The 43,120-nt window shown below is 63.9% G+C and carries 23 protein-coding genes and 2 tRNA genes; 18 read left to right on the top strand and 7 right to left on the bottom strand.

What is annotated here, in order from left to right:
- On the bottom strand, positions 1 to 1,213 hold a 1,213-nt coding region (locus tag Q0R16_RS15590), incomplete at its 3' end, for a TonB-dependent receptor plug domain-containing protein (protein ID WP_295638101.1).
- A gap of 263 nt (positions 1,214 to 1,476) precedes the next feature.
- Here Q0R16_RS15590 and Q0R16_RS15585 point away from each other — a divergent pair.
- Positions 1,477 to 2,901, top strand: a complete 1,425-nt coding sequence (locus Q0R16_RS15585) for a family 1 glycosylhydrolase (protein WP_295638098.1) — start codon at positions 1,477 to 1,479, stop codon at positions 2,899 to 2,901.
- 4 nt (positions 2,902 to 2,905) lie between these two features.
- On the opposite strand, the gene chrA is transcribed toward Q0R16_RS15585, so the two are convergent.
- The 3 genes from chrA to rnd form a co-directional block, all read right to left on the bottom strand.
- Positions 2,906 to 4,303: a chromate efflux transporter gene (chrA, locus tag Q0R16_RS15580; RefSeq protein ID WP_295638095.1), complete on the bottom strand. Its 1,398-nt coding sequence runs from the start codon at positions 4,301 to 4,303 to the stop codon at positions 2,906 to 2,908.
- A gap of 101 nt (positions 4,304 to 4,404) precedes the next feature.
- Positions 4,405 to 5,301 (bottom strand): hydrogen peroxide-inducible genes activator, encoded by an 897-nt coding sequence (locus tag Q0R16_RS15575; RefSeq protein ID WP_295638092.1) that lies wholly within the window; start codon positions 5,299 to 5,301, stop codon positions 4,405 to 4,407.
- Between the two features lie 13 nt (positions 5,302 to 5,314).
- On the bottom strand, positions 5,315 to 6,604 hold the full coding sequence (gene rnd, locus Q0R16_RS15570) for a ribonuclease D (RefSeq protein ID WP_295638089.1): 1,290 nt from the start codon (positions 6,602 to 6,604) through the stop codon (positions 5,315 to 5,317).
- Positions 6,605 to 6,755: 151 nt separating this feature from the next.
- Between rnd and aspS the strand changes: the two genes are divergently transcribed.
- The 9 genes from aspS (at position 6,756) to Q0R16_RS15525 (ending at position 15,151) form a co-directional block, all read left to right on the top strand.
- The gene (gene aspS, locus Q0R16_RS15565; RefSeq protein ID WP_295638106.1) at positions 6,756 to 8,537 is read left to right on the top strand and encodes an aspartate--tRNA ligase; all 1,782 of its coding nucleotides are present in this window, start codon (positions 6,756 to 6,758) and stop codon (positions 8,535 to 8,537) included.
- 357 nt (positions 8,538 to 8,894) lie between these two features.
- Positions 8,895 to 9,779: a hypothetical protein gene (locus tag Q0R16_RS15560; protein WP_295638086.1), complete on the top strand. Its 885-nt coding sequence runs from the start codon at positions 8,895 to 8,897 to the stop codon at positions 9,777 to 9,779.
- Positions 9,779 to 10,843 carry a PAAR domain-containing protein gene (locus Q0R16_RS15555; protein WP_295638083.1) on the top strand — a complete coding sequence of 355 codons (1,065 nt, stop codon included), beginning with the start codon at positions 9,779 to 9,781 and terminating at the stop codon, positions 10,841 to 10,843. Before Q0R16_RS15560 ends, Q0R16_RS15555 begins: the two co-directional genes overlap by 1 nt.
- A 122-nt stretch (positions 10,844 to 10,965) precedes the next feature.
- Complete coding sequence (locus tag Q0R16_RS15550) at positions 10,966 to 11,202, top strand: acyl carrier protein (RefSeq protein ID WP_295638080.1); 237 nt, start codon at positions 10,966 to 10,968, stop codon at positions 11,200 to 11,202.
- 216 nt (positions 11,203 to 11,418) lie between these two features.
- Positions 11,419 to 12,675, top strand: a complete 1,257-nt coding sequence (gene fabF / locus Q0R16_RS15545) for a beta-ketoacyl-ACP synthase II (protein ID WP_295638077.1) — start codon at positions 11,419 to 11,421, stop codon at positions 12,673 to 12,675.
- 28 nt (positions 12,676 to 12,703) lie between these two features.
- Complete coding sequence (gene mltG, locus Q0R16_RS15540; protein ID WP_295638074.1) at positions 12,704 to 13,681, top strand: endolytic transglycosylase MltG; 978 nt, start codon at positions 12,704 to 12,706, stop codon at positions 13,679 to 13,681.
- Positions 13,682 to 13,880: 199 nt separating this feature from the next.
- Positions 13,881 to 14,414, top strand: coding sequence for a peroxiredoxin (locus Q0R16_RS15535; RefSeq protein ID WP_295638071.1), 534 nt, complete (start codon positions 13,881 to 13,883; stop codon positions 14,412 to 14,414).
- Positions 14,415 to 14,416: 2 nt separating this feature from the next.
- Positions 14,417 to 14,968: a 2'-5' RNA ligase family protein gene (locus Q0R16_RS15530; RefSeq protein ID WP_295638068.1), complete on the top strand. Its 552-nt coding sequence runs from the start codon at positions 14,417 to 14,419 to the stop codon at positions 14,966 to 14,968.
- A gap of 106 nt (positions 14,969 to 15,074) precedes the next feature.
- A tRNA-Met gene (locus Q0R16_RS15525) sits at positions 15,075 to 15,151 on the top strand.
- Between the two features lie 21 nt (positions 15,152 to 15,172).
- On the opposite strand, the gene Q0R16_RS15520 is transcribed toward Q0R16_RS15525, so the two are convergent.
- Positions 15,173 to 15,610, bottom strand: coding sequence for a hypothetical protein (locus tag Q0R16_RS15520; RefSeq protein ID WP_295638065.1), 438 nt, complete (start codon positions 15,608 to 15,610; stop codon positions 15,173 to 15,175).
- On the opposite strand from Q0R16_RS15520, the gene secA reads away from it, so the two are divergent.
- The 7 genes from secA (at position 15,609) to Q0R16_RS15485 (ending at position 41,398) form a co-directional block, all read left to right on the top strand.
- Positions 15,609 to 18,383, top strand: a complete 2,775-nt coding sequence (gene secA, locus Q0R16_RS15515; protein ID WP_295638062.1) for a preprotein translocase subunit SecA — start codon at positions 15,609 to 15,611, stop codon at positions 18,381 to 18,383. The two genes, Q0R16_RS15520 and secA, sit on opposite strands and share 2 nt — an antisense overlap.
- Before the next feature lie 428 nt (positions 18,384 to 18,811).
- A complete protein-coding gene (locus tag Q0R16_RS15510) occupies positions 18,812 to 20,470 on the top strand; it encodes a ShlB/FhaC/HecB family hemolysin secretion/activation protein (protein WP_295638060.1) in 1,659 nt (552 codons plus the stop codon).
- The gene (locus Q0R16_RS15505) at positions 20,470 to 29,796 is read left to right on the top strand and encodes a hypothetical protein (RefSeq protein WP_295638057.1); all 9,327 of its coding nucleotides are present in this window, start codon (positions 20,470 to 20,472) and stop codon (positions 29,794 to 29,796) included. The genes Q0R16_RS15510 and Q0R16_RS15505 overlap by 1 nt, the downstream gene beginning before the upstream one ends.
- The gene (locus Q0R16_RS15500) at positions 29,796 to 32,918 is read left to right on the top strand and encodes a CHAT domain-containing protein (RefSeq protein ID WP_295638103.1); all 3,123 of its coding nucleotides are present in this window, start codon (positions 29,796 to 29,798) and stop codon (positions 32,916 to 32,918) included. Before Q0R16_RS15505 ends, Q0R16_RS15500 begins: the two co-directional genes overlap by 1 nt.
- Positions 32,919 to 32,949: 31 nt before the next feature.
- Positions 32,950 to 33,090 (top strand): hypothetical protein, encoded by a 141-nt coding sequence (locus Q0R16_RS15495; RefSeq protein WP_295638054.1) that lies wholly within the window; start codon positions 32,950 to 32,952, stop codon positions 33,088 to 33,090.
- 188 nt (positions 33,091 to 33,278) lie between these two features.
- On the top strand, positions 33,279 to 39,653 hold the full coding sequence (locus Q0R16_RS15490; protein ID WP_295638050.1) for an MBG domain-containing protein: 6,375 nt from the start codon (positions 33,279 to 33,281) through the stop codon (positions 39,651 to 39,653).
- Positions 39,654 to 39,655: 2 nt separating this feature from the next.
- A complete protein-coding gene (locus tag Q0R16_RS15485; protein ID WP_295638047.1) occupies positions 39,656 to 41,398 on the top strand; it encodes a ShlB/FhaC/HecB family hemolysin secretion/activation protein in 1,743 nt (580 codons plus the stop codon).
- Positions 41,399 to 41,447: 49 nt separating this feature from the next.
- Here the strand turns inward: Q0R16_RS15485 and Q0R16_RS15480 are convergent.
- Together Q0R16_RS15480 and Q0R16_RS15475 are read right to left on the bottom strand one after the other, a co-directional pair.
- Positions 41,448 to 41,522 (bottom strand) — tRNA-Asn (locus tag Q0R16_RS15480).
- Positions 41,523 to 41,654: 132 nt separating this feature from the next.
- Positions 41,655 to 42,434 carry an NAD kinase gene (locus tag Q0R16_RS15475; protein WP_295638044.1) on the bottom strand — a complete coding sequence of 260 codons (780 nt, stop codon included), beginning with the start codon at positions 42,432 to 42,434 and terminating at the stop codon, positions 41,655 to 41,657.
- Between the two features lie 183 nt (positions 42,435 to 42,617).
- Between Q0R16_RS15475 and Q0R16_RS15470 the strand changes: the two genes are divergently transcribed.
- On the top strand, positions 42,618 to 43,120 hold a 503-nt coding region (locus Q0R16_RS15470; RefSeq protein WP_295638041.1), incomplete at its 3' end, for a GGDEF domain-containing protein.

Here is a 43,120-nt window from a genome sequence, read left to right as displayed (position 1 = left end):
TGCCGGTATTGACGCCGCCCACGAAATTGCCCGTCGTCGGCGTGGACAAGTTGAACAGGCCCAGCGGGTTGCCCGACGAAACCGGGATTTGAAACGACGGCACGCCCGAACCGTTGTCGAACTGGCTTTGCGTCATTTCGCGATACGCGGTGATCGACCGGAAGGTCAGGTCAGGAAGCGCCTTGTATTCGAGCCCGAGCCGATAGCCGGTGGTCTTGCCCACGCTCGGCTGCTGCGGCAGGCCGACCAGCGCGGTATCGACGCGGTTCGGCTGCAAAGGGTTGATCGCGGCCAACACGTTCGGAATGCCGGCAGCGGCGAACTTGGTGTAAGCAGCTAGAGCCGGATTGGTCGAAGCCGGGTTGGTCGCGGTCGCAAGCAGACCGACACCTGGCGAGATGAACTGCTGGTAGAGCGTGCTGGTCGCATCGTAGGACTTGTCGAACGACAGGTCGGCCGAGAAATCCGGAGCCGGTTTCCACAGCGCTTCGACGTGAAGCCCGCGCTTGTCGAACGCGTTGTAGTCCGACGCGCCGGGCAGAGGGTTCTTCACGAAGCCTTCGCGCGTGGTCAGGATACCGTCGACCTTGACGCTGATGTTGGCGAATTCCGGCAGGTCGACGTGGACCTCGCCCTTTTGGCTGTTGTAGTTGCCATAGCCTACGATGGCATTCAGCTTGAACCGGCCGCTGGGCTTCTTGGTGACGATGTTGACCGCGCCACCTTCGGTATTCCGCCCAAACAGCGTGCCTTGCGGGCCCTTGAGGACTTCGATGTTCTCGATATCGTAAAGCGCCGAGCCGAGGCCCTGTGCGCGGCCCTGATAGACACCATCGATATAGACACCGACGCCTTGGTCACGCGCCGGCTGGTTCGAATCGGACAGCACGCCCACACCGCGGATGTTGACGATCAGCGCGCCGGGACGCGAGAAAAACGGCGCGACCTTGAGCGAGGGCACCGCGCCATCGCCCAGATCGAGCAGCGACTGGACGTGGCGGTTGGCCAGGTCATCGCCTTTGAGCACCGAGATCGCGATCGGGGTCGACTGGAGGTTTTCGCTGCGCTTCTGCGCGGTGACGATGATCTCGCCGAGCGGGGCGTTCGCCGCGTCATCTGCCGGGGCGGCATCTGCGGCGGCTGGGGCCGGTTCGGATGCGGCCAGCGCCATTCCGGGCGTGCCGAAGCACACCGCAAGGGCGCAGGAATTCAACAGAATGCTCTTGGACAAACGCAACATGGTAACCCCCCGATGTGGACAATCGTTTGCGATTGCCCGCCGTCATGCGGGGTGGCCTCTATGCAATCGTTGTTGCGTGGGGGTGACCGGAGCGTTGCGGGATCAATACAATGCGTCAGGTCTGTGCAGACTTTAAGACCGCGTGCTTCCACGGCCCGCAGCAATCTGTAGTTGGCCGCTTGCACGCGTAGGCAATCGATCGCAGGTTACGCGGCATAACACTTCGGGAGGATGAGATGGCCGGGCACGAAAGGGGCGATTCGCCCTCGTTCAGCGCAATCGTGACGCGGCGCCAGGCGCTGGGTGGAGCGGTTGCGGGCGCACTGGCCGTTTCAGGGCCGGCCGGCGCGGCACCCGCGCCACGCGATCGATTCGTGATCGGCGTGGCTGCCGCTGCAGCGCAGACCGAAAGCCGAAACGGGCGCGGGCGCAGCAACTGGGACGTGTTTGCCGATACCCCCGGCAAAATCCATGACGGATCCACCAATGCGCGCTGCACCGAATTCGACACGCGCTACGCGACCGACCTCGACCGGCTCAAGGCGGCGGGCGTCAAGGCCTTCCGCATGTCGACCGCCTGGCCGCGCATCCAGCCTGACGGCCCAGGCGCGCCCAACCAGGCCGGGCTGGATCTCTACGCGCGGATCATCGATGCCATGCTCGAACGCGGGATCGACCCGTGGGTTACGCTGTTCCACTGGGATACGCCGGTGTGGGCCGGCAATTTCCTGAGCCGTGATATCGCCGGGCGGCTGGCCGATTACGCCGGGATCGTCACCAAGCACTTGGGCGACAGGGTAAAGAACTGGATCACCTTCAACGAGCCAGGATCGGTGGCCTTGCTGGGCTATGGTTCGGGCGAGCACGCGCCGGGGTTCAAGTCGCCGCTGGCGCTGGTTTCGGCGATCCATCACCAGAACCTGTCGATCGGGCTGATGGCTAAGGCGGCGCGGGCGCACCTGCCTTCGACGGCGCGGTTGGGCACCACGCATATCGCGATCCCCGTGCGGCCCGAAACACCGGGCAAGCCCGATGATGTCGCGGCGGCGGCGCGGATGCATGCGATCGCCAATACCGCGTTCCTCGATCCGCTTTTCGGCAAGGGTTATCCCGACAGCTTTGCGCCGCTGGTGGCGCCGCTGGTCAAGCCTGGCGATCTCGATACGATCGCCACGAAGTTCGATTTTCTGGGGGTCAATTACTACGCCCGGCTTTACGTGCGCGGGGTGCCGGGGCCGGTGGGGTTCGAGGTTGCCGAAGCACCCAAAGTCCTGCCGCGTACGGCGATGCAACCGGTCGAGCCCGATGGCCTGACCGAGGCGCTGGTCTGGGCGTCAGAACGCTACGGACCGATGCCGATCTACGTGACCGAAACCGGCTTTGCGCTGCGGGGCGAAACTACGTGGGACAGTGGTTTGAAAGATCAGCAGCGGCTGACATGGCTGGACCAATACCTCGGCGCTGCGGCCAGGGCGCGCGCGCAAGGTGTGGATTTACGGGGATTGTTCTACTGGTCGGCGACCGATAACTGGGAGTGGGCGCAAGGCTTTGCCAAGCGCTTCGGGCTGATCGCGGTCGATCCTGCCACGCAGGCCCGCGCCAACAAGCGCAGCCTTGCCCGCTATGCCGCGTTGGTGCGCAAGCATTTCCCCGACGTGTGACTGATCAGCCAGCCACGCCGGTGAAGTAAAGCACCACCCCCGCCGCCGAAGCGGCGCCGAGCACCGTGAAGATGCCCATCTTGAAGCGGAACATCGCCACGATTGCCGCAGCCGCGACCAGCAGAGCCCACGGATCGACACTGGCTGGCTGCGGCATGTCGAACCGGATCGGACCGAACGACACCGCGCGCACCTGCCGAAAAATGGTATGAATCGCAAACCACACCGCCAGGTTCAGCACCACGCCGACGACGGCCGCGGTGATCGCCGATAGAGCTCCGCCCAGTGCGCGATTGCCGCGCATCCGCTCGATGAACGGCGCGCCGAGGAATATCCACAGGAAGCACGGGACGAACGTTACCCACGTCGCCAGCAACCCGCCGAGCGTTCCCGCCAGCAAAGGAGAGAGCGCGCCCGGATGCCGGTACGCGCCCATGAAGCCGACGAATTGCAACACCATGATCAGCGGCCCGGGGGTGGTTTCGGCCATGCCCAGCCCGTCGAGCATCTCTTGCGGGCTCAGCCAGTGATAGCCCGAGACCGCCTGCTGTGCGACATAAGCCAGCACCGCGTAAGCGCCGCCGAAGGTCACCACCGCCATCGTCGCGAAGAACGTCGCGATCTGGCTGAACACGTTGTGCGGGCCGAGCAGGATCACCAGCGCGGCAACCGGCGTGAGCCACAGCACCAGCCATGCCATGGCCTGCCGCAGCGATTGACCGATCGTGGGGCTGGCGTGTGCGGGCAGTTCCTCGCCAAGCAACGAATCGGCGTCCATCACCGTGCCTTTGCTTGCCCCATGGCCGCTGCCCGCCTGAAACGCGGGAACGCCTGCGCGCCCGCCGATAAAGCCGATCATCGCGGCGCCGAGGACGATCAGCGGGAACGGCACGCCCACGAAGAAGATCAGCACGAAAGCCGCAGCCGCCAGCCCGCGCATCACGCCGTTGCGCAGTGAGCGGCTGCCGATCCGCACCACCGCTTGCAGCACCACCGCCAGCACCGCGCATTTCAGCCCGAAGAACAAACCGGCGACCACCCCGACATGGCCGTACAGCGCATAGATCCAGCTTAGCGCCATGATAGCAATCGCGCCGGGCAGCACGAACAGCCCGCCCGCCACGATGCCACCGCGCGTGCGGTGCATCAGCCAGCCGATGTAAGTCGCCAGTTGCTGCGCCTCGGGGCCGGGCAGCAGCATGCAATAGTTGAGCGCGTGGAGAAACCGCTGCTCGCCGATCCAGCGTTTCTCGTCGACGAGGATGCGATGCATCACGGCGATCTGCCCGGCCGGCCCTCCGAACGACAGCGCAGCAATCCGTAGCCAGACCCAGAACGCTTGACGCAAGGACACGGGAGAGGGCGGGGGCAACGGGGAATCAGTAATTTGATCGTCAGGCATGCGGCGTCCTTCTGCAAAGCAGGACGCGATTCTTGGGCAATTGCCTGATGGGGAGATCGCGGTCCCCGTTGCGCTCTATAACCCAGGCCCGGTGCGCGCTGTCAACCCGCGCGCAATTCGCCCGCCAGCAGTTTGAACTCATCTCTGCGCGGGCTGTTCTTGCGCCATACCAGCGTGATTTCGCGGAAGGCGTGGTTGGCCTTGAGCGGCCGCGCCACGATCTGCGTCTGGTTGAGGATGCCGGCGTCGATCGCCATGGCGGGCAGCAAGGTCAGGCCCAGCCCGTTGTCGACCATCTGCACCAGCGTGTGCAGGGACGTGCCGATCATCGTTGCGCTGGCGCGCAATTCGGGGCGGTTGCACGCGGCGAGCGCGTGGTCCTTGAGGCAGTGCCCGTCCTCCAGCAGCAACAGCCGGTTCTCGTCGATGCTGGCCGGATCGATCGTGGCGGGCGGGTCGCGCGGATCGTCGAGCGGGAAGGCCACGAACAGCGCGTCGTCGAACAGGTGCTCCATCTCGACTTCGCCGGTCGGGAACGGCAGCGCCAGAAGCACGCAATCGGCGCGGCCGTGGTGGAGCGATTCGATTGCCGCCGCGCTCGGCTCCTCGCGCAGGAACAGTTTGAGCGCGGGGCGTTCGCGGCGCAGCCGGGGGAGGATACGCGGCAGCAGGAACGGCGCGATCGTGGGGATCACGCTCATCCGCAATTCACCCGACAGCGGCTGGCCTTGCGATTGAACCAGTTCGGACAATTCCTCGGCCTCGCGCAGCAGCCGATGCGCCTTGGCGACAACCTGGTTGCCGAGCGGGGTGAACCGCACCACGCGCCGCGTGCGTTCGACCAGCGTGACGCCCAGCAACGATTCCAGTTCGCGCAGGCCTGCCGACAGCGTTGACTGCGACACGAAGCACGAATCCGCCGCGCGCCCGAAATGCCCGTGTTCGTGAAGCGCAGCCAGGTATTGCAACTGCTTGAGCGTGGGGAGATATGTGCTCATGCGCCTGGCTGGCCTAGTCCTCGTCGTCGTTTGCGGCGCTGACAGGCTCGGCGATCACCAGCGGTTCGTCATCGTCGTCGATCGTGGTCGCTGATGCATTGTCGATATGCGCGATCGCTTCGTCCTTGGCGCCGATATCGTCGATATGCGCCATCTTGAGCTTGCCATTGACCACTGCGAACGCCAGCCGGCCCTCGACCAGATCGAGCGCATCGCGACCGAATACATCCATCCGCCAGCCTTCGAGGATGGCCACACCCTTGCGCTGCCCGGCGGCAAGCGCCTCGAGATCGTCGCTCCGAGCGAGAAGCCTGGCGGCAATGTCGATCTCGCGAGCCCGGATCTTGAGCAGCAGCTTCAGCAAATCGGCCACCAAGGCGCCTTCCTTGCCCAGCGGTGCGCCGCGCGGTGCCCGCGGCGGCATTTCGTCCTCGGTCATCGGCCTGGCGTTGGCCAGCACGCCCATCAGGCGGCGGCCGATATCGTTGTCCTTCCAGCCGGTGGACAGCCCGCGCACCTTGGCGAGTTCGGACTGGTCCTTGGGCGGGTGCCCGGCGATGTCGGCGATGGTTTCGTCGCGCATCATCCGGCCACGCGGGATGTTCTTGTCCATCGCCTCGCGTTCGCGCCACGCAGCAATGGCCTTCAACCGGCCCAGCACCGCCGGATTGCGGCTGGGCGCCTTGATCCGCAGCCACGCCTTGTCGACGTCGGAGCGATAGTTTTCCGGATCGGCCAGCCGCTCCATCTCGATATCCAGCCACGCACCGCGACCGGTCTTGCGCAGCTTGCGCAGCAGCTTGGGGAAGATCTTCGACAAGTGCGTGACGTCGCCGATCGCATATTCGATCTGGCGCTCGGTCAGCGGGCGGCGGCTCCAGTCGGTGAAGCGGGCGCCCTTGTCGACCGGGATGCCCAGCCACGATTCGACCAGGTTGGAATAGCCGATCTGTTCGGCCTGGCTGACCGCCATCATCGCAATCTGCGTGTCGAAAATCGGGTGCGGGGTCTTGCCCGTGAGGTTGTAGATGATTTCGACATCCTGCCCGCCGGCGTGGAACACCTTGAGCACGTCTTCATTGTTGACCATCAGATCCCACAGCGGGGTCATGTCGATGCCCTGCGCCAGCGGATCGATCGCCGCGGCTTCGGTTTCATCGGCTATCTGGATCAGGCACAATTCGGGCCAGAACGTGTTCTCGCGCATGAACTCGGTGTCGACCGTGACGAACGGGGCTTTGGCAAGCCTTTCGCAGAGTTCGGTGAGGGCTTGCGTGGTCGTGATCAGCGGATGGATCTTCATAGGCCACCGCTGTTAGCGCAACGCGAGGGTTTTTCCAGTGGGCGACCGCGATTTGCCTGCGTCTTGCACAGTTGCGCGCTGCCGATCCTCACTCGGCCAGTCCCCAGCCCGCTTGACAAACCACAAACCTTGGCCTGTTAGCCGCGCCATGATGCACCCCTATCGCACACACACCTGCGGCCAGCTGCGCGCCAGCGACGTCGGCTCGATCGTCCGCCTTTCCGGCTGGGTCCACCGCAAGCGCGACCACGGCGGGCTGCTGTTCGTCGACTTGCGCGACCATTACGGCCTCACGCAGATCGTCGCGGATACGGACAGCCCGGCGTTCAGCACGCTCGAACGGCTGCGCGTCGAAAGCGTGGTCACGCTGACCGGCAAGGTCGTCGCGCGCACCGCTGATACGGTCAACGCCAACCTGCCGACCGGCGGGATCGAAATGTGGGTGCAGGACGCCGAAGTGCGCTCGGCCGCCGAGGAACTACCGATGCCGGTAGCCGGCGAGCAGGAATATCCCGAGGATATCCGCTTGCGCTATCGCTTCCTCGATCTGCGACGCGAGAAGCTCCATGCCAACATGATGCTGCGCAGCGCGGTCATTTCCTCGTTGCGCCAGCGCATGGTCGGACAAGGGTTCACCGAGTTCCAGACTCCGATCCTGACGGCCTCCAGTCCCGAAGGCGCACGCGATTACCTGGTGCCGAGCCGGGTCCATCCGGGCAAGTTCTATGCGCTGCCGCAGGCGCCGCAGATGTTCAAGCAGTTGCTGATGGTGGCCGGGTTCGATCGCTATTTCCAGATCGCACCGTGCTTCCGCGATGAGGACGCGCGTGCCGACCGTTCGCCGGGCGAATTCTACCAGCTCGATTTCGAGATGAGCTTCGTTACGCAGGACGACGTGTTCAACGCCATCGAGCCCGTTTTGGCGGGCGTATTCGAGGAATTCGCGCGCGGCAAGACGGTGACGCCATCGGGCAGCTTCCCGCGCATTCCCTATGCCACTTCGATGCTGAAATACGGTTCGGACAAGCCCGATCTGCGCAACCCGATCGAGATTTCGGACGTGACCGAGCACTTCAAGGGCTCCGGCTTCGGATTGTTCGACCGTATCGCCAGCGAAGGCGGCGTGGTCCGCGCGATCCCGGCGCCGTGCGCGGGCAAGAACAGCCGCAAGTTCTTCGACGACATGAACGAATGGGCGCGCGCCGAGGGCCATGCGGGCCTGGGTTACATCAACATCAAGGAAGGCGTCCCCGCCGGACCGATCGCCAAGAACCACGGCCCTGAAGCGACAGCCAAGCTGGTCGAGGCGCTCGGTCTTGGACCCGACGATGGCGTATTTTTCGCGGCAGGCAAGCTGACGCAAGCCGTCAAGCTGGCGGGCGCGGCGCGTACGCGGGCGGGCGAACAGCTCGGACTGATCGAGCAGGGCGCGTTCAAGCTGTGCTGGATCGTCGATTTCCCGATGTTCGAATACGACGAGGACGCGAAAAAGGTCGATTTCAGCCACAACCCGTTCTCGATGCCGCAGGGCGAGATGGAAGCGCTGGAAACGATGGACCCGCTGACCATCCTGGCGTGGCAGTACGACATCGTCTGCAACGGCGTGGAATTGTCGTCGGGTGCGATCCGGAACCACCGGCCCGAAATCATGTACAAGGCGTTTGAGATCGCCGGCTACAGCAAGGACATGGTCGACACCGAATTTGCCGGCATGATCAATGCCTTCAAGTTCGGCGCGCCGCCGCACGGCGGTTCGGCGCCGGGGGTCGACCGCATCGTGATGCTGCTCGCCGATGAACCCAACATCCGCGAGGTCGTGGTCTTCCCGATGAACCAGAAGGCCGAAGACCTGATGATGGGCGCTCCTGGCCCCGTCACCGCCAAGCAGTTGCGCGAACTCAACATCCGCGTGGTCGAGTCGAGCAAGGGATGAAATAATCGCCTGCAGGGGCCGGCTGCGAGTGGTCCAAGGCCATTTCGCTGCGCGAGATAACGCATGACTTGTGCTCGGATGCTTGTTAATTTCAGCCGCGGCCGAAATTGCTCTTGCGTTCGGGGATGATCTTACGTGTACTTCCGAGGTGTATTCCGCCGTTGGAGTGACGGAGCAATCATTCGAACGGTAACTGCGCTATTGATCGGAGGCGCAATGGTTGCCGGGTGCAGCGTGTCGCGAGAGCAGGGCAAGGGCAGTGCGGTCATGCAGTTCGATGTTGCCGATGGCGAGGGCGCAGTTTCGGAATTCGCATGGAGCCCGGACGGGCGAAAAATTGCGGTTCATTCTCAAGCTTTGCGACGAGTCGCCATTTTCGATGCGGCTAGTGGTCAAATCGTCGCACGGCTTGGCAATCTGGCGGGCGGAGTCGAAAACGTCGCATGGGATGCCCAAGGAAGGGTGATTTGCGCTCCGCTCGATGCGGGCGACGCGGTCACGATCTGGGACAGCGTGCACAACACTGTCAGTCACTTGCCGGGCGCAAACGGGGCTGCGGCCGGGACCGCAATGAACATGCTGGTCCGCTTTTGGGTGGATCGCGCGAGCAATCGCCTCATCGGGGCGCACCAGATGCCGGCGCAAGCCGGGGGTGGATCGGCATTGTCGGTCTATGACCTCGGGGCCAGGCTTCTCCTGCGCGGCAAAATCCCAGGCAGTTCGATCGGCGCTATCGTCTCTGGCGGGGCTAATGTCGCGGTAGTGGGCCAGGATTCGCAAGTGCGATTGATTTGCCTGGAAAGCGGGCAAGTGGTGCGGACGCTTCCTACCCGGGTCGTCGGCTTCGGGATGGTAGCATTCAGTCCCGACGGGTCTGTGCTGGCCACCACCGGTGATCCGCCATACGTTCCCGGCAAGGTTGAACCGATGAACAACATGCTGTCGTTGTGGGACACTCGGAGCGGCACACTGCTTGGCCAAATTCGAGCCGGGTCGGGTGAAATCCGTTCGCTCGACTTCTCGCCCGATCCGTCAAAGCCATGGGCCGTTTTGGGCGAGACCGGAGGCTCGATGGAAATTGTCGACTGGAAACGCGGCGGCACTTTGGTTGAGACCATTCCGGTTGGCGACAAGCAGATTGTGGTGGCGCGGTTTTCGCCGGACGGGCGCACAGTTGGCGCGCTGCTGACTCGGCAGGCCAGGTTCCTGACCGTCCCGCTTGCTCCCGCGATACTGCACTGATGCCAAGCGAATACGAATATGGCCAGTTGGCACAAGCCGCTTATGGCGGACCCGAAGGAACGTCGGTTCCTTTGGGCATGGAGGCAAATTGGGAAATCCTGCGCGAGGCGGACGGGCGACCGGTTGAGATGCACTCGGAGACCAGCGGCTACTTCGGCCAGGCTTTCCGAAACAAGAATACCGGCGAAGTCGTCATCGCCAGTCGCGGAAGCAGGGCAATCGGATCGGATGGATCGATGGTTGATTGGGGCAAGACAGATTTGCTCGAAATCGGCGGAGGAAAGCTGGGATTGCGGAAGGGTCCCCCGGAATCGTTCAAGGATGCGGAAGCCTTTGCCAGACGGGTAAATGAAAATTTCAAACCGACAAAGTTGTCGTTCACCGGACATTCCAAAGGCGCTGCCGAAGCCGAATATTCCGCAGGTGTTCTCGACGAAGGGCGCGAGGCTGTCACCTTTGCGTCTCCCGGCGCAGCTTTTGCGCTCAATGAGGACCAGATCGCAAAAGCCAAACCGTTCGTGCGAAACCTTGCGCTGCCTGGCGACGTAGTGCCGGCGATCGGCAGGCAGGTCGGTAGCTCCGATACGCTGGGTCGCACTGCCGGTCTGGCTGCCCGGGATGTGGCCTTTAACGTGGTCTTGCCCCTGGCTGGCCTGTTGATTGCTCCGGGATTGGCATTGCTCGGGCTACTTGTCGGGGTGGGGCTCGATCTCAAATACATTCATCCCATGGAAAACTATCTGGCGGCCATGCGCGCAAGTCCGGCGTGCGGCGGCGGGCCGATGCAGGCTCGCATCACCGACATGCACACCTGCCCGATGGTCACCGGCCTTGTACCGCACGTCGGCGGGCCGATCGCCATAGGTTGCCCTACGGTGTTGGTAGGAGGGCAGATGGCGGCGCGAGTTGGTGATATGGCAACCTGCGTCGGGCCGCCAGACGCCATTGCCAAGGGATCGGCAACGGTAAGAATTGGCGGGATGGCGGCTGCGCGGCTAGGTGACATGACCGTGCACGGCGGTGTCATCACCGTCGGGTTTCCAACGGTGATGACTGGCGGATAAGGGCGGATGGGTGCCGTCTACGGCTGTCCGCACGCAATCACGCCGGGTCAAGGCTTGCCAGCGGCATATCCGTTCATTAGGGCGAAAGCCGAACCAACCGCTTTCCTTCGAAGGGGCATTTCATGAGCGATACCGCCGAGCGCGTTAAAAAGATCGTTGTCGAGCATCTGGGCGTAGAAGCCGACAAGGTCACCGAAGACGCAAGTTTCATCGACGATCTGGGCGCGGACTCGCTTGACATCGTCGAACTGGTCATGGCGTTCGAAGAAGAATTCGGCGTCGAGATCCCCGACGACGCGGCCGAGAAGATCTCGACTGTTTCGGACGCGATCACCTATATCGACGAGCATAAGGGCTGATCGGCAGGGAAGGCCTCGGCCTTCCCCCACACCCCGTTCGCCCTGAGCTTGTCGAAGGGCAGCCCTAACCATATCTGCCCGCAACCGGCAGCAGGATAGGGCTTCAACAGGCTCAGCCCGCGCGGGTTGGGCCTGTTTGGGTTTTTGAGAACGGCCTGGTTGAATTGGCGAGAACGGTATGAATCGGGCACCGGAAAAGCTCGAACGGAGAATTGCATGCGTCGTGTCGTTGTAACCGGACTTGGCATGGTCACCCCGCTGGGGGCCGATGTCGAAACCGCCTGGGCCAATATTCTCGCCAGCAAATCGGGTGCGGGCACGATCACCCGGTTCGATGCGTTTGACCAAAAGTGTACGATCGCCTGCGAAATCAAGCCGGCCGACCATGCCTATGGCTTCGATCCCAACAAGCGCGTGGATCACAAGGTCCAGCGCCAGGTCGATCCGTTCATCATCTACGGCATCGACGCCGCGGGCCAGGCGTTGGAAGACGCTGGCCTGACCGAAATGGACGAGGCAACCCGGCTGCGCGCCGGCTGTTCGATCGGTTCGGGCATTGGCGGCTTGCCGGGGATCGAAAGCGAATCGCTGGTGCTGGCCTCAAAAGGCCCGAGCCGAGTCAGCCCACACTTCGTCCACGGCCGGCTGATCAACCTGATTTCGGGCCAGGTCTCGATCAAGTATGGCTTGATGGGTCCGAACCACGCGGTCGTCACCGCTTGCTCGACCGGCGCGCACTCGATCGGTGACGCCGCGCGGATGATCCGCGACGACGATGCCGATATCATGCTGGCGGGCGGCGCCGAAGGCACCATCTGTCCAATCGGCATCGCCGGCTTCGCTCAGGCGCGCGCGCTCAATTGCAGCTTCAACGATCGGCCCGAGCAGGCCAGCCGCCCCTATGACCGCGACCGCGATGGCTTCGTCATGGGCGAAGGCGCGGGCGTGGTCGTGCTCGAAGAATACGAACACGCCAAGGCGCGCGGCGCGAAAATCTACGCCGAAGTGGTCGGCTATGGCCTGTCGGGCGACGCCTATCACGTCACCGCCCCGCACCCCGATGGCTTCGGCGCGTTCCGCTCGATGGAAATGGCGCTGAAAAAGGCCGGCATGGCCCCAGCCGACATCGACTACATCAACGCTCACGGTACCTCGACCATGGCCGATACGATCGAACTCGGTGCGGTGCGGCGGCTGTTCGGCAACGAAATCGGCAATGTCTCGATGAGCAGCACCAAATCCGCCATCGGACACCTGCTCGGCGGCGCGGGCGCGGTCGAGACGATCTTCTGCATCCTGTCGATCCGCGACCAGATAGTGCCCCCCACGCTCAACCTCGATAATCCCGCCGAGGGCTGCGAGGGCGTCGACCTGGTGCCGCACGTGGCGAAAAAACGCCGCGTCCGCGCCGCGCTCAACAACAGCTTCGGGTTTGGCGGCACCAACGCCAGCGTGATCGTGAAGGAACTTTGATCCCGCAAGGGGCGGGGGGATCACGGACATGAAGCGCGGAAAACTGGGCCTGCTGGCGATTGTCTTGGCGGTAGTCGGGCTGATCGGCGGCGGCAGTGTGCTGCGCGGATGGTACGGCGCCGGCCCGCTGGCAAAGCCCACCGCATTCATCGTGCCCGATGGCTCGACGCTCGGCAGCCTCGCGCTCAAGCTCCAGAAGGACGGTGCGATCCGTTCGGCCTTGGCGTTCAAGCTCCACGCCAGGCTGCTCGGCGGTAGCGCCGATGACATCAAGGCCGGCGAATTCGAACTGCCGGCGCACGCCAGCGAATCGCAGATTTTGGCGCTGCTGGCCGAGGGCGAGACGCTCAACCGCTTCGTCATGATCCCCGAAGGCATGCCCTCGATCATGGTCTACGATCGGCTGATGGCACGCCCGTTGCTGACTGGGCCGGTCGCCGTGCCGAAGGAAGGCAGCGTGCTGCCCGACAGCTACGCCTTCGCACGCGGTGAGCAACGCGCTGCCGTGGTTGCGCGGATGCAGGCCGCCATGGCGCGCGTGGTCAAGCAAGCTTGGGCCGGCCGCTCGCCCGACACCGTGGCCAAAACGCCCGAGGAAGCGGTGGTCCTGGCCTCGATCGTCGAGAAGGAAACCGCCAAGCCCTCCGAACGCCCGATGGTCGCCGCGCTTTATTCCAACCGGTTGCGCAAAGGGATGCTGCTCCAGGCAGACCCGACGATCATCTACCCGATCACCAGAGGCAAGCCGCTCGGCCGCCGCATCCGCCAGTCTGAAATCCAGGCGGTCAACGATTACAATACGTACGCGATGGTCGGCCTGCCCAGAGGCCCGATTACGAACCCCAGCAAAGCTTCGATCGAAGCCGTGCTCCATCCGGCGAAAACCACCGCGCTCTACATGGTGGCGGACGGCACCGGCGGCCACCAGTTTGCCGAAACGCTGGAGCAGCACAACGCCAACGTGGCCAAGTGGTTTGCGCTGAGACGGGCCAAAGGCGAATTGTAGGCGCCGGGATCGGCGGTTGGGACCGCGAGGATATCTCGGCAATTAGCGGCCGCACCCGCATTGGATCGACTTTTCCGATCAATGTTACCAGTTCAATGCGTTGGATCAATCAATCGAATCCGGGCAAAGCGGCATCGCACCCGGTGCATCCCGCACCGGGCCCCTGATTTCGCTTCCCCTCCACCAAAGGACCATACCGATGACCGACCGCACCATCCCCGACGTTACGCTCAAGACCCGCGTCCGCGACGAAACCGTCGAGGGGCCGAACCCGTTCCGCTGGCAGGACCTCAAGGTCCGCGATGAATTCTCCGGCAAGAAGGTCATCGTGTTCTCGCTGCCCGGCGCTTACACCCCGACGTGCTCGAGCTTCCAGCTCCCGGGCTTCGAGAAGCTCTACAGTGAATTTCAGGCTGCCGGCGTCGATGCGATCTACTGCATCTCGGTCAACGATGCCTTCGTCATGTACAACTGGGGCAAGGCACAAGGCGTGGAGAACGTGAAGCTGCTGCCCGACGGCTCCGGCACGTTCACCCGCCACATGGGCATGCTGATCAACAAGGATCACGTTGGCTTCGGCATGCGCTCGTGGCGTTATGCGATGGTCGTAGAGGACAACGTGGTGACGCACTGGTTCGAAGAGCCGGGCATCAACGACGTCGGCTCGGACAGCGACCCCTACGGCGAAACCTCGCCCGAAAACGTGCTGGCTGCGCTGACCAAGGCCGGCTGATCATGCAAGGCGCCGACGGCACGCCCCTGATCGGGCGAGCGCCGCCGGCGCCTTTCATCGTGACCGCGGAATTGCCGGCCGATATCTTCGGCTGGGCAGATCGCTTGCGCCGCGCGCACTTTCCTGCCGAGCGCAATCACTTGTCCGCGCATGTGACGCTGTTTCACGCGCTGGCCCCCTCGCTGGCCGAGCAGATCAAGCGGGTGCTTGCAGGCGAGGCGGCCGCCCATGCTGCCATTGCGGCAAGACTGTCGGGCGTGATGGACCTGGGCAAAGGTACCGCGCTGGTGATCGAAAGCCCCGCCATGCTGGCCTTGCGCGACCGTGTTGCCGATCATTTCCACGGCGCGCTGTCGGCGCAGGACCAGCACCGGCCGCGGCTGCATGTCACGATCCAGAACAAGGTAACGGCCCAGGTCGCACGCACGTTGCAAAGCGAATTGGCGGCCACCTTCCAGCCGCGCGACTTTCGTTTCGTGGCGCTGGCCATGCACATCTATCGCGGCGGGCCGTGGGAAGCGGCTGGCCGCTGGTCTTTCCGGGGCCGCGGGTGAGCGGGCACAGGCAAGCCCGCGAAGACCTTTTCACCTGTTGACCCGCGCCGCGTGCCCGCCTAAAGGCCCCGCCTGTCTCGCGAAAGCCGCGCGGCATGCCCCCTGGGGCGGAGTAGCTCAGCTGGTTAGAGCAGCGGAATCATAATCCGCGTGTCGGGGGTTCGAGTCCCTCCTCCGCTACCAATCTTTCAGGTTTGCCCGTCATCAATGCCGTCCGGGGAACCGTTCGCGCTTGCGGTGCGTCTTTGCCCATGGACGAAGCGCGTCCGAGCCCCTATCTGAGCCCTCGATGCGATTTTTGCTCACTCTTCTGGCCCTCATCGCGGGTTTTGCCACTCCTGGCATGACCGTGGCAACGGCGCGCGCACAAGTCGCAGGCGCTGAACAGGTCGAATCTGCAAGTTCGGTCGCATCGGTCGTGGTCGCCATCCGGGCAGCAGCGCCGCGAACACGTGCGGCCGGCACAACATCACACACCGAAATCGTGGCACTTGCCGATTGCGCGGATGTCGTTGGATGCAGCATTGCGTTGAGCGACCGCCCGCTCGAATAGCGCCACCCGCGCCGCATTCGAACCATTTTGCCCGAGGGCTGGCTCGACCAGTCGGCCGGCTTAATACCAAAATCCAGGAAATAACCCATGCTCGGCAACCTAGCCAAGTCCGTGTTCGGCTCGTCGAACGACCGTTACGTCAAATCGCTCGACAAGATCGTCCGCCAGATCGCGGCGTTCGAACCCGCGCTCCAGGCGCTGAGCGACGATCAACTGGTGGCGCAAACCGCCAAGTTCCGGTCGCTGCTCGAAGACGGCAAGTCGCTCGACGACATCATGCCCGAAGCGTTCGCCACTTGCCGCGAAGCCTCGCGGCGCGTGTTGGGGATGCGGCATTTCGATGTGCAGATGGTTGGCGGGATCGTGCTCCACCGCGGTGAAATTGCCGAAATGCGCACGGGCGAGGGCAAGACGCTGGTGGCTACGTTGGCAGTTTACCTGAACGCGATCGAGGGCAAGGGCGTCCACGTCGTGACGGTCAACGATTACCTGGCCCGGCGCGACAGCGAATGGATGGGGCAGATCTACACGTTCCTTGGGCTGACCGTGGGCGTGGTCGTGCCCAACATGCCCGACGATGAACGCAAGGCGGCGTACCAGGCCGACATTACCTATGCGACCAACAACGAACTCGGCTTCGACTACTTGCGCGACAACATGAAGCATGAACGCGCGCAGATGGTGCAGCGGCCGTTCTCGTTCGCGATCGTCGACGAGGTCGACTCGATCCTGATCGATGAAGCGCGCACCCCGCTGATCATCTCGGGGCCGACCGACGACAAGTCCGACCTTTACATGTCAGTCGACGCGATCGTGAAGCAGATCGTGCCCGAAGATTACGACGCCGACGAAAAAACCAAGAACATCTCGCTCACCGAGGACGGCGTCGAGCGGATCGAACGGCTGCTCGAAGACGCCGGGCTGCTGGTCGGTTCGAACCTTTACGACATGGAAAACACCATGGTCGTGCACCACCTCGACCAGGCGCTGCGCGCCAACGTGATGTTCAAGCGCGATATCGACTACATCGTCAAGGACGGCAAAGTCGTGATCATCGACGAATTCACCGGCCGCATGATGGACGGCCGACGCTGGTCGAACGGGCTGCACCAGGCGGTTGAAGCCAAGGAAGCCGTCACGATCGAGCCCGAGAACCAGACGATGGCCTCGATCACCTTCCAGAACTATTTCCGCATGTACCCCAAGCTGGGAGGCATGACCGGTACGGCCGCGACCGAGGCCAAGGAATTTTACGACATCTACAAGATGAACGTGGTGACCATCCCGACCAACGTGCCGGTGCTGCGGGTCGACGAGGAAGACACTTTCTACAAAAGTATCGAGGACAAGTTCCAGGGGATCGCGCGCACGATCAAGGAACATCAGGAACGCGGTCAGCCGGCGCTGGTTGGCACGGTGTCGATCGAGAAGTCCGAGATGCTGTCCGAATTTCTCGACAAGGAGGGCGTCAAGCACAACGTGCTCAACGCGCGTTTCCACGAGATGGAGGCGCATATCATTGCGCAGGCCGGTCGGCTCGGCGCGGTGACGATCGCCACCAACATGGCCGGTCGCGGCACCGATATCCAGCTTGGCGGCAACCTCGAAGTGCGTCTGGCCGATGAACTGGCCGATGTGCCCGAAGGGCCGGAGCGCGATGCCGCGATCGAACGCATCCGCGCCGAAGTGGCCGAAGAAAAGCGCAAGGTTCTGGAATCCGGCGGGCTGTTCGTGCTTGCTACCGAACGCCACGAAAGCCGCCGCATCGACAACCAGCTCCGTGGCCGTTCGGGCCGGCAGGGCGATCCTGGGCTGTCGCGTTTCTATCTGTGCCTCGATGACGATCTGCTGCGCATCTTCGGGCCAGACACCCTGTTCGCGCGGATGATGCGCTCGAACCTGGAAGACGGCGAGGCGCTGCCACCATCGCGGTGGATGTCGAAAGCGATCGAAACCGCGCAAAAGAAGGTCGAAGCACGCAACTATGACGTGCGCAAACAGGTCGTCGAATACGACGATGTGATGAACGATCAGCGCAAAGTGATCTACGAGCAGCGTTCGGACATCATGGACGCCGACGCGGTTGACGAAGTGGTGCTCGACATGCGCCACGATACGATCAACTCTCTGGTCGGCGAGGCGTGTCCGCCGGGATCGTACCCCGAGCAGTGGAACGTCGCCACGCTGAAGGAGCGGCTCGGCGAAATTCTCGGGCTTGAAATCCCGATCGAAACTTGGCTCGATGAAGACGGCCTCGAACCCGAAACGGTCGAGGAGCGAGTGGTCGAAGCGGCCGACGCGAAGATGGCCGAGAAGGTCACAAGTTTCGACGAATCCGCATGGCGCGGGCTTGAAAAGTCGGTGCTGCTCGAACGGCTCGATCATCACTGGAAAGAGCATCTGGCCACGCTCGATGCGCTGCGCCAGGTCGTGTTTCTGCGTGCTTATGCACAGAAGACGCCGATCAACGAATACAAGCAGGAGGCGTTCGGGCTGTTCGAACGGATGCTCGAAGCGATCCGCGAGGACGTCACGCGCATCCTGATGACCAGCGAAATCCGCATGACCGGGCCCGAGGATTTCCAGTTGCCCGAACTGCCCGATTTCCTGACCAGCCACATCGATCCGCTGACGGGAGAGGACGATAGCGCCCAGGTTCCCGGCGCGCAGGCGATGCTGGGGTCGCTGGGGCAGGGCATGTTCGCCTCCGGCGCCGCTGGCGCGGCAGCGATGGCCGATGCAACGATGTCCGGTTCGTCTTCGGCAAACGATCCTTATGCGGGCAGCGGCATCAGCCGCAACGCGTCGTGCCCATGCGGATCGGGCCAGAAGTACAAGCATTGCCATGGCGTGGCTGATTGAACGGACACCTCCGGTCGAGACGGTCGGCGCCGAATCGCATTAATTGCGACGATGGTGCGGTTCATGGCGAGCCAGTTGCGTGCTTGCCGCGGCCGACACTGCCGCCGTGGCATCGGGGGTCCTTGCATTATAAACGATTGACGCGTGCATAACCGCTTAAATTGTCGGATTCATACAAGAACCTTCGTTTGACACCGTGTCCTTACGGTCTGTATCCCCACCAACATTGAACAGTCCCGGATCGTATCAATCCGGGTTGTCCCTGCAAAAAAAGCCTCGGGTCGCACAGGGGTATGCAAGGGGAGTTACAGATGGTGGGGATCGGACACGTGGCATATCGCCGCGTATGGGCCGGAGCGGTTGCTGGCGGAGTGCTGGCTTCGGCTGGCTTGCCGTTGTCTGCGTGGGCTCAGGCCGCGCCGCTAAACTTGACAGCATCTGGGGGCATTCCCTCGCGCGATGATCTGCGCTCGATCACCCAGGCGCCGCCGACACAAACGCCGCAACTCAATATTTCGGGCGGGATCGAACGGTCGCCGTGTCCGCTTGCCGACGATCGTTTCAAGGACATCAAGGTCACCATCGGCGCGGTGGATTTCCACGGCCTTAAAGGTGCTGAACCGTCCGAAATGGAACCGGCATGGAAGCCATTCGCGGGCGCTCCGCAGCCGATTGCTGTGCTGTGCGAAGTGCGCGATGCCGCTGCCACGATCCTGCGCAACAAGGGTTACCTCGCCGCCGTGCAGGTGCCGACCCAGCGTATCGAAGACGGCAAAGTGCGGATGGAAGTGCTATACGCCCGCGTTACCGCGATCCGCGCCCGCGGTGAAACGCGCGGCGCCGAACGCAAGCTGGAAGCGTACCTCAACAAGCTGACCGAGGACGAGATCTTCGATCGCAACAAGGCCGAGCGCTACCTGCTGCTGGCGCGTGATCTGCCCGGATACAACGTGCAGTTGACATTGCGACCGGCCGGTACCGGTGTGGGCGAGCTGATCGGCGAAGTCAGCGTTACGCACCAGCCCTACACCGTTGATCTTACGCTGCAAAACCTTGCCCCACACACCACCGGGCCATATGGCGGCCAGATCCGCGCACAACTGTTCGGGCTGACCGGGCTGGGCGATGTAACGACGCTGTCGTACTATGCCACCTCGGACTTTTCGCAGCAGCACATCCTTCAGGGAAGCCACGAATTCCGCCCTGGCTCCGAAGGCTTGGTCATCGGCGCGCAAGTCACGCACGCGTGGACCAAGCCCGATCTTGGCGCCGCGGCGGGCCCGGTGACATTGAAGGCGCGGACACTTTATGCCGGCATCTATGCCCGCTACCCGCTCCTGCGCACCCAGGCGAAAAACCTGTACCTGACTGGCGGAATTGATTTTCTCAACCAGAAGGTCGATCTGGGGGGCGTTGGTCCGCTTACGCGCGATCGCTTGCGCATTGCTTATGCGCGGCTTGATTTCGACACGATCGACCTGAAGCACCGGTCGCCCCGCTACCGGTTCGGCGGTTCGCTCGAACTGCGGCAGGGGCTCAATGTGCTCGACGCCACGCCCGCGTGCACCGTTGGCGTGTGCCCGACGCCCACCTCACGGCCCGGCGGATCGGCCAGCGCGACGCTGGTGCGCGCGCAGGCCTCGCTCGAAGTGGCCAGCGGACAAATCGCGCTGGCGGTGCTGCCGCGTGCGCAATACGCGTTCAATCCGCTGCTCAGCTTCGAACAGTTCTCGCTCGGCAACTACACCGTCGGGCGCGGCTTCGATCCGGGTACGCTGTCGGGCGATAGCGGTGTCGGCACCTCGGTCGAGGTCCGTGGCCCGCGTTACCCGCTGTTCGGCGGCGGCCGGGTTGTCACCCAGCCATACGTGTTCGGCGATGTGGGCTGGACGTTCCTGCGCGGCACCGCGGGTTCGCAACGCCTGACCTCGGCCGGCGCGGGCCTTCGCACCGAAATCGGTGCCCGTTACCGCCTCGACGGTGTGATCGCCGTTCCGATCGAGCGCGCCGGACTGCAAACCAAACGCGGCGACGTGCGCCTGCTGGTCACCCTGACCGCGCGCCTGCTTCCCTGGAGGAAAAACTGATGGTTCGCACCCTGTCACGCTCGCGCGCCACGCGCGACTTCGCCGTTTCCTCGACGTTGGCGATCGCCGTTTCGCTCGCCGCCGGGGGCACTGCCGCAAGGGCGCAGTCGTTCCAGGCGACGCCCACTGTGGTCGTGCCTGGCAGCGCCACGGTCACAACCGGAACCAATACCACAACGGTGACCATCACCAGCCAGCACACCGTCATCAACTGGGTGCCGACCGATACTGCCATCGGCGGCGGCCCGATCAATTTTCAGCCGTCGGGCACGATCGCAACTTTCGTCAACGACCCGAACTCCAACCCGAGCAGCACCCCCGATTTCGCGGTCCTCAACAATATCCTGCCGACCGACGCTACCCGCTCGGTCCAATTCAACGGCACGGTCATCGCGCAGTTGCAGACACTTTTTTCCGGCACATCGACCGGCGGCACGCTCTATTTCTACAGCCCGGGCGGCATTCTCGTCGGGCCGAGCGCCGTCATCAACGTCGGCAACCTGGGGCTGACCTCTTCGCCGATCGCGTACAATTCGGCGGGCAATTTCGGCGCCACGGGCGCGGTCATTACCAACACCGGCGCGCAGACGGTGAGGTTCGGCCAGGCCAATGCCGGTTCGTCGGTCCAGATCGCCAGCGGCGCGCAGATCAACGCCAACAGCGTCGATGGCTCGTATGTGGCGATCGTGGCGCCGATCGTGCAGAACACCGGCACGATCAACGTCAAGGGCAACGCCGCATTGATCGCAGCCGATGCCGCCACCATCACGTTCAATCCCAGCGGGCTCTATTCGATCACGGTCGATGCCGGCACAAGCGCGACCGGCACACCGCTGTTCAACAACGGCACGATCACCGGTTCGGCCTCCAACACCGGCCAGGGCGGCCCGGCACACCAGATCTACATGGTGACCGCGCCCAAGAACACGCTGATCACGCTGGCGGTTGGCCAGGGCAGCAACCTCGGTTTCGACGTTGCCGGTGCGGCTGACGTTTTCGGCAACTCGATCGTTCTGTCGGCCGGGTATGACATTGCCAATGGAACCGTCAACACGGCGGTCGCGCCCAAGGGAATTGGCGGCGCCAGCATCATAGCGAGCAATTCGAATTTCACGTCGGCGCTGTCGATCGTGGCCAGCAACCTTGGACAGCTTAACAGCGTTGGTGCGGGCAATGCCGTCAATCTCGCTTCGGACCTGTCGGTCAAAGGCCTTAGTGGAGCGGTCATCGGAGCCAACACGGGCACGACATTCACCGCCGCAGGTAATGTGTCCGTTAGTGCGATCGATCCGGGCCCGATCGGTGCAAACGGCGCCTCCACCACGGGCGGCTTTGCCTCGATCCAGGCCAATGGCGGCACCTTCAACCTGAATGGCCCGTCGCTGTTCCTCAGTGCGTCCGCAACCGGCAGTAACAGCAACATCGCTGGGGTGGCGGGCGGCAACGGTTCGGGCGGAAATGCCCAGATTACCGCCAACAACGGTGGCCAAGTCAGGGTCGCCGGACAAGTGACGGTCGAAGCACTGGGCCGTGGGGGTGCCGGCTTGGTTGCGGGCGCGGCCGGCGGTAATGGCAAGGGTGGATTCCCGACCATTTTTGCCGCCGATGGCAATGCCGCCATCAGCTTCAATGGCCCGGTTCTTCTCAATGGCAACGGCTACGGCGGCACAGGCAATTGTCCGACCTGCCTGAACGAAAGCGGCACCGGCACCGGCGGCGGCGCAAGCGTGCGGATCATCCAAGGCCTGGCCGCGGCGGGTGTCGGAAACACGATCACGTTCAACGGATCGGGGCAGGGGCCGGCTGCTCTGATCCTTACGGCCGATGGGCTCGGCGGTAACGCCGTGAATACCAACGGCAACCTCGGCACCGGTGGGGCCGTCAATCTTTCGACCGACAACGCCAGCGTCATCACGATCAACGGAGCGTTCATCGGCAGCGCCTCGGGCTATGGCGGCGGTGAGGACGGGACCAACCTTTCTGGCGGAAAGGGCACTGGCGGCAACGCTCAGGTGAACCTTCAGGCGGGCGGTACGTTGAACGCAAGCGGCCAGTTCAATCTGGCCGCCCAAGGATACGGCGGCTTGGGTGATCCCGATTCGGCCGGAACGGGATCAAGCGGAGGCGCTGCAAACGGCGGATTTGCCTCGATCTCGAGCAATGGCGGCAATGCCACATTCACCGGCCCCGTACAGGTTTCGGCGGACGGTACCGGCGGTTATGCAGGAGACCCGGGAACGACCGGGAAAGGTGGCGCCGGAACTGGCGGCACTGCATCCATCAATGCCGCCATCTCGGGCACCACGGTTGGAACGGTAACGCTCAGGGGCGCAACCGACTTGTCGGCAACCGGTCTGGGTGGGTCCGGCCTTCCGGGTGCGCTCGGCACCGGTGGAACGGCTTCGGTCAGTGCGTCGGGTGGTAGCAGCGTTGCAGTCGACAGCAACTTTACCGCGATCGCCAACGGCCTGGGCGGTTCCAGCCCGGCGGCGGGCACGATTGGTGGCAATGGCAAAGGCGGATCTGCAACCGCGCAGGCAAGTGGTGCGAATTCGAGCATAACATTCAAATCCAACGTTAATTTCGCTGCCGAGGGTTATGGCGGGCGGGGCAACTGCGTAACGGCCTGCACCGCTGAGGCCGGGACCGGCAGTGGTGGCAATGCAGGAGTTTCCCTCCAGACCGGTGGCAGCCTCACCACGCTCGATCCGAGCGCGACCAACATCTTTACGGTCTCGGCCCGCGGTTTTGGCGGCGCTGCTGTGCATACCAACGCCGGCAGCGGCACTGGCGGTTCGGCGTTCGTGACCATCCAGGCGCTCAGCGCACTCAATCTCGGCAGCGCGTTCACCGCCACCGCGCAAGGCACGGGCGGCGCCCAGGAAGGGGCATCGCTGGTCGCCGGTGCCGGCATCGGCGGCAGCGCTGCCGTGAACCTGCAAGGCGGCACGCTGACGGCGAGCCGCGTGTTCACCGTCAGCGCGCAAGGTATCGGCGGCAACGCCGGCACCCGCTCGATTATCGGATCGAGCGGCGGTTCGGGTACCGGCGGCGGGTTCTGCGATGCGATGAACGTCTGTGCCACAGGCGGAGCGTTCATCAGCAGCAACGGAGGTAGCGGCACCTTCAACCAGGGCGTCAATGTCGATGCCAGCGGGTTCGGCGGCAGGGCTCTTGCCCCCGGGACGACCGGCGCGGGCGGCGCAGGCATGGGTGGCTTGGCCCAGGTCCGGATGGGCGCGATGACCATCAACACCCTGAACGCAACGCTGAACTTCAACGGCCAGGGTTCGGTCGTCAGCGCCACCGGTGTTGGCGGTAATGGCTATCCCGGTGGTCTCGGCCAGGGCGGGACCGCGATTGTCACCAATCTCAACGGCACGATCCAGGGCACCGCCCTGACGATCGATGCCAGCGGCACGGGTGGGCAAGGGGCCCCGGGCGGCGCCGGCGGCGCGGGTAGCGGCGGAGCCGCAGACCTGTTTGCCCGAAACAATCCGTTTGGCACATCGACAAACACCTTCGATGCCGTTTCGCTCTACAGTCGAGCGACCGGCGGCGATGGGGGCGCTTCGTTCGACCCCGCGCTTCCAGGTGGAGCCGGCGGTGCCGCCTCGACCGGCGTGGTCGTTGCCACCGCTGATTCAGGCAATGGCAAGTTGACCGTCCGTGGCGTGATCCTGGGCAACGCCGATGCATCCGGCGGAGATGGCGGCAATGGCGCCGACAATGGAACCGGTGCTGGCTCTAATGGCGGAGCAGGCGGAGCGGCGATCGGCGGGTTTTCGCAAATCGGTTCACAAAGCGGCGTGGCAGGCACCGCCTCGGCGGGGACCGCGGCCTTCGGCAGCGTGGTAGGGTCCGCGCAGGCCACCGGCGGACGTGGCGGCGACGGCGGTAACCTCGAGCCTGGCGGTATTTTGGGCAACGGTGGTGCAGGCGGCAACGCCACTGGCGGCGGCACAACGCTGCTGGTGCGCGGAACGCCTGTCACGGTTGCCGGCCAGACCGCGCTGGTGATCGATGCATTTGGCGGCGATGGCGGCAACGGAGCCATCCAGGGCAACGGTGGCAATGCATTGGTCGGGGACAATGGCGTCGATGCCGGCGGCCAGATCGCCGTGCTCGTGACCAATCGCTTCCAGGTGCCGACGCAGCGCGCAACGCTGACCGCAGGTGCGATCATCGGCAGTGCCGCGGCGGTCGGCGGTGCAGGGGCCACTCCGGGCGTTGGCACGATCGGCAATTCGGCGCTCAATTTCACCGCGACCAACAGCGATATCAGCGCCTCGTCGGTCAATCTGCTGGCATCGGCCTCGGCGATCCAGGCCAATGCCGCGCCCAGCGTGACGATGATCACGGGAGGCACGGTCAACATAGGTTCGTTTTACCAGTTCAACAGCGCAGGGCCGATCACAGTCGCCCTCGATACCGCAACGCTGAACACCGGCTTCATCGGCCTGTCCGGCTCAGACTGGATTTTACCGGCAACGCCGCCCGTGCTGGCAGGCACGATCAACTCCACGACGGGCGCGGAATTCAGCAGCGGCAACAACATCGTTACGAACGCCAACATAAACTTCAACTACGCCGTAGAATTCAACGCCATCGGCAATCTGCAATTCGGCAACGTGACGACCGTTGGCGATTTTGTGTCATTCAGCGGCGGCAAGACAACTCTTGGTTCGGTGAATGCCAGCGCCGATACCAACCCCAATGGCGGGAGTGACGGCAGCGTCGATATCGCCGCCGGAAACGCCATCCTGGTCGGCCCGATCCAGGCTGCCGGCTACGTTTCGCTTGATAACACCCGCGGACGTTCGGTTCCGGGCATAGGCGACATCTCTGCTGCCGGGATCACTGCCGGACGTGACGTCCAGGTCTTGTCCAACGGCTCGATCGGCGTGCTTGGTCCGATCGTTGCGGGCACCAGTGTCGATCTGGAATCCGCCGCCAGTGTGACGGTTGGCAACATAACGAGCGGCAACGGTGCCATTTCTGCGCCGCCCATCACCCCGCCGACCGATCCCAGCGGAGGCCTGCCGAACCCACCACCGATCGACAGCTACACGATCTCCATCCAGTCGAACGGTCCGCTCATGGCCGGCAATCTCGTGGCGAAAACCGACATCGGCCTGCTGTCGCAGCAAACAATCGCTGTGGGAACGCTGACTGGCCGCGACATGCAGATCCTGGGCGCGGGCGCGATCTCGGCCGGTGCGATCAACGCAACGGGGCGCGTGCTCATCGCCGATGCGTCGATGGCGCAGCTTGGCTTGTCGGCAACCGACTACGATCCCAATCCCGCCTTTGCCGCATCGCCCGTCCGCAGCAGCGGTTCGATCGCGATCGAGGGCACGGTTCAGGCCGGCCAGTTCTTCCGCGCCGCAACCCAACAGGGGTTCACCAGCGGCGCGATCAGCACCACGAACGGACCGATCCTGATCGACGCTGGGACCGCGATCCAGGTCGGCAACATCGCATCGGCAAACGATGCGATCCTGCACGCAAGCGGCACGATCACAACCGGCACCATCGGTGCAAGCACGCTGCTCGTTCTGGGCGGCGGCACCATGTCGACCCAGGCGATCAACACCCTGGGCGCTGCCATTTTTGCCGATGCAAGCACATACACACTTGGCGTGACCACGGGCGCCTACAACGTCAGCGCCGTGCTTGCCGGAACGCCGCCCAGCAATCTCAAGCCGTTCCGCTCTGCCGGCGCGATCAATATCAACGGTAGCCTCACTGCCGCATTCGTCCGCGCCGCCACCGCGCAGACTTTCTTGTCAGGGGCGATCACCGCGCCTTTGGGAATCATCACCAGCGCAGGTGGCTCGGTCGCAACCGGCAACCTTCTGATCGGAAACGGTTTCACGCTCCAATCCGATGCCAATGTCACTGCCGGCGACGTCGATGTCGGCCTGACCCTGGCAACCACCGATCCAATTCCATCGGGTTTCGCGACCTTCAACGCTGGCGGCAATGTCACTGCAGGCAACGTCGTGACTCGAAACGGCGTATTCCTCATTGCTGGCGGCGCTTCGGCGATCGGGTCCATCAACACGACGGACGTTCTGGGCCTCGTTCACGGCGCCAGCGTGTACGGACCGATCACCGCTACCGGCCGGGTGCTGCTGGCCGATCAAGCGATGGCCGCGCTGGGCGTAACCACCACCGCGCCGTTCTTCTACGATATCAACCTGGTTTTCAACGGCGCGCAGGTCCAGTCAGCGGGCTCGATTACATTGAACGGAGCGGTCAGCGCCGGCTCGTTCGCCGCTACAACCCGGCAGGGCTTTAAGTCGGGTGCGATCACCACCACTGCGAGCACGATCCAGATCAGGGCTGGTACGGCGTTGGTAACCGGGGATCTTTCTGCGCAGGACTATATCGCAACCGGTTCCGACGGTACGACTTCGATCGGGAATATCACGCGTTCGACGTCGGTCGATCTCGTCGGGCTCGGTGCAATGCAGACAGGTTCGATTGCTTCGACCGGCACCATTATGCTCTATACCGTCGGAACCATCCAAACTGGCAACCTTGCGACATCCGCCGATATCTATCTCGACAGTCGTTCAAGCATCGCGACAGGGTCCGAAGTGGCTGGAACGACGCTCGATGTAACCGCAGATGGCGGTTTCACCAGCGCCGCGCTGATTGCGGGCAGCGCACTGAACATCACCAGTGCGGGCATTGTCTCTACCGGCAATCTGACCGGTACCAGCATCACAGCCACTGGCGGAGCCACGTTGACCGCCGGCGACCTGGCATCGACCAGCGGAAGCATCGCACTTTCGTCCAGCGGCAGGATCACGACAGGATCGGCCAGCGCGGCAACGACCCTGTCGCTTACCGCGCCGGGCACGATCACTGCCGGCAACGCCACAACTTTCGCCGGGCTGACCGCCAACGGCAACATTACCATCAGCGGCGGCGATGTGACCGTGCTGGCAGGTAACACGACCACCAGCAGGGCTGTGCTGTCCGTGACCGGAACGGGCGCACTCAACCTCGATACGGCGTTCGGCACCACCAGTGTGACGCTGCGCGCGGGCACCAACTTGCGCACCACCGGAGCCAGCTCAGCGGGTACGGTTACCGAAGTGGCCGGTGGCTCGATCGACACCGGATCGATCAACGCGGGCGGGATCACGATCACTGCCGGAACCACCTTTCAATCGGGCAATCTGCTCTCGAGCAAGGCGCTTGCCATCACCAGTGGCGGCAACCTTGCCACTGGATTCCTGACCGCGAACGGTGGTTCGGCAACGGTTCGATCGGGCGGAACGCTAAGCGCGGGTGTGATCAACGCCACCAATGGCATCGTGGTCAACGCGGCCGGAGCCGCCACTGTTCAGGGCCTGACGTCGTCAGGCGCGATCCAGTTCAATACGGGCAGCACGTTCACCAGCACGGGCAATATAGTGGCCGCCAGCCAGGTCATCGGCGGTGCAACGGGCAACATGACACTGGCCAACGTCACCGCATCGGGCGGCGTGGTCGAATTGGCAAGCAGCCAGGGCAACCTCACCACCGGACGCATCAGCGCCACAACCGACGTGGCGGCGATCGCTGGCGGATCGCTGAGCCTCGGGCAAGTCGCAGGTCGTGATATCGTGTTGCTGGCCGGATCGAATGTGCAAGTCGGCAACGTCACTGCGGGTGCGGTGATCAATGCTGCCGGCCAGATCACCGGTGCAACCGGCCGCGTGCTGATTGCCAATGCGTCGATCGGCAATGCCGGCGGGACGTTCGGCAACTATAACTTCAACGCGGTGTTCAATGCGACGGGCGGCGCGGTGATCCCCAACAATCCGCCGCGCATCGGCGGCACGGTGAATGTGGTTGGTACGGTCAACGCCGGAGTTTTCGACTCGTATTCACAGGGTGCGATGACCGGACAGGTGATCAATGCGTTCGGTTCGCTCGAAGTGGAAAGTGGCGGCCTTGTCACGGTCGGCCAGCGCTGGACGTCGCCGGATCTGAATATTTATTCGAACGATATCGCGATCCAGCCATCGCAAGTGTTGCCGACGATCACGACGACGGCAGGCCTCAGTTCGGGAACGACCGGGGTCGTCACGCTGGCCTCGCTCAATCCGAACGGGGCGTTTGTCGGAGATGGCCTGAATGCCGGCCAGGGCTATGCGCTCAGCAACGCCGAAGTCGGTCTGGTCCAGAGCGGGTCGCTGACCATCGCGGCGGCGGCAGCACCGAATCTCGCCACGACCATGACGATCGGCACACTCTCGCTGACCGGACCGCAAGCCGGCAGCAATGTCGACAACAAGCAAAGCGGTGCGGTCCAGTTCGTGACCGGCAATCCGCAGACGCTGGTCCCGGGCGGAACCATCCGCGTGACCGGCGCAGTCACCGCGAAGGGTTTTCTGTCAACCAACCAGTTGCAGTTCGACACGGGAACATTCGAACTCGACACCACGGGCGGATCGATCGCCGTGACTGACAGCAGCAACGCGATGGCAGGCGGCATTTCGATTTCCGCCGATCGCATTCATGTCGCGGCGGCAAGCATCCTCGACAAATTGCGGGCTGATCCGCTTTACGCCGGGCGGATCACCGATCTGAACACGCCGCCCGCGCAGCCGCCAGCCGGCCCCGTGCTGAGCGCATCGCAACTGTTCTTTGCGCCCACGCAGACGCTCTATATCCAGAACACCGGTACAGCGGCGGTACAAGCCGGGTTCCTCGTGCCGCTGGCCGGCCTGACGATCGAATTGCCATCGACGCAAAGCACCCAGCCTGGCCAGACCGCATCGGCAGTTTCACTGGTCATCAACGGGCAATTTGTCGGCACGCCGTCAACCACCGATACCGCGCAGGGGGCTGGTTCTCCGGCTACGATCACGGGCGCGACCGCGTTCCAGCAGTTCGTCCAGAAAACCAAACTTACGGGGATCACTGCGGACAGCCAGTTCAATGGGTGCCTGATTTCGGCAGGGTCGTGCGCAATGGCAGCGACACCTACGCCCGATCTCTCGACGCAAATCCAGGTGCTCCAGACCCCGGCGCTGCCATCGGCACCGGCGATCGTTGCGGCCGTCCAGCAGGCGTCGTCAGAAGTCACGGCCGATCCGCAGCAGCAGGAAAAGACTGCTGACAAGCCAACCGACGCCGAGCAAAAAGAGGAAAAGGAGGCCAAGGCTTCAGCCAAGGCACCGATCGCTCCGCCTGCACCGATGATCGACACGCGACCGCTCAGCCCGCCGGTTTCGGTGGATGAGCCCGTCGCGGGCGGCGGCAACCCGGCGTTGTTCGGGATCGGCGCTGCTCCAACCCAGACCGAAGGAGGCGACAAGTGATGCGTCCACTCAACAAGCTTCCGCTCGCAATCGGGGTCTCGGCGCTCTCATTGGTTCTCGCCTGCGCTGGCGCCGCCCAGCAGGCCCAGGCGCAAACCATACCGCTTGCATTGCGCAACACGTTCCGCATCGGCACCGGCGGGGTGATCTGCTCGGCGCAGAATACGCCGCTCGATCCGCGGCTTAACAGCATGTTCGATCGCGGCTACCGGCTAAGCTGCCGCGACGCTGCGGGCGCAGTAGGCACGATGGTTGCGGTGCGGCGGGCGATCGACATTGGCGCCTTGCCCACGGCCATGGCCGGGACCGAAATCAACTGCGACGCTGCCGTTACAGCCGAGATTGCCGAACTCGGCACCGTCGATGCGGTTACCTGCCACGACAAACGCGCTGGGCTGGATTACAAGCGCTACGCAACGCGTCGTGAAGGCGTGAGCTACTTCGTCGAAGGCCTGGCAGGGTACGATCCTGCATTGAAGATCGCGATGGCAAGCGTGGTCAACGGGCGGCAGGTCAAGGGTGAAATCCAGGTCGCCAGCACCGAAGTCAGCGATCCGGCGGCGTTTGCGCGAGTCCAGGCGGGGCAACTGGACCGGCTCGACGCGCGCGATGAAGGATATCAGCGCAACAATGGCGGGCGGTATGCCGAATCGAGCCAGTTTTTCGAAAGCCTGGCCGACCGGAGCCGCGAAAGCGGCAGCGGGCTCGCAGAAGCGCTGGCCAATGAAGGCCTTCAGCAGTCCAACCTGGGCAATTTCAACAATGCCGACCGGCTGTTCGATGAAAGCGCCGGGGCGCTTGCGCGCAGCGACGGTGTCAGCCAGCGGCTGCTGCGCAATTACCGCGCAATCAACCTGCTTAACCAGAAGCGGCCTGCCGAAGCGATCAAGTCGCTGGCCACGCCGGTGGTACCGATTGCCGAACAATTCGACGATAGCGAACTGCGCAGCGGGCTTATCAACTTGCCACTGTCGGACCAGATCAACCGCGAAAACCTCAGCCTTCAGCGGCTTGGCGGGATCGATCCTGGCCTGACGGTGATCGAGCGCGCAACGATCCTGGACGCACAGGCCGAAGAACTGGCCGGCGTGGCCGAGCGTTTGCGTGGCAATTTTTCACAAGCCGGAACCAAGTTCCGCGATGCGCTCAAGCAGATCGACAGCGTGCGCAGCGGCCGGGTGGTTTCGGCCGCCTGGCTCCGATCGGAAATCGAAATTGAACAGGCGCTTCTGTTCGAAGCTTCGGGAGACAAAGGTAGCGCGGTCGCCGCGTTCGATCGTGCCATCACCACGCTTGCCAACAGCTTTCCGCAATCGCCGGCACTGCTAGGTGCAAAAGCGCGCAAGGCCGGTTTTCTGGCTCGCACCGGCGATGCTTCGGGTGCGCAAGGCCTGTTCGCCGAGGTCGTAACCGCAAGTTCGGATGTGCAGGACAGCGGCAACGCGTTGCGTGATTTGCTGTCGCCATACTTCGCTCTGCTGGCTACGCAGCAGTCGAATGAATCCGCGGTCTCGATGTTCACCGCGTCGCAGGTTCTCCAGCGGCCGGGCGTCGCGCAGACGCAGGCGGTGCTGGCGCGGCAGTTGTCGGCAGGCAACGACGAGGCGGCATCGCTGTTCCGCCTGTCGGTTGCGCGCGGGCGGCAGATCGTGCGCGCGCAGACGGAAATCGCCAGGCTTGGCGCCATTGCGACGCCGACCGAGCAGGACATCCAGAACCTCAATGCCGCCAAGGAATCGCTGGCCTCGCTCGAACGTGACCAGACCGGGCTGATCAGCAAGCTCGGCGCCTTCCCGCGCTACAACGTGCTGGCGCCGCAGCGGGTGGAGATCAGCGACCTGCAGGGCACGCTGCGTGATGGTGAAGCTTACTACAAGCTGATGGTCGTCGGCGATGATCTCTACGGCCTGTTCACTACTCCCAAGTCGGCGCTGGGCTTCAAGGTCCCGATCACGCGCCAGCAATTGTCGGTTGAGGTCCAGGCCATCCGCGACAGCGTGGTCAAGATCGAGGATGGCCGCCAGGTCAACTACCCGTTCGATGTGGAGCGCAGCCGCACGCTCTATCACAAACTGTTCGATCCGATCGACGCGCAGATCGCCAATGTGCACCACCTGATCTTCGAACCCGATGGCGCCATGCTGCAATTGCCGCCGTCGGTGCTGGTGTCGACCGACCGTGGCCTGCCCGAATACCGCGCGCGCGTCGCCAAGCCTGATGGCGATGCGTTCGATTTCCGCGGTATCGACTGGCTGGGCCGCAATCGCGAAATGTCGATCGCGGTCAGCCCGCGTGGTTTCCTCGATATCCGCAAGCTCGGCCGTTCGCAGGCACCCAAGAATTACCTCGGGATTGGTCACAATGCCATTCCGGCGATCCGGCCGGTTACGGCAGTGGCCGACGAATGCGATTGGCCGCTGGGCGTGTGGCAACATCCGATTTCGCCCGATGAGCTGTACTTTGCCAAGGCACAGCTCGATCCGCTCAACGGCAATGTGGTCACCGATCAGCCGTTCAGTGATACCGAACTGCTGGCCCGCACCGATCTCGACCAGTTCCGCATCATCCACTTCGCCACGCACGGCCTGGTTTCGGCGCCGCGTCCCGATTGCCCGGCCCGCCCCGCTTTGGTCACCAGCTTTGGCGACAAGACCTCGGACGGCTTGCTGACTTTCAAGGAAATCTTTGACCTTCACCTCAACGCCGATCTCGTGATCCTTTCGGCTTGCGACACGGCAGGCAAGGCAGACGTTGCGGCCAGCCGCGAAGCTGGGGTTACCACGGGTGGTAACTATGCGCTCGACGGCCTCGTTCGGGCTTTCGTCGGGGCAGGCGCGCGTTCGGTCATTGCCAGCCACTGGCCGGTGCCAGACGACTTCAACGCCACCAAGCGCCTGATCGGTGGCGTGATCGGCGCAACAGCCGGCGAACCGCTTGCCGAGTCGCTGGCGCAGGCACAAGTCAAGCTGATGGATGATGTGAACACGTCTCACCCGTTCTACTGGGCGGCATTCATCATCCTGGGTGATGGTGCCAAGCCGCTGGTTGGCGGGACGGACCCTGTTCCGGCCGCGCCGACCAAGGTTGCCGTGGCAAGCAATCCGGCCAAGGCGTCGAAATGATCGAGTTTCCGACGATCGAGCGATAAATTCGGTGCTGTTTGTGGTCAAAATGGCCTACATTCGCGCCAGGCTGGCGGATTGCAAAGGCGGGATCAACCTGATCAGCCCGCGCTTCTTCGCGATGCCTGACCTGAAATTTGAAGCACGACGAAGACCATACTCCGGGTTTTGAACGAAAGTTTCAGGACCAGATACCAAAAGACAACCGAACCCCAAGACGTCGCAAGCATTTGGCTTATGCCTTGATTCGCAGACCATGGGGGTTCCATGTCCAAGAATGCCGCGCTGCGTCGTTTTCGTGCCCGCCAGAATGGCGCGACCATCCTGTCTCGAGTGCGCCTTTTCGCGTCAATCGGGCTCATGCTTGCTGCCGGTATCACGGCACAGCCGGCCTTCGCCGACACGCTGCCCAGCGGCGCATCGATTGCCGCCGGTAGCGCCCAGGTCGATGCTGGCTCCAGCAGCGTAACGGTCAACCAGTCGAGCGCCCGCGCGGTTATCAACTGGACCGGGTTTTCGGTCGGCGCCGGCAACAACGTGGTGTTCAACCAGCCCGACGCGCAATCGGCCACGCTCAATCGGGTGACCGGCAGCGCCAGTTCGACGATCGCCGGGCAGATCAGTTCGAACGGTGCGGTCTACCTCGTCAATACCAACGGCATTGCCATCACGCCAAGCGGCGCGGTCGACACGCGCGGCGGCTTCGTGGCTTCGACGCTCGATATCGCCGATGGTGATTTCATGTCCGGCAACCTTGCGTTCACTGGCAACGGGGCGTCGGCCGGCGTCGCCAACGCGGGCACGATCCGTGCTGGAGAGAATGCTTTTGTCGCGCTGCTTGGCGGCGCGGTGTCCAACAGCGGCACGATCGCGGTCCCGCTGGGCAAGGTCGGTTTGGGCTCGGGCGAGCGGATTGCGCTCGACCTTAACGGCGGCAATTTTCTCCAGGTGTCGGTGCCGACTGCGCTGATCACCGGCAGCGGTGCGCTGATCGACAGCAGCGGGACCATCACCGCAAGCGGTGGCACAGTCCGGTTGTTGGCGGCAACGGTCAAGGACGCGGTGCGCAATGTCATCAACATGACGGGCGCCATCAGTGCCGACAGCGCGGTGGCTGACGGAGGCACGATCAAGCTGCTGGGCGGCGATGGCGGGCTGGTCACGGTCAGCGGCACGCTTACTGCGCGGGGCGGCGGGCCAGTGGCCAACGGCGGTCTTGTCGAGACTTCGGGACAAGCGGTCGATCTCAACGGCATCCGCGTCGATACCACGGCGGCCAATGGCAAGACCGGACAATGGGTGATCGACCCCAGCCAGGCGGCGCACGATTTCACGATCGCGCCAACCGGGGGCGATATTTCGGGCGCCGATCTCAGCGCCAATCTTCAGACCAATGCCGTCTTCATCAACAGCAACGATGGCATCGCGGGATCGAGCGGCGATATCAATTTCAACGACACCGTAAGCTGGACCAGCGGCAATTCGCTGTTCGTGAGCGCCACGCACAGCATCAATTTCAGCCAGACCCTGACCGCCACCAACGGCGCCTTCATCGAACTGAAGGCAGACCAGACCGGTTCGGGCAGCGGAACGGTCAGCTTCAGCAACAGCGCAAAGGTGCTGACGAATGGCAGCATAATCAACATCTTCTACAACCCGACCAGCTACACCACGCCAACCGATTTCAGCGGCGATGTCCTGACGACCAGCGGGTCGGTCCTGTTCCCCTACATGCTGGTCAACAACGTCAATGATCTTCAGGCAATAAACACTAATCTTTCAGGGTATTACGCGCAGAACATCACAATCGACGCGAGCTCCACTGCCGGATGGAACAGCGGCGCCGGATTCCAGCAGCTGGGCACCGATGTGAACGGCAACGCGCTCAACAACAACGCGGGCTATACCGGGGTCTATTACAGCCAGGGCCTTGCGATCACCGGGCTGACGATCAACCGACCCAATACCACCAACGTCGGGCTGTTCGGCTTTTCGTCGGGCACGATCCGCGCCGATCTGACCGGAGCCAGCATCACGGGCGGCTCGAACACCGGCGGCGTTGCCGGGACTTTGTCGACCGCGCAGAACGGGGTGTGCCTGATCTGTGGCACCAACGCGGTCAATGCCTCGAATTTCACCGGGTCGGTGTCGGGGATCAACAATGTCGGCGGATTGGTCGGCACTTCGACCGGCAACATCAACGGCGGCACCGTCAGCAACAGCACGATCACCGGTCGCGTGGCAACTGACGGATCGGGCGGCAATGGGGTGGGCGGCATCCTTGGCACGCAGACGGCGGGCACGGTCCAGAACACGGTTACGGTCAACGATGTGGCGGTCGTCGGCGCGCCCAATGTCGGCGGCGTGGTCGGCGCGCTGGGCGCGGGCACGATCCACAACGCCGTCACCGGGGCCACCGTGACGGGCACCAACGGCACTGGTGGCGCGGTGGGATCGGCGTTCGGGGGCACGATCACGGCGTCGACGGCGACGGGAGTCGTCAACGGCCAGGGCAATGCCGGCGGCTTCATCGGGGTAATCGCCGGTGCGGCCACGATCGACGGGTCATTCGGCTTCTCGGTCACGAACGCCACGGGCTACGCCGTGGGCGGCTTTGTCGGTGCGATGAACGGTGGCGGCACGATCACCAATTCGGCCGCCGGCGGCAACGTGACCGGCTATGCCTTTGTCGGCGGTTTTGCAGGGGCGATCAACCCCGATGCGGTGATTGGCATCGGCGGTTCGATCACCGGGTCCTTGGTCAGCGGCGGCACGATTACTGCCACGTCAACCGATGCGAATGTCGACAACCCGGTCGGTGGGTTTGCCGGCTTTGCCGGTGGGGCAGCGCTCAGCAACGACACGGTCATCAGCACCACCAATGGCATTGTCAGGGTCAATGGCTTCAACGATGTCGGCGGCTTTATCGGGCTCGCCAATCAGGGCAGCGCGCTCACCAGCGTGACGAGCGATGCGACGGTCAGCGCTACCAACAACAACGTCGGTGGCATTGCCGGCGCGCTGATCGATGGGTCTACGCTCGACCTAGGCACCGCAACGGGATCGGTCAGTTCTCCCAACGGCGTCACGATTGGCGGGCTGGTCGGGTATTTGACCGGCACCGTCAGCCATGGGACCGCGACCGGTGCGGTCACCGGGCTCGGTTTCGTCGGTGGCCTCGTCGGCAATATCAACGGCGGCGGAACAGTATCGAATTCGCTGGCGGGTGGCGTGGTGACCGGGAGCGATCCTGTCAACAGCGACAAGATCGGCGGGCTGGTCGGCCATTCGCAGGACGGCACAATCAGCGAGTCCATCACGACCGCTTCAAGCCGGGTATCGGGCGGCACCAACATCGGCGGCATCATCGGGCAAGCCGAAAGCGGGACGGCGCTCAACGGCGTTGTCAGCAACTCGATCGTCATTGGCCAGGGCAGCGTAGGCGGGATTGCGGGCCAACTCCTCCGTGGCTCGACGATTGGTGGCGGCACCGCCAATGGATCTGTCACCGGGACCGGGATCGCCGTCGGCGGCGCGGTGGGCTATATCGCGGGTGGTTCGATCACGAATACGGTGTCCTTCGCCCCGGTCAGCGGCTTGGCTTATGTTGGCGGGCTGGTCGGCAACATCAACGGCGGTACGGTTTCGAATTCATCGACGGGCGGCACCGCCACCGTTACCGGCAACGATCTGGAAAACAGCTACTGGATCGGCGGGCTGGTCGGCAATGCCTCTGCCGCAACGATTGTCGACAGTTCGGCCAGTGGCGCCGTAAGGGGCAACGCGCAGATCGGCGGACTGGTAGGCTACCTCAACACCGACAGCTCGATTTCGGGATCGGGCGCGACCGGCAGCGTGACCGGGACCGGCTCCACCAACGCCAATTTCGACATCGGCGGGCTGGTCGGTTTCAGCGCGGGCAGCATCAGCCAATCGACCGCCAGCGGCGAGGTGCGCGGATTCCTTTATGTTGGCGGGCTGGTCGGGTGGCTCGATGATGCGGGCACGATCTTCGGATCGCGCGCCGACGGCACGGTCACCGGCGTGGCAGTGCCCGGGGCGACCGGCATTGCCACCACCGGCACCAACAGCGGCCGCCCGTTCCAGTTCGATCATACTTATGACATCGGCGGGCTGGTCGGCCTGGCCCGCGGATATATCGACGCGGGCGATCAAAGCGGTTCGGTCAGCGCCGGCGCCGACAGTGAAAACGTCGGCGGGCTGGCGGGTGAGGCCGCGCACCTGATCACGCGGTCGCAATCGCGCGCCGCCTCGGTCATCGGAGGCTTATCGGTCGGCGGGCTGGTCGGAACGGTCGACAACGTCACGATCGACGGCAGCACCGCGCGGGCGATGGTTAGCGGCAACACCAATGTCGGGGGGTTGGTCGGCACGTCCGATGGCACGATCAGCAATTCCAACGCCAGCGGCGCAGTTTCGGGATCGAACTCGGTCGGCGGATTGCTGGGATCGGGGACCAATGGGTCCCTGGTGACCCGATCGGTTGCGACGGGCAATGTCACGCTCGGCGTGGGCACGGGTGCCGGCGGGTTGGTCGGTTACGATTATGGCACGATCTCGCTTTCATACGCCACGGGCAACGTCTTCGGTGGCAGCGGATCGAACAGCCTGGGCGGATTGGTGGGTGTGCTCAACGGCGCGCAGGGCGCTGGAACAGCCAGTGACGTCTATGCGACCGGCGCAGTGACGGGGCAGAACATCGTCGGTGGGCTCGTTGGCGGCAACACCGGGTCGATCAACCGGACGTACGCAGTGGGCGCGGTCAGCGGCTCGACACGAGTCGGCGGGATCGTCGGGTGGAACCTGGGCTCGACCTCGTCGGTCACCAATTCCTATTGGGACACGCTCACCACCGCCTCGCCCGCCGGCTTTGGCCAGAACGACGGCACGTTCATCGGCGCCGGCCGCACGACTGCGCAGATGCAGGACCTCAACACCTTCCGGACAAACTACGGCGGGTTCGATTTCTCAAACGTGTGGGCGCCGCCGAACCAGTCCGGGCAGGGCGGGGACGCGACCGCGCATTACCCTGAACTTTACGCGCTTTCGCGCGTGCTGTGGATCAGGCCCGACGATGCGTCACGTGTTTATGGCAATGCCAATCCAGCGCTCACGTTCAGCGTGTTCGGTAGCCAAAACGGCGGTGTGCTGAATTCGTCACCGCAGTTGAGCAGCGTCGCCAATGCGACATCCGGCGTGGGCAGCTACGCCGTCACCCAGACCGGCGCGACCTCCAACTATCGGGTGGTTCTGTCGAATGGCACGCTGACCGTTACCCCGCGCCCGCTGACCTTGACGCCCGACGCCTTGTCGCGGCTTTACGGCGGGTCGAATCCGGCGAACGACACCGCAAGTGCGGCGGTGGCAACCGCCAACAGCGGGCTCGTCAATGGCGATAGCGTCGCAACGGTCAGCGTGGCCGGCCCGGCGATCGCTACCAGCGGCGTGGGTCAATACGCGCTATCGGGCTCGAACGCGGTATTCAGCCAGGGGTCGGCGAGCAATTATACGATCACGTACAATACCAACGCGACCGGCCTGACGATCAACCCGGCTCCCTTGCTGGTGACTTACACCGCCAACGCCGCCAGTCGGCTTTATGGCCAATCCAATCCACCGCTTACCGGAAGCGTTGCCGCATCGGGCCTCCTCAACAACGAAACGCTCAATGGCGTGACCAGCGGCACCGCGACGTTCACCTCCACCGCGACGGCCACGTCGAACGTCGGCCAATATGCGATCCTGGGATCGGGCCTGTCACCGTCCAGTTCGAACTACAGCTTCAGCTTCGCCCAGGCGCCGGGCAACGCAACCGGGCTGACGATCACGCCTGCGCAACTCTCCACCGTGGTCACCGCGTCGCTGGTCGGGTCTGCATCCAAGACTTACGATGGCACCCGGATCGCCACGCTGACCCCGGCCAACTTCCTGCTCGCCGGGTTCGCCAGCGGTGAAGGGGCGACAGTGACCCGCACCACGGGCGCTTACGCCACCGCCAACGCCGGCAATGGAATCCTCGTCACGGCCACGCTCGCGGCGGGTGACTACCAGGCCAGCAGCGGCACCAACCTTGGCAATTACCTCCTGCCCACCAGGGCGGCGGGCACGATCGGCACGATCCTGCCGGCATCGCTGAGCATCACGTATCTCGCCAACACCATTCGCCGGAGTTACGGCCAGAGCAACCCGCTGCTGAGTGGAACAGCCATCGCTTCGGGGCTGGTCGGCGGTGATTCACTTGCCACCGTGACCACCGGCAGCGCCACTTTCAGCTCCAGCGCATCGCGAACCAGCAATGTCGGCACTTATGCCATCACCGGTTCGGGCCTGGCTGGCAACAACAGCAATTACACCTACATTTTCGTTCAGGCGCCTGCGAATTTCTCGTCGCTGAGCGTCACCCCGGCGTCGTTGATCGTCTACTACACCGCCAACCCGGTCACGACGCGGGCCGGACAGGCGGCGGGTCCGCTCACCGGGTCACAACTGGCGATCGGACTGGTCAATGGCGACACACTGGCTTCGGTAACTACGGGCACGGCCATGTACACGTCGTCGGCAAGCACATCGAGCGGAGCCGGCCTCTATGCAATCAACGGTTCGGGCCTGGTGGCGGCCAATGCCAATTATGCAATCCGTTTCCTGCAATCGCCGATGAACAGCTTTGCCTACAGCGTGTTGCCGGCCTTGCGGACGCGATCCTTGCCGTTTTGAGCATGCTCGGATCGAATCTGGTTGCGGGCAGGCTTGGCCGAGCACTGGCCATGGTGGCGGCGCCTGCGGCATTCATCATGACGGCCGCACCCGATAGCCGCGCCCAGACCGCCGCACCGATCACGGTGGTTCCGCCCAACATCGCTCCGGCCCCAGCAACGTCTGTCCCGCCCGAATTCCCGACTGGCGGGGCGCTTGAGGCGCCGCCTGGCAGCGGCGGCCTTGCGTTTGTCCCGTCGACCATCGTTGTCGAAGGCGGGTTTCCCGAATTGGCCGGACAAACCGCGGCGATCGTTGGCCCGCTTGAAGGGCGGCGGGATACGCTCACGCAAATCTACGCCGCCGCCTCGGAAATCGAGGCGGCTTACGCCCGCGCCGGCTATGTGCTTGCGCGGGTCAGTGTCCCGCCGCAGGACTTGCGCGACGGGGGCCCGGTGCGGTTCGCGGTCCTTGACGGGTTTGTCGAGCGGATCGATGTGTCGCACCTGCCGCAGCGCATCCAGCGGCCCTTGATGGCGCGCCTCGGGCATCTGGTCAGTTTGCGGCACGTCCGCCTTGGCACGATCGAGCAGGCGTTGGCGCTGGCAGGGGATCTTCCCGGCGTAACCTTGCGTTCAACGCTTTCGCGCGGCGAGCAGCGCGGCGGGACGGTGCTCGAAATCGATGGCCGCCAAGCCTTGCTGAGTGGTGCGATCGGTGCGGAAAACGCCTTCGATCGGTCGTTGCAGACTTACGGGATCACTGCGCAAATGTCGCTGAACTCGGCGTTCGGGCGGGGCGAACAGATCTATGCACTGGCGGTGTCGGGCTACGATCTGTCGCGGTTTCTGGCCAGCGAAGCGCGCGTGCGCGTGCTCGGCGGCGGGGCCATCGTGCCGTTCGCGCGCGGGCGGCTGACGCTGAACCCGGAAGCAACGTACGCGCGGACGATGCCCGCGCCGGCGGCCGGGGCGCCGCGCACCATCGGCACGTTGCGGCGCCTGTCGCTCAGGTCCGAATATGTCCTGGAACGGCGGAGGACCGGGAAAGCCGCACTGTCGCTGGCGATCGAGCAGATCGACGAACGCAACACCTTGCCCGATTTCGGCGTGGACTTGGCCCGCGATCGCTACGCCGTGGTCCGGTTTGGCGCGGCGATTTCACGCGATCGTCTGGGCATTTCCAGCGTCTCGGCCACCCTGCAATTGAGCCAGGGGTTGGGCAATCTGGCGGCAATCAGCCATGGCGAAGCGCTGGCTACGGGGGTTCCCTTCACCCGCCAGGGTTCGGGTACGGCATTTACTCATGTGAACGCCAGCGCACGTGGGGATTTCGCAGTGGCACACTCGCTCGACCTTGCGCTGACGGCAACCGGGCAAGCAAGTTTCGGCCAGGCGCAATTCCGTGCCGAGCAGTTTTCGCTTGAGGGCAATGACGGGCTGTCGGCGTACGTGGGTGGTATCACGTCGGTCGATGAAGGGCTGGTGGTGCGCGCCCAGCTCAATGCCAATGTCAGGCAATCCGTGCTGGGCAGCGGTTCTGCCATCGCCCCTTATGTTTTTGTTTCCGCAGGGTTTGGCCGACTCACCGCGCCAACAGGGCCAGAACGCGCACGATTTTCTGCGGCAAATGCGGGGCTGGGCGTAAAGATCGTGCCGGGCGCCCGGCTTCCGCTCATCGCGCTGGAATACGCACACGGTTTCAGCAGCTATACCCGGCTCGATCGCGTCGACCGGATCAACGCGTCGATCAGCCTGCGTTTTTGATTGCGCTTCTGATTCCCGGCTACTTTATTTCCAGGCCTGCGGAAAAAAATGGCTCCCCGAGTTGGATTCGAACCAACGACCAAGTGATTAACAGTCACCTACTCTACCGCTGAGCTATCAGGGAGCAGCCCAGTCTCCCAGGCAGGTGGCGCGTATACCATCGCGTCGTGGTTTGGCAAGTGGCTAAGCCCACGTCCCTACGGTGAATTTGCAAAGGCCTTGCAACGGCACCGCAACGCACCTGCTGGCTTGCTCGTCACACCTGGAACTGTTCGGTCACGATCCGTTCGTCGAGGCTGTGCCCGGGGTCGAACAGCAGCGTCAGGCGATGGTCGGTGGCGACGCTGACCGACACTTCGCGCACGTCGCGAAACTCCTTCTGGTCGGCCACCACCGCGACCGGCCGCTTGACCGCTTCGAGCACGCGGAAGGTGATTTTCGAGGTATCGGGCAAGATCGCACCGCGCCAGCGGCGGGGGCGAAACGGACTGATCGGGGTCAGCGCCAGCAGCGCCGAACCTAGCGGCAGGATCGGGCCATTGGCCGAGAGGTTGTAGGCGGTCGATCCGGCGGGGGTTGCCACCAGCACCCCGTCGCACGACAATTCGGCGATACGCACCTTGGTGTTGACCGTCACTTCCAGCTTGGCGGTCTGGCGGGTTTCGCGCAGCAGCGACACTTCGTTGATCGCGCAGAAATTGCGCACTTCGCCCAGGTTGTTGATCGCGCGCATCGCCAGCGGCGCTACCGCGATGGTCCTGGCCCGGCCGATGCGTTCGGCCAGCGAGCGGCTGCTGCGCGCCTTGTTCATCAGGAAGCCCACGGTGCCCAGGTTGATGCCGTAAGCCGGGATCACCCGCCCATCATCAAGCATCTGGTGGAGCGTTTGCAGCATGAAGCCATCGCCACCCACCACCACCACGATTTCGGCTTCGGCCAGATCGACGAACTGGTTTGCCTTACGCAGATCGGCGGCGAAATCTTCGGCACGGTCGGTCGGCGAGACCAGCAGGGCCAGACGCGCGGGTTTCGGCATGAGTCGCGTATCCTCCCCGCGGCCGCAACAGTTCCGGGCCGGGTTGGCGCACTGATATGGGGCGGACGGGCGGTTTGCAATGTCAAAGCGCGGGCGGGCGAAAGCGTGAGAGTGGTGCGGGTTGCGAACGGTTTGGCAACAGCTTGTCTGCAATAGGCAATCGCAATGGACACCGCCCCACCTATGCCAGACATCCTGACCGGGCTCGACAGCGCGCAGTCCGCGCGGGCGTGGCTCGATGCGAAGGGTGCGCCGGTGCAGGCGATGCTGATCGGGTTGCACCGCTTTCAGTCGGTGAACCTCGCGTATGGCGTGGCGGCGGGCGATCGCTTGCTGGCCTTGGCGGGCAAGATGATCCGTGACTTCGCGCTGGCCCACAACGAAGGCGCCGGGGATGAGGGGCCGCTGGTGGCGCGGATGGGCGGGGGCGTGTTCCTGGTCGCGTCGCGCACCCCGGCGAGCCGGCAGCGCTGGCAATGGCTGGCCGAGACCTTGGCCGCCACGCTAGCACGGCCGCTGGGATCGAGCGCCGGCGATGTCCGGTTGCGCCCGCGGGTTGCCTTGTTGCGCGGGCTGCCGGGCGAGGGGGCTTCTGTGCTGCTCGATCGTCTCGATCAGGCCTTATCCACGCTCGAAGCACGGCCGGGCCAGCGGTTGATCTGGGCGGATGGTTCGCACCGGGCGAG

The organism is Novosphingobium sp. (genome assembly GCF_025351285.1).
In the GTDB taxonomy this organism is placed as follows: domain Bacteria; phylum Pseudomonadota; class Alphaproteobacteria; order Sphingomonadales; family Sphingomonadaceae; genus Novosphingobium.
The sequence above is the reverse complement of the archived record's forward strand: the minus strand, read 5'-3'. Positions and strand labels throughout refer to the sequence as shown.

Bases quoted from the DNA above. Each gene is read 5' to 3' on its own strand.
- Q0R16_RS15585 (WP_295638098.1), top strand. From the start codon at position 1,477: ATGGCCGGGCACGAAAGGGGCGATTCGCCCTCGTTCAGCGCAATCGTG.
- chrA (WP_295638095.1), bottom strand. From the start codon at position 4,303: ATGCCTGACGATCAAATTACTGATTCCCCGTTGCCCCCGCCCTCTCCC.
- Q0R16_RS15575 (WP_295638092.1), bottom strand. From the start codon at position 5,301: ATGAGCACATATCTCCCCACGCTCAAGCAGTTGCAATACCTGGCTGCG.
- rnd (WP_295638089.1), bottom strand. From the start codon at position 6,604: ATGAAGATCCATCCGCTGATCACGACCACGCAAGCCCTCACCGAACTC.
- aspS (WP_295638106.1), top strand. From the start codon at position 6,756: ATGCACCCCTATCGCACACACACCTGCGGCCAGCTGCGCGCCAGCGAC.
- Q0R16_RS15555 (WP_295638083.1), top strand. From the start codon at position 9,779: ATGCCAAGCGAATACGAATATGGCCAGTTGGCACAAGCCGCTTATGGC.
- Q0R16_RS15550 (WP_295638080.1), top strand. From the start codon at position 10,966: ATGAGCGATACCGCCGAGCGCGTTAAAAAGATCGTTGTCGAGCATCTG.
- fabF (WP_295638077.1), top strand. From the start codon at position 11,419: ATGCGTCGTGTCGTTGTAACCGGACTTGGCATGGTCACCCCGCTGGGG.
- mltG (WP_295638074.1), top strand. From the start codon at position 12,704: ATGAAGCGCGGAAAACTGGGCCTGCTGGCGATTGTCTTGGCGGTAGTC.
- Q0R16_RS15535 (WP_295638071.1), top strand. From the start codon at position 13,881: ATGACCGACCGCACCATCCCCGACGTTACGCTCAAGACCCGCGTCCGC.
- Q0R16_RS15530 (WP_295638068.1), top strand. From the start codon at position 14,417: ATGCAAGGCGCCGACGGCACGCCCCTGATCGGGCGAGCGCCGCCGGCG.
- secA (WP_295638062.1), top strand. From the start codon at position 15,609: ATGCTCGGCAACCTAGCCAAGTCCGTGTTCGGCTCGTCGAACGACCGT.
- Q0R16_RS15520 (WP_295638065.1), bottom strand. From the start codon at position 15,610: ATGGGTTATTTCCTGGATTTTGGTATTAAGCCGGCCGACTGGTCGAGC.
- Q0R16_RS15505 (WP_295638057.1), top strand. From the start codon at position 20,470: ATGGTTCGCACCCTGTCACGCTCGCGCGCCACGCGCGACTTCGCCGTT.
- Q0R16_RS15500 (WP_295638103.1), top strand. From the start codon at position 29,796: ATGCGTCCACTCAACAAGCTTCCGCTCGCAATCGGGGTCTCGGCGCTC.
- Q0R16_RS15490 (WP_295638050.1), top strand. From the start codon at position 33,279: ATGCTTGCTGCCGGTATCACGGCACAGCCGGCCTTCGCCGACACGCTG.
- Q0R16_RS15485 (WP_295638047.1), top strand. From the start codon at position 39,656: ATGCTCGGATCGAATCTGGTTGCGGGCAGGCTTGGCCGAGCACTGGCC.
- Q0R16_RS15475 (WP_295638044.1), bottom strand. From the start codon at position 42,434: ATGCCGAAACCCGCGCGTCTGGCCCTGCTGGTCTCGCCGACCGACCGT.